Annotated in this window: 57 protein-coding genes and 1 pseudogene (1 of these 58 running past the window's edge); 18 read left to right on the forward strand and 40 right to left on the reverse strand. The window is 65.9% G+C overall.

Annotated features, from left to right (window positions below; genetic code table 11):
• From ACIBTM_RS00005 to ACIBTM_RS00015, 3 genes are all read left to right on the forward strand, one after another.
• Positions 1-471: acyl-CoA dehydrogenase family protein (locus tag ACIBTM_RS00005; protein ID WP_395873950.1), on the forward strand; the 471-nt coding region annotated here is incomplete at its 5' end.
• Entirely contained in the window at positions 468-1,277 is an 810-nt protein-coding gene (locus tag ACIBTM_RS00010; protein ID WP_395873952.1) for a MaoC family dehydratase N-terminal domain-containing protein, read from the forward strand. The genes ACIBTM_RS00005 and ACIBTM_RS00010, both read left to right, overlap by 4 nt.
• Complete coding sequence (locus ACIBTM_RS00015; RefSeq protein ID WP_395873954.1) at positions 1,267-2,049, forward strand: HpcH/HpaI aldolase/citrate lyase family protein; 783 nt, start codon at positions 1,267-1,269, stop codon at positions 2,047-2,049. Before ACIBTM_RS00010 ends, ACIBTM_RS00015 begins: the two co-directional genes overlap by 11 nt.
• Before the next feature lie 419 nt (positions 2,050-2,468).
• Here the strand turns inward: ACIBTM_RS00015 and ACIBTM_RS00020 are convergent, their stop codons facing one another.
• Complete coding sequence (locus ACIBTM_RS00020) at positions 2,469-2,909, reverse strand: Lsr2 family protein (RefSeq protein ID WP_395873956.1); 441 nt, start codon at positions 2,907-2,909, stop codon at positions 2,469-2,471.
• 268 nt (positions 2,910-3,177) lie between these two features.
• Here ACIBTM_RS00020 and ACIBTM_RS00025 point away from each other — a divergent pair, with 268 nt between their 5' ends.
• Positions 3,178-5,052, forward strand: a complete 1,875-nt coding sequence (locus ACIBTM_RS00025) for a hypothetical protein (RefSeq protein WP_395873958.1) — start codon at positions 3,178-3,180, stop codon at positions 5,050-5,052.
• 156 nt (positions 5,053-5,208) lie between these two features.
• On the opposite strand, the gene ACIBTM_RS00030 is transcribed toward ACIBTM_RS00025, so the two are convergent.
• The 8 genes from ACIBTM_RS00030 to ACIBTM_RS00065 all read right to left on the reverse strand — a co-directional run bounded on the left by ACIBTM_RS00030 (position 5,209) and on the right by ACIBTM_RS00065 (position 15,252).
• Positions 5,209-5,934 carry an ABC transporter ATP-binding protein gene (locus ACIBTM_RS00030; protein WP_395873960.1) on the reverse strand — a complete coding sequence of 242 codons (726 nt, stop codon included), beginning with the start codon at positions 5,932-5,934 and terminating at the stop codon, positions 5,209-5,211.
• Positions 5,915-7,810, reverse strand: coding sequence for a dipeptide/oligopeptide/nickel ABC transporter permease/ATP-binding protein (locus ACIBTM_RS00035; RefSeq protein ID WP_395873962.1), 1,896 nt, complete (start codon positions 7,808-7,810; stop codon positions 5,915-5,917). The genes ACIBTM_RS00030 and ACIBTM_RS00035 overlap by 20 nt, the downstream gene beginning before the upstream one ends.
• Entirely contained in the window at positions 7,807-8,748 is a 942-nt protein-coding gene (locus tag ACIBTM_RS00040; RefSeq protein WP_395873964.1) for an ABC transporter permease, read from the reverse strand. The genes ACIBTM_RS00035 and ACIBTM_RS00040 overlap by 4 nt, the downstream gene beginning before the upstream one ends.
• The gene (locus tag ACIBTM_RS00045) at positions 8,736-10,100 is read right to left on the reverse strand and encodes a GH1 family beta-glucosidase (RefSeq protein ID WP_395873966.1); all 1,365 of its coding nucleotides are present in this window, start codon (positions 10,098-10,100) and stop codon (positions 8,736-8,738) included. Before ACIBTM_RS00045 ends, ACIBTM_RS00040 begins: the two co-directional genes overlap by 13 nt.
• Positions 10,101-10,123: 23 nt before the next feature.
• On the reverse strand, positions 10,124-11,665 hold the full coding sequence (locus ACIBTM_RS00050; RefSeq protein ID WP_395873968.1) for an ABC transporter substrate-binding protein: 1,542 nt from the start codon (positions 11,663-11,665) through the stop codon (positions 10,124-10,126).
• 37 nt (positions 11,666-11,702) lie between these two features.
• On the reverse strand, positions 11,703-13,565 hold the full coding sequence (locus ACIBTM_RS00055; protein ID WP_395873970.1) for a CocE/NonD family hydrolase: 1,863 nt from the start codon (positions 13,563-13,565) through the stop codon (positions 11,703-11,705).
• Positions 13,566-13,696: 131 nt separating this feature from the next.
• Positions 13,697-14,269 carry a TetR/AcrR family transcriptional regulator gene (locus ACIBTM_RS00060; RefSeq protein WP_395873972.1) on the reverse strand — a complete coding sequence of 191 codons (573 nt, stop codon included), beginning with the start codon at positions 14,267-14,269 and terminating at the stop codon, positions 13,697-13,699.
• A 134-nt stretch (positions 14,270-14,403) separates the two neighbouring features.
• Positions 14,404-15,252, reverse strand: coding sequence for a response regulator transcription factor (locus ACIBTM_RS00065; RefSeq protein WP_395873974.1), 849 nt, complete (start codon positions 15,250-15,252; stop codon positions 14,404-14,406).
• A gap of 481 nt (positions 15,253-15,733) precedes the next feature.
• Here ACIBTM_RS00065 and ACIBTM_RS00070 point away from each other — a divergent pair, with 481 nt between their 5' ends.
• The 3 genes from ACIBTM_RS00070 (at position 15,734) to ACIBTM_RS00080 (ending at position 18,298) form a co-directional block, all read left to right on the forward strand.
• On the forward strand, positions 15,734-16,774 hold the full coding sequence (locus ACIBTM_RS00070) for an alpha/beta hydrolase (RefSeq protein ID WP_395873976.1): 1,041 nt from the start codon (positions 15,734-15,736) through the stop codon (positions 16,772-16,774).
• An 884-nt stretch (positions 16,775-17,658) separates the two neighbouring features.
• Positions 17,659-17,973 (forward strand): hypothetical protein, encoded by a 315-nt coding sequence (locus ACIBTM_RS00075; protein WP_395873978.1) that lies wholly within the window; start codon positions 17,659-17,661, stop codon positions 17,971-17,973.
• A gap of 178 nt (positions 17,974-18,151) precedes the next feature.
• Positions 18,152-18,298, forward strand: a complete 147-nt coding sequence (locus tag ACIBTM_RS00080; RefSeq protein ID WP_395875754.1) for a hypothetical protein — start codon at positions 18,152-18,154, stop codon at positions 18,296-18,298.
• Positions 18,299-18,497: 199 nt separating this feature from the next.
• On the opposite strand, the gene ACIBTM_RS00085 is transcribed toward ACIBTM_RS00080, so the two are convergent.
• The 9 genes from ACIBTM_RS00085 to ACIBTM_RS00125 all read right to left on the reverse strand — a co-directional run bounded on the left by ACIBTM_RS00085 (position 18,498) and on the right by ACIBTM_RS00125 (position 28,091).
• Positions 18,498-19,775 (reverse strand): glycosyltransferase, encoded by a 1,278-nt coding sequence (locus tag ACIBTM_RS00085; protein ID WP_395873980.1) that lies wholly within the window; start codon positions 19,773-19,775, stop codon positions 18,498-18,500.
• A gap of 9 nt (positions 19,776-19,784) precedes the next feature.
• A complete protein-coding gene (locus ACIBTM_RS00090) occupies positions 19,785-20,975 on the reverse strand; it encodes a hypothetical protein (protein WP_395873982.1) in 1,191 nt (396 codons plus the stop codon).
• Positions 20,972-22,978: a CocE/NonD family hydrolase gene (locus ACIBTM_RS00095; protein ID WP_395873984.1), complete on the reverse strand. Its 2,007-nt coding sequence runs from the start codon at positions 22,976-22,978 to the stop codon at positions 20,972-20,974. The genes ACIBTM_RS00090 and ACIBTM_RS00095 overlap by 4 nt, the downstream gene beginning before the upstream one ends.
• The gene (locus ACIBTM_RS00100) at positions 22,975-23,985 is read right to left on the reverse strand and encodes a 3-oxoacyl-ACP synthase III family protein (protein ID WP_395873986.1); all 1,011 of its coding nucleotides are present in this window, start codon (positions 23,983-23,985) and stop codon (positions 22,975-22,977) included. Before ACIBTM_RS00100 ends, ACIBTM_RS00095 begins: the two co-directional genes overlap by 4 nt.
• A gap of 39 nt (positions 23,986-24,024) precedes the next feature.
• Positions 24,025-24,231, reverse strand: coding sequence for a DUF5988 family protein (locus ACIBTM_RS00105; RefSeq protein ID WP_395873988.1), 207 nt, complete (start codon positions 24,229-24,231; stop codon positions 24,025-24,027).
• A 36-nt stretch (positions 24,232-24,267) separates the two neighbouring features.
• Positions 24,268-25,041 carry an ABC transporter permease gene (locus tag ACIBTM_RS00110; RefSeq protein WP_395873990.1) on the reverse strand — a complete coding sequence of 258 codons (774 nt, stop codon included), beginning with the start codon at positions 25,039-25,041 and terminating at the stop codon, positions 24,268-24,270.
• Positions 25,038-26,003 carry an ATP-binding cassette domain-containing protein gene (locus ACIBTM_RS00115; RefSeq protein ID WP_395873992.1) on the reverse strand — a complete coding sequence of 322 codons (966 nt, stop codon included), beginning with the start codon at positions 26,001-26,003 and terminating at the stop codon, positions 25,038-25,040. The genes ACIBTM_RS00110 and ACIBTM_RS00115 overlap by 4 nt, the downstream gene beginning before the upstream one ends.
• A gap of 187 nt (positions 26,004-26,190) precedes the next feature.
• Entirely contained in the window at positions 26,191-27,108 is a 918-nt protein-coding gene (locus ACIBTM_RS00120) for an AraC family transcriptional regulator (RefSeq protein ID WP_395873994.1), read from the reverse strand.
• Between the two features lie 341 nt (positions 27,109-27,449).
• Positions 27,450-28,091 carry a LuxR C-terminal-related transcriptional regulator gene (locus tag ACIBTM_RS00125; RefSeq protein WP_395873996.1) on the reverse strand — a complete coding sequence of 214 codons (642 nt, stop codon included), beginning with the start codon at positions 28,089-28,091 and terminating at the stop codon, positions 27,450-27,452.
• A gap of 928 nt (positions 28,092-29,019) precedes the next feature.
• On the opposite strand from ACIBTM_RS00125, the gene ACIBTM_RS00130 reads away from it, so the two are divergent.
• From ACIBTM_RS00130 to ACIBTM_RS00140, 3 genes and pseudogenes are all read left to right on the forward strand, one after another.
• The gene (locus tag ACIBTM_RS00130; RefSeq protein ID WP_395873998.1) at positions 29,020-29,466 is read left to right on the forward strand and encodes a transposase; all 447 of its coding nucleotides are present in this window, start codon (positions 29,020-29,022) and stop codon (positions 29,464-29,466) included.
• A 116-nt stretch (positions 29,467-29,582) separates the two neighbouring features.
• Positions 29,583-29,669, forward strand: a complete 87-nt coding sequence (locus ACIBTM_RS00135; protein ID WP_395875755.1) for a transposase — start codon at positions 29,583-29,585, stop codon at positions 29,667-29,669.
• Positions 29,645-30,196, forward strand: a pseudogene (locus tag ACIBTM_RS00140) (IS3 family transposase); the annotation flags it as partial. The gene ACIBTM_RS00135 and the pseudogene ACIBTM_RS00140, both read left to right, overlap by 25 nt.
• A 150-nt stretch (positions 30,197-30,346) precedes the next feature.
• Here the strand turns inward: ACIBTM_RS00140 and ACIBTM_RS00145 are convergent.
• Together ACIBTM_RS00145 and ACIBTM_RS00150 are read right to left on the reverse strand one after the other, a co-directional pair.
• Complete coding sequence (locus tag ACIBTM_RS00145; protein WP_395874000.1) at positions 30,347-30,895, reverse strand: flavoprotein; 549 nt, start codon at positions 30,893-30,895, stop codon at positions 30,347-30,349.
• Positions 30,888-32,114 (reverse strand): helix-turn-helix transcriptional regulator, encoded by a 1,227-nt coding sequence (locus ACIBTM_RS00150; protein ID WP_395874002.1) that lies wholly within the window; start codon positions 32,112-32,114, stop codon positions 30,888-30,890. The genes ACIBTM_RS00145 and ACIBTM_RS00150 overlap by 8 nt, the downstream gene beginning before the upstream one ends.
• Positions 32,115-33,765: 1,651 nt before the next feature.
• On the opposite strand from ACIBTM_RS00150, the gene ACIBTM_RS00155 reads away from it, so the two are divergent.
• The 4 genes from ACIBTM_RS00155 to ACIBTM_RS00170 all read left to right on the forward strand — a co-directional run bounded on the left by ACIBTM_RS00155 (position 33,766) and on the right by ACIBTM_RS00170 (position 36,534).
• Entirely contained in the window at positions 33,766-34,008 is a 243-nt protein-coding gene (locus ACIBTM_RS00155) for a hypothetical protein (protein WP_395874004.1), read from the forward strand.
• Between the two features lie 175 nt (positions 34,009-34,183).
• A complete protein-coding gene (locus ACIBTM_RS00160; RefSeq protein ID WP_395874006.1) occupies positions 34,184-35,047 on the forward strand; it encodes a helix-turn-helix domain-containing protein in 864 nt (287 codons plus the stop codon).
• A gap of 66 nt (positions 35,048-35,113) precedes the next feature.
• Positions 35,114-36,019 carry a helix-turn-helix domain-containing protein gene (locus tag ACIBTM_RS00165; RefSeq protein WP_395874008.1) on the forward strand — a complete coding sequence of 302 codons (906 nt, stop codon included), beginning with the start codon at positions 35,114-35,116 and terminating at the stop codon, positions 36,017-36,019.
• An 89-nt stretch (positions 36,020-36,108) separates the two neighbouring features.
• Positions 36,109-36,534 (forward strand): hypothetical protein, encoded by a 426-nt coding sequence (locus ACIBTM_RS00170; protein ID WP_395874010.1) that lies wholly within the window; start codon positions 36,109-36,111, stop codon positions 36,532-36,534.
• Between the two features lie 45 nt (positions 36,535-36,579).
• Here ACIBTM_RS00170 and ACIBTM_RS00175 read toward each other — a convergent pair whose 3' ends face one another.
• Both ACIBTM_RS00175 and ACIBTM_RS00180 read right to left on the reverse strand, forming a co-directional pair.
• Positions 36,580-36,939, reverse strand: coding sequence for a hypothetical protein (locus tag ACIBTM_RS00175; protein WP_395874012.1), 360 nt, complete (start codon positions 36,937-36,939; stop codon positions 36,580-36,582).
• 12 nt (positions 36,940-36,951) lie between these two features.
• Positions 36,952-38,238, reverse strand: coding sequence for a helix-turn-helix domain-containing protein (locus ACIBTM_RS00180; RefSeq protein WP_395875756.1), 1,287 nt, complete (start codon positions 38,236-38,238; stop codon positions 36,952-36,954).
• A gap of 280 nt (positions 38,239-38,518) precedes the next feature.
• Between ACIBTM_RS00180 and ACIBTM_RS00185 the strand changes: the two genes are divergently transcribed.
• From ACIBTM_RS00185 to ACIBTM_RS00195, 3 genes are all read left to right on the forward strand, one after another.
• A complete protein-coding gene (locus tag ACIBTM_RS00185; protein WP_395874014.1) occupies positions 38,519-38,644 on the forward strand; it encodes a hypothetical protein in 126 nt (41 codons plus the stop codon).
• A gap of 73 nt (positions 38,645-38,717) precedes the next feature.
• Positions 38,718-40,280: an asparagine synthase-related protein gene (locus ACIBTM_RS00190; RefSeq protein ID WP_395875757.1), complete on the forward strand. Its 1,563-nt coding sequence runs from the start codon at positions 38,718-38,720 to the stop codon at positions 40,278-40,280.
• Entirely contained in the window at positions 40,277-41,074 is a 798-nt protein-coding gene (locus tag ACIBTM_RS00195; RefSeq protein ID WP_395874016.1) for a class I SAM-dependent methyltransferase, read from the forward strand. Before ACIBTM_RS00190 ends, ACIBTM_RS00195 begins: the two co-directional genes overlap by 4 nt.
• Here the strand turns inward: ACIBTM_RS00195 and ACIBTM_RS00200 are convergent.
• The 17 genes from ACIBTM_RS00200 to ACIBTM_RS00280 all read right to left on the reverse strand — a co-directional run bounded on the left by ACIBTM_RS00200 (position 41,068) and on the right by ACIBTM_RS00280 (position 54,585).
• A complete protein-coding gene (locus tag ACIBTM_RS00200) occupies positions 41,068-42,003 on the reverse strand; it encodes a phosphotransferase family protein (protein ID WP_395874018.1) in 936 nt (311 codons plus the stop codon). The genes ACIBTM_RS00195 and ACIBTM_RS00200 overlap by 7 nt on opposite strands.
• A gap of 114 nt (positions 42,004-42,117) precedes the next feature.
• A complete protein-coding gene (locus ACIBTM_RS00205; protein ID WP_395874021.1) occupies positions 42,118-42,810 on the reverse strand; it encodes an ATP-binding protein in 693 nt (230 codons plus the stop codon).
• A 446-nt stretch (positions 42,811-43,256) separates the two neighbouring features.
• Positions 43,257-43,535, reverse strand: coding sequence for a hypothetical protein (locus ACIBTM_RS00210; RefSeq protein ID WP_395874023.1), 279 nt, complete (start codon positions 43,533-43,535; stop codon positions 43,257-43,259).
• Positions 43,536-43,582: 47 nt separating this feature from the next.
• Complete coding sequence (locus tag ACIBTM_RS00215; protein ID WP_395874025.1) at positions 43,583-46,279, reverse strand: LysM peptidoglycan-binding domain-containing protein; 2,697 nt, start codon at positions 46,277-46,279, stop codon at positions 43,583-43,585.
• 10 nt (positions 46,280-46,289) lie between these two features.
• The gene (locus ACIBTM_RS00220) at positions 46,290-46,694 is read right to left on the reverse strand and encodes a pilus assembly protein TadG-related protein (RefSeq protein ID WP_395874027.1); all 405 of its coding nucleotides are present in this window, start codon (positions 46,692-46,694) and stop codon (positions 46,290-46,292) included.
• Positions 46,691-47,080 (reverse strand): hypothetical protein, encoded by a 390-nt coding sequence (locus ACIBTM_RS00225; RefSeq protein ID WP_395874029.1) that lies wholly within the window; start codon positions 47,078-47,080, stop codon positions 46,691-46,693. The genes ACIBTM_RS00220 and ACIBTM_RS00225 overlap by 4 nt, the downstream gene beginning before the upstream one ends.
• A gap of 20 nt (positions 47,081-47,100) precedes the next feature.
• Positions 47,101-47,496, reverse strand: coding sequence for a hypothetical protein (locus ACIBTM_RS00230; RefSeq protein ID WP_395874031.1), 396 nt, complete (start codon positions 47,494-47,496; stop codon positions 47,101-47,103).
• Complete coding sequence (locus ACIBTM_RS00235) at positions 47,493-47,711, reverse strand: hypothetical protein (RefSeq protein WP_395874033.1); 219 nt, start codon at positions 47,709-47,711, stop codon at positions 47,493-47,495. Before ACIBTM_RS00235 ends, ACIBTM_RS00230 begins: the two co-directional genes overlap by 4 nt.
• A 16-nt stretch (positions 47,712-47,727) precedes the next feature.
• Positions 47,728-48,594 (reverse strand): type II secretion system protein, encoded by an 867-nt coding sequence (locus ACIBTM_RS00240; RefSeq protein ID WP_395874035.1) that lies wholly within the window; start codon positions 48,592-48,594, stop codon positions 47,728-47,730.
• Positions 48,591-49,445, reverse strand: coding sequence for a type II secretion system F family protein (locus ACIBTM_RS00245; RefSeq protein ID WP_395874037.1), 855 nt, complete (start codon positions 49,443-49,445; stop codon positions 48,591-48,593). Before ACIBTM_RS00245 ends, ACIBTM_RS00240 begins: the two co-directional genes overlap by 4 nt.
• Positions 49,438-50,778 (reverse strand): CpaF family protein, encoded by a 1,341-nt coding sequence (locus ACIBTM_RS00250; protein ID WP_395874039.1) that lies wholly within the window; start codon positions 50,776-50,778, stop codon positions 49,438-49,440. Before ACIBTM_RS00250 ends, ACIBTM_RS00245 begins: the two co-directional genes overlap by 8 nt.
• Entirely contained in the window at positions 50,768-51,664 is an 897-nt protein-coding gene (locus tag ACIBTM_RS00255) for a hypothetical protein (protein ID WP_395874041.1), read from the reverse strand. The genes ACIBTM_RS00250 and ACIBTM_RS00255 overlap by 11 nt, the downstream gene beginning before the upstream one ends.
• Positions 51,665-51,671: 7 nt before the next feature.
• A complete protein-coding gene (locus ACIBTM_RS00260) occupies positions 51,672-52,313 on the reverse strand; it encodes a flagellar biosynthesis protein FlgA (RefSeq protein ID WP_395874043.1) in 642 nt (213 codons plus the stop codon).
• Positions 52,310-52,972, reverse strand: coding sequence for a hypothetical protein (locus ACIBTM_RS00265; protein ID WP_395874045.1), 663 nt, complete (start codon positions 52,970-52,972; stop codon positions 52,310-52,312). The genes ACIBTM_RS00260 and ACIBTM_RS00265 overlap by 4 nt, the downstream gene beginning before the upstream one ends.
• 224 nt (positions 52,973-53,196) lie before the next feature.
• Entirely contained in the window at positions 53,197-53,760 is a 564-nt protein-coding gene (locus tag ACIBTM_RS00270) for a hypothetical protein (RefSeq protein ID WP_395874047.1), read from the reverse strand.
• 1 nt (position 53,761) lies between these two features.
• Complete coding sequence (locus ACIBTM_RS00275) at positions 53,762-54,421, reverse strand: hypothetical protein (RefSeq protein ID WP_395874049.1); 660 nt, start codon at positions 54,419-54,421, stop codon at positions 53,762-53,764.
• On the reverse strand, positions 54,418-54,585 hold the full coding sequence (locus tag ACIBTM_RS00280; RefSeq protein ID WP_395874051.1) for a hypothetical protein: 168 nt from the start codon (positions 54,583-54,585) through the stop codon (positions 54,418-54,420). Before ACIBTM_RS00280 ends, ACIBTM_RS00275 begins: the two co-directional genes overlap by 4 nt.
• Before the next feature lie 289 nt (positions 54,586-54,874).
• Here ACIBTM_RS00280 and ACIBTM_RS00285 point away from each other — a divergent pair, with 289 nt between their 5' ends.
• Positions 54,875-55,258: a winged helix-turn-helix transcriptional regulator gene (locus ACIBTM_RS00285; RefSeq protein WP_395874053.1), complete on the forward strand. Its 384-nt coding sequence runs from the start codon at positions 54,875-54,877 to the stop codon at positions 55,256-55,258.
• Here the strand turns inward: ACIBTM_RS00285 and ACIBTM_RS00290 are convergent.
• Positions 55,255-56,213, reverse strand: the 3' end of a protein-coding gene (locus ACIBTM_RS00290) for an MFS transporter (RefSeq protein ID WP_395874055.1). The gene runs 1,723 nt beyond the window's last position; only the last 959 of its 2,682 coding nucleotides appear in the window; its start codon lies off the right edge, out of view; its stop codon occupies positions 55,255-55,257. The genes ACIBTM_RS00285 and ACIBTM_RS00290 overlap by 4 nt on opposite strands.

Genomic DNA, 56,213 nt, shown 5'->3' on the forward strand with positions numbered 1-56,213 from the left:
AAGGGCTTCGCGTACATGATGGACGGTGTCGAGGTCGGCCGGGTCAACGTCGCCGCCCGCGCCTGCGGCATCGCGATCCGCGCGTTCGAACTCGCGGTGGAGTACGCCCAGCAGCGCAAGACCTTCGGCAAGGCGATCGCCGAGCACCAGGCGATCGCGTTCAAGCTCGCCGAAATGGCCACCAAGGTCGAGGCCGCGCACCTGATGATGGTGAACGCCGCCCGCCTCAAGGACTCCGGCGAACGCAACGACGTCGAAGCCGGCATGGCGAAGCTGATCGCCAGCGAGTACTGCGCCGAGGTCACCCAGGACTCGTTCCGCATCCATGGCGGCTACGGCTACTCCAAGGAGTACGAGATCGAGCGCCTCATGCGCGAGGCGCCGTTCCTGCTCATCGGCGAAGGCACCAGCGAGATCCAGAAGACCATCATCAGCCGCGGCCTGCTTCGCGAGAAGGACACGCACGCGTGACGCGAACCGAATTACTGCAACCGGAACCGGCGCAGGCACTGGCCGCGCTGCTGGACGTCCCGGTCCCCGATCTCGAACAGGGCCTACCTCTGTTGTGGCACTGGATCTACTTGCTCGACCGGCCCGCGCAGGCGGATCTGGGGCAGGACGGGCACCCGGTCCGCAACACCGTTGTCGCGCCGCCCGGACCGGGGCGCCGCCGGATGTGGGCAGGCGGCCGGGTACACACACTCGGACCGTTGCGGTGCGGCGAACCGGCCACCAGGCACAGCGAAGTCCTGTCCTTGACCGAGAAGCAAGGCCGCACAGGGACACTGACGATCGCTGTCGTGGGTCATGAGATCCGGCAAGGCGGGCGACTGGTCGTCGAGGAGGAACAGGACATCGTCTACCGCGATGCCGATTCCACCGTCCCGGCCGGCGGCGACAACGGACCGGAGCGACCACCAGCGGACGGCGAGTGGTCCGTCTCCATTTCACCCACGCTGCTGTTCCGCTTCTCCGCCTTGACCTACAACGCACACCGCATCCACTACGACCGCGGCTACGCCTCCGATGTGGAGGGCTATCCGGGCCTGGTCGTCCACGGCCCGCTACAGGCGCTGGCGATGGCCGAGACCGCCCGGGCGCGGGGTTGGAACGGCAACCAGTACTTCGACTACCGGCTGATCGCGCCCTTGTTCGACCACCAGGGCCTCGTGGCCTCCGCGACCGCGGAGGGCGATGCGCTCACCACGGCCGTACGGGACCTCCACGGTCGCCAGACCGCCACCGGAACGTTGCGGAGTGCCGAAAATGGCCATTGACATCGCGAATGCCCGGACATTGTTGTTCGCACCAGGGCACCGTCCCGACCGCTTCGCCAAAGCCGCGGCCAGCGGCGCGGACGCCGTGGTGCTGGATCTCGAAGACGCCGTCGGGACCGAATCGAAAGAGCAAGCCCGCGCGCATGTGCGCACTTGGCTGAGCCAAGGACATCGAGCACTCGTTCGCATCAACGCCCCCGCAACACCCTGGCACGCAGACGATCTCGGACTGATCCGCGAATTCGATTGCCCGGTGATGCTGCCTAAAGCCGAAGACCCGTCCCACGTCGACGGCCTGTCCGCAGTCGTCCCGCTCCTGGAAACCGCACTCGGAATCGCACAAGCGGTCGCCGTGTGCTCCGCGCCTGGAGTCATCCGCCCAGCCTTCGGCAGCGTCGATCTCGCCGCGCAACTGGGCGTCGACCACCGCTCGCATGAGGCGCTGCGATACGCCCGCTCGTCGATCGTCCTCGCCGCGGCGGCCGCGGGATGCGCCGCACCCATCGACGGCGTGACCACCGCGCTGCACGACGAAGCCACCCTCCGGGCGGACCTCGACGAGGCGGTCACCATCGGGTACACCGGGAAGCTCTGCGTCCACCCGAACCAGATCGGCGTCGCCAACCGCCGCCTGGGCCCCACCGACGCGGAGATCGAGTGGGCAAGGTCGGTGCTGACCGGCTCGACCAACGATTCCGTGACCGTCCACGATGGTGAAATGATCGACCGGCCGGTACTGCTGCGAGCGCGAGCGATCCTCGCCCGCGCGTGAATATCCACGAAGTGACCAGCCTGTCGACGTCAGGGCTCTCGCGGAACTGCGCGCCGTGATCCGCCCGGCACTGCACCGATCGCGCAGCGGATCGGCATCGCATTGCTGGACGAGCCGCTACGACCAGCGCTGGGAATCCGACGCGCGCCGTGGAAACTGCGCGCCACTGTCCATCGGATTCCGGCTGCGTACGCGGATCGTGCGGTGGATGTCGCCACGCGTCACGAGCATCTTCACCCCGGTGGTCCGACGAGGTCACATCCGGACGGGTACACAGTCGACGACCTCGGCCCCCGCACCGACGCCTCGCTCCGACACGTCCAGGGAGCGACCGACAGGTGGGCGGTCCTCGGTGGAAGTAGCCGGCGGGGCCAGGTCCTCGATGCGGGCCGGCCGAAGTCAGCGACTACTGCGAGCTGTCAGCCGTCGGCCTTCTTCTTCCGCGGAGCCCGTTTACGCACCGGCTTCACGACAGCTTCTTCCACAGGCTCTGGCTCGGCATCGCCCGCCTTATCGTCGAACGCTTCGTAGATCTCCTTCGGGATCCGCCCGCGATCGGCGATGGCGTAGCCACTCGCAGCCGCCCAGGCACGCACCTGCTGGTTGCGCTCACGGTCGGCCGGCGTAGTGGCGCGTCCATTTCCCTCCGCCGTCGACTGGCCGGCGGCCACCCGAAGCTTGCGCCCGCCGGTGCGCGTGCCGGCCTCGATGTAGCGCGCGAGCTCGCCACGCAGTGCCTCGGCGTTCTCGTCCGAAAGGTCGATCTCGTACTGCACGCCGTCGAGCCCGAAGGGCACCGTCTGCGCCGCTTCACCACCGTCGAGATCATCGACGATCTCGACCCTAACCTTCTGAGCCATCCATACAGCCTTTCGCCAAGTCGAGCAGTGCCCGTGCGCGTGTGCGACAGCCGCGAGCCTAACTGTCCTTCACCACATTGGCGGTATGACACTCGGCGTCGGCACGACTCGACTTTCTCCCGCCTGACCCAGATTTCTCAGCACCCGCATGCAGCAAGCGAGATGACGTTCCGGTCACGCGGCGCAGCCGCCCGTAACGACCCGCCGCTACCGGGCGAACTGTCCAGCAATTACGGACACGGTTGCTGACCTGCGGCAAGGAGGAACAATGGCCAGTGATGCCGAGCGTGACGAACTCGTGCCGATCCCGTGGGAACAGCTCGCGCCATACCTGTCCGTGGTCGTCATCGAGGCCACGGCGGACGATCCGGCTTTGACATTCGGCGCGGTGATACGTGAGCTGAAGAAGACCTCCGCCGTGCGGGGCAGGAAGCGTACTGTGCTCGTGGCCTCGGACGAAGCCGTGGCAGCCGACGAGCGGCGGTTCGCCGGTATCGGCACCTTGGCGGATGTGGGGGTCGACCAGCTTGCCGGGCTGATCAACGAGGTGAGCGCGGCACCGAGCTGGATCAGCGAGCACTCGGACTTCCTGAACAAGACCTACGATCTCAGCTTGGTCGTGCGCCGCGGCAACCTGCTCGCGGTCAAGCCGGATGAGCGCTCGGTGAACCGGTTCCAGACCTGGGTCGACAAGTCGCCCAAACTCGCTCGCAGAATCTCGCCGCTCGTTCTCGAGTGCACCTTTCTGATGGGTCGGGCTCGAGGACTCTGGCTGCAGAGCGCGACAGGGCGAAGCGCCCACCGCCCCGACGCGAAGACCAGCGTGGGCATCGACCTCAAGGAGACGCTCAACGTCTTCGCCGACAGCGGCTACTCGCTCGGCTCGGCGCGGTGTGAGCTTCCGTCCGATCTCGAGCTCGACCTCCTGAAGGGCACGATCGGTGCCACGGTCAGGTCTTCGCAGCTCTGGCTGAAGCCCATGCAGGACATGCAGGAGTTCCTCGGCACCGTGTGCGAGGTCTTCGATCTCCTCGAGAAGGTCACCGCGGACGAAGCCGGCATCATCGAAGCGTTCCCCGAGCTCGCCCGGGATGTGACGGATCTTTCCGAAGTCCACGGAGCGTACGACGTGGCCGCGATAGACATCGATCACCTTCCGCTCGCCGACGTCGCCGGCGACGAAACCCATGATGCGGCAGAAATCCTGCAGAACGCCGCGATTCATGTCGTACCCGGTTCCAGGACGGCCGGCTTCAAGCTCCGGATCGGTCTCGATGGCGTGGAAGGTGGAGTCGTCTCGGTCACGCCACACGCCAAACCCCACGGCTTCTACCTCGACATGGGGCCTGTAGGCGAGTCTTCCAACTATCCGATCGCCAAGCCCGTCCTCAATGCTTTGAGGGAGACGGATCTTCTCACCGTCTTCTACGAGTCAGGCCACGTGTACTCCCGAGGCCGGATCTCCAAGAAGAATTCCGCGATATTCCCTTTCAAGAACTGGAAATTCGAGCCCTTCACCGGATATGACGTCGAAACCGAAAAACCTCACGGCCACCTCTCCACCAGGAGGATCCACGAAAGCATCGGCGACGCAGATGAGAACTCACTGTTCAAGTGGGTGATCACCAACTTTCCCGATGGTTGGATGATCTGCGATGACGGCTCAGGAGAGTCGGCCGATTTCCTCCAGATCACCCCGGACGGAACACTGAGGTTCTTCCACGTCAAGGGCGCGGACAGCAAGTCGACCGGGCGCAGGGTTTCCGCCGCGGCTTACGAGATCGTCGCCAGCCAAGCATCGAAGAACCTCGTGTTCATGGACAAAGATCGGTTGGCTGCCCACCTGAAAACAACCGATGCGAGCTTCAAGGCGAGTTGGGTAGACGGCAAGCGAGCGGAAGGCAGGGCCGAGTTCATCGATATGCTCCTCGCCCGAAGCGAAGACGATGGCCGCGAGGTCATCATCGTGCAGCCTCACCTCATGGAGGCGAAATTCAAGAAACTGCGCGAGATGAAACCCGGCGCGAAGCCGACTCAAGACCTTTTACGCTTGCAACGGCTTGAAACACTGCTTAACTCGGCGCGTTCATCCGTAGTGAACTCGAACGCCGAACTGTGGGTCATCGGGAGCAATGACATTTAGAATGTGCCTCGGCATAGGGACTACCGAAGCCGCTGATTCCGAGGATGGGGTTCGCGCCCGGGCGGTATCTGCCACCATCGTCCGGTGTCGCCGTACCGGCCATGTCCCGCCCCGGGTTCGTGAAGACTTGGAACACGGGGTAGTGGCACTGGCCCCTTACGAGACCACAGACCTGTCGACCGCTCCCTGGTCCACAATCCGCCCGTCGAGTAGCACCGCAGTGCGGGAGCAAGCGAACCGGACGACGTCGATGTCGTGCGAGATGAACAGGTAGCTCAACCCCAGCGCAGCCTGCAGGTCCAGCAGCAAGTTGAGGATCTGGGCCTGCACCGAGAGGTCCAGCGCGCTGGTCGGCTCGTCGCAAACGATCAGTTCCGGTTCGCCCACCAGCGCCCGCGCGATGGCGACCCGCTGCAATTGGCCGCCGGACAGCTCCCCCGGGCGGCGGCCGACGGTGGACCGTGGCATGCCGACCTGCGCCAGTACCTCAGTCACCCTGGCATCGGCGTCCTTTCTGGACATACCGCGGACAAGGCGCAGCGGCTCGGTGAGCGTTCCTCCGACGGAACGGGACGGGTTGAGCGAGCCGTGCGGGTCCTGGAACACCATCTGAAGCTGACCGCTGAGCTCCCGGCGGCGGCGGGCGCCCGCGTGGGTGATGTCCTCGCCGTGGAAGAGGATCCGGCCCGAGGCGACCCGGACCAGCCCTACGATCGCCCGGCCGATGGTCGACTTCCCCGAACCGGAGCCGCCGACGAGGCCCACTGTCTCCCCTTGCCGCACAGTGAGATTCACCCCGTTCACCGCGGTCACGGGATGCCCGCGCCGCCGTCCCCGGTAGTGGACGTGAAGGTGCTGAAGTTCAAGCAGACGCACGGTCACGATGATCTCCTCCAGGGAGTTCGGCGTGGTGGATACAGCGGGTGTGATGGCCGGCGATGGGCTGCAACACCGGAATCGGCCCCTCGGTGCATTCGGCCGTGGCGCGCCTGCACCGGGGAGCGAAATGGCAGCCGCGTGGCCAAGCCGATGGTTCGGGAACCGAACCCGGGATCGCCGCCAGTCTGCCTCCCGGCGTCGCACGGCCCGGCAGCGCGCCGAGAAGCCCGTCGGTGTAGGGATGCAGCGGTAGTCCGACGAGTTCGCCGACATGGCTCGATTCGACGATTTGCCCGGCGTACATGACGTACGCCCGGTGGCACAGCGTGGTGACCACCTTCCAGTCGTGGGCAACGAGCAGGATCGACATCCCGCGCTCGGCCTGAAGCCGCCGGAGGAGACCGAGGATCTCCGTCTGATTGCCGACATCGAGCGCGGTAGTCGGTTCGTCGGCGATGAGCAGATCCGGTTCCCCCGCGAGGGCAATGGCGATGCCGACACGTTGCGCCATCCCGCCGGACAGTTCGTGCGGATAGCGCCGTGCGACCTGCTCAGGCTCGGGCAGGTTCACGTCCCGCAGCAGATCCAGCACCTGGGCGCGGACCGCCTGCCGTGTCCCTCCGTGACGGCGCCGCACCAGTTCGCCGACTTGCTGGGCCACCGTGAACACCGGATCGAGGCTGTTCGCGGGATCCTGGGAGATCAACGCGATCCGCGTTCCGCGCAGCCGTCGCAGGTCGGGCCCGCTCAACCGGGTCAGATCCATCCCGTCGAAGACGATGACTCCGGTGGTGACAAAGCCGCCATGGGGAAGCAGGCCGAGTACGGCGCGGGCGGTGATCGACTTGCCGCAGCCCGATTCGCCGACCAGCCCGACGGTCTCCCCTGCGCCGATCTCCAGATGGACGTTCTCGACGAGGTTGTACTCGCCGTGGAAGCCGAGCAGGGACACCGTCACGTCCCGCAACTCCAGGAGGGCCGGTGACGGCGTAAGTGCCGCCAGACCCGCAGGTGACATGGTGCGCTTGGCCCGCCGGGGTGGTGTTGGCGGCGGAGCGGTCCGGCCGGCGGTCGCGTCACGGACGACATCCCCGATCAGGCCGAACGCGAGGATCGCCAGCCCGAGCACGACACCGGGCGGGATCAGCAGCCACGCCTGCCGGTCGACGACCGCCGCCGCTTCGGCGATCATGTCCCCCCAGGTCGGTTGCGGCGGCTGCGCGCCGAAGCCGAGGTAGCTCAACCCCGCGTCAATGAGCAGCGCCCCACCGGCCAGCAGGGAGATCTGCACGATGATCGTGCCCGCAACCCGCGGGAGGACATGCCGGACGACGATCTGCGCGGGGCGGAGCCCGCACACCCGTGCCGCCGCGATGTACTGCTCCTCCCGGACGGCCAGCGTCGCACCACGTACGACCCTGGCGAGCCCGGGGGAGACGAGAACGCCGAGGGCGATCATCACGATCGTCTGGTGCTCGCCGACCACCGCGAGCACGACGAGCAGGATCATGATCACCGGGATCGCCAGCATCACGTCGACGGTCACGGTGAACACCCGGTCGAACAGGCCGCCGAGGAAACCGGCGGCGATTCCACTGATGACCCCGACCGCGAGCACGGTGAGCACCACGATCGCCGCGTGTACGAGACTGACCTGACCGCCGTACATGATCCTCGTCAGCACGTCCCTGCCCAGCGCGTCCGTACCCAGCGGATGCGCCGCGGTCGGCCCCGACAGCACGTGGTCCAGATCCGTCGCCGTCGGGCTGTACGGGGCGAGCACGGGCGCCAGCGCTGAACCGAGTACGAGCAGCGTCAGGTATCCGATGGGCAGGAACGTGAGTGGCTTGCGCGTCATACGCTTCGTGGCCTCGGTCACCGCACACGCACCTTGGGGTTGAGCCGGCCGTAAGCGAGATCCACGAGTAGGTTGACCGCGACGACGATCAAAGTGAACACGACCACGACGCCTTGGATCATCCGGATGTCGTGGTTCGCGGTCGCTTGGACGGCGAGCCCGCCGAGACCGGGCATCGCGAACACCGATTCGACGAACACGGTCCCGCTGAGCAGCCCGATGAAGGTAAGGCCGACCAACGTCACCACCGGGATGGCCGCGTTGCGCAAAGCGTGCCGGAACACGATCGACGATTCGGACACCCCGTTGGCCCGCAACGCTGTCACGTAACCGCGGGAGAGGGTTTCCAGCATCGCGTCACGGGTCTGTTTGGCGAACACCGCCGTCCCCGGCAGGGCGAGGGTGGCGACCGGAAGCACCAGACTGCGCGCCCAGCCGCCGGGCGACGCGCCGAGCGCCACGTATCCGGTCGCGGGCAGGATCCGGATGGTGACCGCGAACAGCGTCACCATGGTGAGCGCGAACCAGAAGCTGGGCAACGCGTAGCCGACCAGGGAGAGCACGTCGACGGACCGACCGATGCGCCCACCGCGGACCGCGCTCACGACGCCGAGCAGCACGCCGGCGAGGGTCGTGATCACCGTCGCGCAGGCGATGAGCGAAAGCGTGACCGGCAGCCGGTTGGCGATCTCCTGCTCGACGTCCAGTCCGCTGATCGGCGACGAACCGAGATCGCCGCCGAGCGCCTGCTGGAGCCAATACCAGTACTGCGTCAGGATCGGCTGGTCGAGTCCGAGCTGGTGGCGCAACTGTTCGTGCGCTTCCGGGCTGTAGTGCTCGCCGAGGATCGTCTGGGCGAGGTCCCCCGGCGCGGCCGACTGCAACAGGAACGCGGCCAGCGAGACGACGAAGACGAGCACCACCGAGATCACCAGCCGGCGAGCGATCAGCCGGAGCACGGCACACCACCGCGAAGACCCCGCTGTTCGGCGATGAACCGGCGGTACCAGTGGTAGGACGTCTTGGGGGTGCGGGCTAGCGTGGCGAAGTCCACGTGCACCAAGCCGAAGCGCGGCCGGTAGCCGTGCTCCCATTCGAGATTGTCCAGCAGCGACCAGACGTGGTAGCCACGGATGTCCATCCCGGCGTCGATCGCGCGCAGGATCTGTCTGAGACAGGCCCGAAGGTAGGCGATTCGCCGGAGATCCTTGACCGAGCCGGTGACGTCGGGTTCGTCGAGCCCCGGCATGCCGTTCTCGGTGATGTGGATCGGCGGGAGCGCCGGATAGCTTTCGCGCAGCCAGGAGAAGAGCCTGCCGAACGCGCTGGGCGCGACCGGCCAGCCGAGCATGTTCCTGCCCACCCCGGGAAAGTCGGTGCGGGTGTAGCCGAACACACCGGCGCCGCCATCCGCGATCCGGGAGGGGGCATACCAATTGATGCCGAGGAAGTCGATCGGCGCGACGATGAGCGCGTGGTCCGCCGGGTCGCAGTCCACCACCGGTGCGCCATCGACCTCGGGATAGTGCATAAGCAGCAACGGATCGAGGAACAACCGGTCCTCGTAGGCCTCCGCACGGGCGGCCGCCGCCCGATCCTCCACCGTGTCGCTCGCCGGGGTCATCCCCGAGAGGTTGAGGCTGATCCCGATCTCGCCGCCTCTGTCGGCCGCACGCAGCCTGGGGACGGCGAGCCCATGTGCCAGCAGAAGATGATGCGCCATCCGCAGGGCGCGCCGCCGCCGCTCCCCGGCGCTCAGGGACGACGAAGCCCTCAGGGCGAGTTCCGAGTGGATGACCGAAAGCGGTTCGTTCAGCGTGACCCAGCGGGTCACGCGATCCCCGAGCCGCTCGGCGACACCTTCGGCGTACTCGGCGAAGAAGCCGGCCATGTCCCGGTTCGCCCACCCACCCGTGTCTTCGAGAGCCTGGGGATGATCCCAGTGGTACAACGTCAGCATCGGTTCGATCCCGCGGTTCAGCAGGCCGTCCACGAGACGGTCGTAGAAGTCGAGCCCGGCGGAGTTCCAGCGGCCGCGGCCGTCCGGCCGCACTCTCGGCCAGGAAACCGAGAATCGGTAGCTGGTCAGGCCGAGTTCCCGCATGAGTTCGAGGTCCGTATCCAGCCGGTGGTAGTGGTCGCAGGCCACGTCGCCGGTGGCGCCGCCCGAGATTCCGCCGTCACGATGGCCTCGGGTGTCCCAAGTGGACGGTCCCTTGCCGTCCTCGTCCCACGCGCCTTCGATCTGAAACGCCGAGGTCGCGGCACCCCAGCTGAAACCCGCCGGGAACCGGGTGTCCACTCCGGTCATCGCTCCCTCCCTCCTGCGGATGCTCATTTCGCCGGTTGCCAGGCGGTGATACTCGGGAACGGTTTGCCCGGTATCGCGTTCACCTCGACCGTGTCACGGTGGAACAGGAACTGCGGGCTCAGGCAGATCGGAAGGAACCACGCCAGTTCGACGACCCGGCGGACGATCCGGCGGTCGAGTTCAGCCCTGGTCGCCTCGTCCGCGGCCGCCGCCTGACGGTCGAGTTGTTCCAGTTCGGGATCGGAGCTGCGGAACGGGTTCATGCCGATCGCGTCGCGCAGCCACAGCCCGCGGCCCATGTAATAGACCGGTTGCACGCCCCAGCCCATGCTCGACGCCGGGAACTCGGTGAGCGCGGTTTTCGCCGCGGACGGCTCGCGTGTCGTGAGCTGGATGGTCACCCCGATTTTTTCGAGATCGGAACCGATGGCTTGGGCGATGTTCGCGAAGAAGTCGGGGGCCGAGGGAAGCACGACCGGAAGCGAGAAGCCTTGGGCGAAGCCTGCTTCGGCGAGCAGCTGACGAGCTCGTCCAGGATCGTGGGTGTAGAAATTTTTGTCGGTGAAGCCGTCCTCGCCGGGGGCGGCCGGTTGTTCGGTGGGGACGCCGTATTCCCCGAGTAGGGCCGTGGTGATCTTGACCCGGTCGACGGCGAAGTTGAGCGCCTGCCGCACCCGGATGTCACCGAGCGGGGCGCTGAGCGTCCCGGCCCGGTCGTTGAGCTGAAGCCCCATCATGATGTTCGGGCTCGCGGCGAGGCGCAATCCGGCGGCTTTCGCCCCGCCCGCGATGGTGTAACTGCCGAGCACGACATCGACCTGCCCGGTCTTCAGCGCGGCGAGCGCGGTGCTCTCGTTCGGCAGAACCTTGATGGTGATCTTCTCGTAGCGCCGAGCCGACGCGTTCCAGTAGCCAGGGTTGGGGCCGAAGGTGTAGTGGTCGTTGGCGACGGTCTCTCCGGGAAGGAGGGTGTACGGCCCGGCACCGAAGGTACGGTTGGCGAGATCCGCGCCGCCGGTGACCGCCGCCGGGCTGATCACATCGCCGGCGAGGAGATCCTGGGTGAACAGCGACGGCAGCAGGGGATGTGGCTCGGACAGGGTCATCCGAAGGACCAGTGGCCCGTCGGGTTCGAGGGTCTCGATCGGGGCGAGGAAGGCTGCGGCCTGGCCTGCCGCCGCACGGAAGTGCTCAATACTCGCTTTGAGCCCTTCCGACGTCAGCGGAGAACCGTCGCTGAAGGTCACGCCTTCCCGGAGCGTTATCTCGAAGGCCTTGTTCCCGGTGCCGAGATAGCGCCATGCCTTGGCGAGTGCGGGCTGGTAGGAGCCGTCCGATGCCCGGTAGATGAGGGGTTCGTAGGCCGGTTGCAGATAGAGCTGGGATTCGCCGCCCGCCTTGGCCGGATCGAGGCTGACGGGTGGCCAGTACTGGCCGACGCGCAGGACGGTGGCCACAGGAGCGGAACCGGGGGAACCGGCGCAAGCACCGGTGGCCAGACCCGCGGCCAGCGCCAGCCCGCCCAGGGTGAAGTCGCGCCGGGAAAGCTTCGCGAACGCGGACATGGGAGTACCCTCTTCGTTGGGGAACAAGGATTTCTGATCAGGCGTGCCAGTGCCGGTCGAGCAGGCGCGCGCCGTTGCACTCCACCATCCCGGTGGCATCGAGGGTGGTCGGCGTGACGTTCACTTCCGCCTCGACGATGATCCGTTCACCGCTCGCGAGGCTGACGGTTCCTTCGATGCGCCCGGTGACGGTCGAATCCTCCGGGGCGAGCCGGTGAGCGGTGGCCGCAATCTCCTGATCCACCACCATCGACAGTTTCCGGCCGGGTACGTCGTCCGGCCGTATCTCGTTGCGGCCACCCAGCCGCAGGGTCACCTTGTCGTTCAGCAGGTCCTGGGTGACCTCCCAGAAGGCCCGCCGTCCGTTCTCGCCGTCTTCCTCATCGGACGGTCCGGCCTGTTCCGGCGCCGAGTATCCGATCTCCTCGCCAGGTTCCGTGGCCACCGGCAGGTAGAGGGTTTCCGCTTCCGGCAGGTCAGCTTCGGGCGGGAACATCGGCCAGACGCGCGGGAAGTCGCCCGGTGCCACAACGATGCGGATCCGGTGCCCGGCCGCGACCTCGTAGGTGGTCGGGGTCAACGGGATCCGCGCCCGTTCGGTGGCCTCGGACGCGACCTCGAGTCCCGCGCAGATCAGGAAGGAGCGGCCTGCGGCGTCGACGTCCGCCAGTTTGACCGAGACGCGTGGCCACGGTCGGACGAGCTCGACTTCGGGACGGCCGCCGATCAGAACCGGTTCCTCCAGAGGAGCGGAGGTGTAGCAGAGACTGTGAGAGTCGTCGTCGTGCTGGTCGAACGGGAGCCCGTACTGCCCGGCGGGTGTCGACCAGAGCCCGGATTGCAGGCCCACCGCCGGATCGAGGGCGACGGGTTCAGTGCGGAGCCAGGAGCTCAGGTCTTCGGTTCGAGGCGTGGCCCCGGGCGGCCAAGACCCGAAGCCGAGCCAGCGTGGCCGATTCCCCTGGACGTAGGCGCTGACAGGTGGCGTGTCGTCCACCGGCATGGATTCGGGTTTCAGCCACTGGTCCCACCAAGACCGAGCCATACCAAGGAAATCGATTGGGGTGAATGGGCATTCTTGTGGCATTACGTGCATCCAGGGGCCAGCGATGAGTTTTTTGTTTCCCTGCATGCGTTCGTAGGCGCGGATCATGCCGTCAACGAAGAGGTCCCGCCAGCCGGCGACGCACAACGCGGGCACCTCGATCGCCGACGCGTCGACCTCGCGGTCGGACCAGACGACGGCTCCCGGACCGTGCCGGTAGAGGTCGAGCAGGTACGGCGGTGCCGCGAGACGGCGTCTCCAGCGTGCCTGTTCCTTCGGATCGGCGAAATCGTCGACCGGCGGGAGGAGCTGATTGAACAGCGTCCCGAGAGCCCAGGCACCGAGGGGTGAGAACGCGCCGCGCGAACCGCCGGGGTGGACGAAGTCCCGGCTAGGGTCCGACAGTCCTTCGATGGCGATGATCGCCCGCAGTTCCGGCGGCCGCCGCGCGGCCGTGCGCATCGTGGTCAGCGCGCCGTACGAACCACCCCACATGCCCACCGATCCCGAGCACCACGGTTGCGCGGTGGCCCAGCGGATGGCGTCGAGCGCGTCGTCGGCTTCCGCCGGATCGAACGGCGGACGCTGGACGCCGTCGGAGGAGCCGGTGCCCAGCAGGTCGATGAGCAGCGACGCGTAGCCATGGGCGGCGAACCAGCGTTCGGTGGGCGAGCCGGTCAGCGCCGTGATGTCGCGCCGGTAGGGCAACGCGGTGATCAGCACCGGCACGTCGCCGACGTCCTTCGGGAGGAACAGATCGCCGGACAGGGTCACCCCGGGGTCCCGCGTGGGGATCCGAACGTCCCGTTCGACCACGACCTCGTACAGACGGTCGATCTCCGTGCGTGCGGGCATCGCCACCTCCGCTGCTCCACCCACAGTGGACCGGTGGGTACTAGATCGAATACATCCGTACTGTGATTCGTACGTTAGACACAGGTGCGGCAAGACCGCAAGCCCCGATGCGAGCGCGCGGTGGAGCGGTTTCAGGCCTGGTCGGGCTTGCCGAGAGCGGCGAGCACGAGGCCTCCGAGTTCCGTGTAAGCGTCGGCCATGGCCAGTCCGGACCGGTCGAGAAGTTCACCGTGCTGGATGCCGTCGATGAGCAGACTCACCGCCGCGCCGACGAAATCGGCGTTGAGGGCCCGAAAAGCTCCGGAGGCGACACCGTCCTGAATGGACTCACGAACCCGGTGCGCAGTCGCGAGCGAGTACTTCGCGTACACCTCTGAGGTGGCCGCGGAACCGACCAGATCGGCATAGCACTCCGGCGACATCCGCCGCATTTCCACGCCGAGTCCCGCGAGGTACTCGGCGATCCGCCGTGGCGGATCCGTTATCGGACCCGCCTTCTCTTCGACCCGCGCCGTCGCCTCCTGAAAGAAGTGCCGTACCGCGACCACGACCAGCTGCTCCTTGCTGCCGGCGATCGAGTACAAGGTCGACTTCGAACACTGGAGCCTGCTCGCCAGGTCGTCAACGGTCAGCCCGGCGAAGCCCTCGGCCAGGATGATGTTCTCCAGTCGCTGAAGTAGTTCCTCGCGCCGGGCTTCCGACATCCGCCTGCTCCGCCCGCCCGTGCGGGGACCTGGCGGAGTCATCCATGGTGGCTTCGCGCTCATGGTTGCGTAGCCTTGCACATGCCAGCCGGGCTGGCCTGAATGGCGGTACCACCGTACCCTGATCGGTACCCTCAGGGAAGAAGCCCGAAGCGCCGTGCGGTGACCACAGCCTCCATCCGGGATCTGGCGACGAGCTTGCGCATCGCGCTGCGAAGATAGCTTTTCACCGTTTCCATGGTAATTCCGAGATCCTCGGCCACCTGGGCGTTGGTCCAGCCGAGCGCGACACAGGCGAGCACGTCCAGTTCGCGGGTGGACAAGGCCGGGGTCGAATCCCGCCGGGGCCGGCCTCCGCCGACGGTGGCCAGCTTGTCGCAGACCATCCTGACCTGCTGGCGCACCACCGCGTCGTCGAGCCGCTGGCTGATGACCCGCAGTTCCGTGTACGCCTCCCGGACCAGTTCCCACTGCGGACGGTCGGAGGCGGACGCGTCGTTACGAGCGAGCCAGGACAGACGGCGGGTCACCTCGTCCCGTACGGCGAGACTCTGCTCCAGATCCCGTGCCGCTTCGACCACCGACTGCACCACAAGGTCACCCAAGGGCACGGAACTTCGCAACGCGCCGTAGAGCACGCCCCGTACCGTCCTGCCGACGACGACCGGTACCGCGACCATCGCGCGGAGTTCTTCGGCGACGATGATGTGGTCGTAGTGATGGCTTATCCCCGGCGAGCGCACGTAGTCGTTGACGACCACGGGACGTCGCACCGCGACCGCCTTTCCGCCCAGCCCGCGCCCGTATTCGAGGGTGACTCCGCGCAGAGCGCCGGTGCTCGTGCCCGCGATCTGACTGAGTTTGACCCGCCTGTCGGTGGTGATCTCGCCACCGAAGGCCAGAGGGAGACCGGTGACCTGGCGCATTCGGATCAGCGCGCGATAGATCTCTGGCCGGTCGTCGACAACCTCGTGCCGGCTCACGCCGCCTCCTCGATGTCGTTCGAAAGCACCGCTCCCCTCAGCCGGGGGTAGCTGGAGCCAGCGATGTGATGGAACATTTTTCAACCATACGATCGAAAAGCGTATCGCGTGGCTCGCAATGTCGGGAGCGGCTATGACCAGCACAGCGCAGTGCCCACTGGTGAATGTCCGATCCCGGGCCATTGTGGACAGTCGACCCGGTGTCAGGATCGCCGAGCACCGGATCGCGAGGTAGCGCCCCCCTCCCCGCCGCGCTGAGTCATCGGCCGCCGAGCCACACCCGGCTACCGCGCCGGGCGATCTTCGACGCCCGTTCCGGGCGAAAACCCACGGCCCTCTCCGGTCATTCCGGAGGGAGCGGGTGACCCCTGCGCGGGTCACCCGCGACCCGAAGTCCCCGAGCCCGCCACAGCGACGCGGCGGATGCGCGTTTCTCGGGCTTCGGGCAGTACGTCACCTTCCAGGCCCCAAGGAGGCAACGATGCCGAAACCAGAAAACGACCGGCAGCCCGCCGTGAACGGTGCGTCGACCGAGACCACGAGGCGAAGGTTCGTACTGGGAGCGGCGGCCGGTATGGCGTCGATCGCCCTGTGCGGAGCCACGGGACGGGCCTCGGCCGCACCGTCCGGCACCGGCGCCGTGGTAGTGGGTGAGCGGCAGGTCGGCGACGGGGTGCTCGACCTTGCCGTTCTCTCCCCTGCGCTCGGGACCACCGCGATGGTGCGACTGCTGCTTCCAGAAGGCTGGACGTCCTCGCCTTCGCGTACCTGGCCGGTGCTTTATCTGCTGCACGGTGCCGGCGACGACTACACGTCGTGGACCCGGTCCACCGATGTCACCCGGCTGACCTGCGGGAAGGGCATGCTCGTCGTGATGCCCTCGGGCGGCCGCAACGGCTTCTACTCGGACTGGCTCAACTACGGAGCAGGCGGGACGCCGAAATGGGAAACCTTCCACCTGACCGAGTTGAGGCAGCTTCTCGAACGTGGCTACGGGGCGGGTTCCGAACGCGCCATCGCCGGACTGTCGATGGGCGGACTCGGCGCGATGGCGTACGCGGCACGGCATCCCGGCATGTTCGTCGCCGCGGCGTCGTACAGCGGGGTGGTGCACACGACCTATCAAGGGGCGAGAGGAAGCAGTCTCATCCAGGGCGTCCTGATCAAGGAAGGCCTCGACCCGTTCGCGTTGTGGGGTGACCCGCAGCTCAACGCCGACGTCTGGGCCGCGCACAATCCCTACGCGCTCGCGCCGCAGTTGACCGGGATCCCACTCTACGTGGCGTGCGGCAACGGGCAACCCGGCCCGCTGGATCCGCCGGGGACACCGCCGGATCCGCTGATCGAACCGCTGTGCGGTGAGATGAGCACGGCGTTCGTACAGCGGCTGCGTGAGGTCGGCGCGACGGTGACGGCGGATCTGTACGGACCGGGAACGCATTCGTGGCCGTGGTGGCAGCGTGACCTGCACCGGTCGTTGCCCCTGCTCGCCAACGCGATCGGATCCGGCGCGGACGGATAATCGGTGGCGGGCAACATGGCCGTTGAGCCGGGCCTGTCCCCCAATGCCACATTGGCGCCAGTGCCGGGTCTGTGCGCAGCCGTGCCGACGGTGCAAGCAGGCTTTCCGGGAGCTGATCACCCAAAGCCGGCCACCGTCGGGGTGTGAATTCACCGGTATCCGCGGTGAGCAGGGTGAGGGCCTTGCCGGGTGCGTCCGAGTCGAGTCAATGGGCAACTCTGGTCTACGCCGCACAGGAACAGGGTGGGCCACCGTCCGGCGAGGTACGGAAGTACCTGTGTCTCGACTTGAGCTCGGAGGCCGAGATGAGGCTGTCAATTGATTGTGTCGCGGTGCTGAGACCGGCGTCTTGGTGGCGTGTGCGGCCTTGCCGCGTCGACGCGGTGGCCGGGTTTCACCGCCGCCGCGTCGGTGCGGGGAGCGCGTTCTGTCTTCGCGTTCCCGGTAGTGCTCGGGCGATCGGCATCAGTGCCGTGATGTGTCACCGGCGCGCGGCGGCGCCGATGGATACGGCCTCGAAGACCAGGGCGCTGGCGGTGGCCGATTCGCTTGTCTCACAGTTGCTTCCTGGCTGCAGGAGGAGATGTGGTCGCAGTGTCTGCATCGTGCCGAGTGCACCAGGTGACCGGGATTCTGAGCGCGTTCTTGGGTGTTCCGCTAGTCGATGCGCTGTCACGGTTGCGTGCTTACACGTTCAGTCATGTGCGGCCGATCGTCGAGTGACACGGAAGTCGTCACGGAGCGTCTTCGGCTGCCGAGGGATTCCGACGACGGTTGAACCGATACGTTGTTTCCCTCCGGACGGTCGCCCGGCTTGTGAGGAAAGAGATGACAAACCGAGAACAGCGCATTGCCGCCACCTTGTCGAACTCGCCGATACCTTGGTGAAGGATTTCGATCTGGTCGAGTTACTGAACCTGCTGGCTGTTCGTTGCACGGAACTGTTGAGTGTCTCGGCCGCGGCTTTGCTGCTGGCGCCTCCTGAGACGGGGCTTCGTCCGATGACGACGTCTGGCTCGGATTCCGGGTTGTCCGATCTACTGGCGGTGGCTCAGTACAACGGCCCGGCTCGGGAAAGTCACCGTGAGGTGACTTCTGTCGGCCCGGTCGACATCGGTAGCGCGTGTTGCCGATGGCCTGACTTCTGCGGTGCGGCGGAGAACGCCGGGTACCTCCAGGTGTGTTCGGTGCCGATGTGACTGCGTGACGATATCCTCTCGACGCCTTGCTCTTGCTCCATGCCGAGCTGGCACAGGCGCACCCTGACGCCGCTACGATCGGGATCTTGCACGGACGAGCCCTCCGTCAGCAGTCCGGTCTCGCGACTCAGCTGCACACCGCGTTGCGAAACCGGATCCTGATAGAACAGGCAAAGGCATCCTCGCCGCACGGCGGGGTACCAGCGTTGACGGTGCTCTCGAGCTGACACGTGACCACGCCCGGCACCACCGCCGCCGGATCGGCGAGGTCGCCCGCCACGTCGTCGACACCAGCGGCGCCCTACCCACTTTCGACGACGTCTAGAAGCGTCACCAGCTGACGCGGTCGGCTTCCGCTGGCCAGTCCGGAACCAGGCCGCCACTCGCGACCTCCGCACGCCCGCAGGCCTTTCGGATCGCCGGCGATGCCCGGTTCGATACTGACCAGCGGTAGTCGACTTCGCCGGGCCCCTGATGCGATCTTGGCGCACGGGTTTGCCTGCGCCGCACCCTGAATGCCGGCGTCACGAGGACACCAGCGTCTCAAGGACCTTCACCGCTCCTCGCACGCCGTCCTCCCCCCGGATCAGCGCACCGAGCTCCTCAGCGCGCGCGGCCATCCGGTCGTCCAGTGCCTGATGGATCGCGTCCGCCAGGCCGGAAACGGTGAGTTCCCGCAAGGGTTGCGGGTCCGGCGCGACTCCCAGCGCACGCAGCCGCCGCCCGAAGAACGGCTGATCGAACATGAACGGGCAGACCACCTGAGGCCGTCCCGCCGCCAGAGCCGCCCCGGTCGTGCCCGCTCCGCCGTGATGCACGACCACCGCCATCCGGGGGAACAGCCAGTCGTGCGGCGCCTGCTCCAGGCAGTAGGTGTCGTCACCCCGACCCGTCGGCCAGATCCCGCCACGCCCCACCGCGACGACGGCTCGGATCCCGGATTCCCGCACGACGTCCGCGACGATCCTACCGATCCTGCCGGGATCGCTGCCGACCATGCTCCCGAAGCCGAGATACACCGGAGCCTCGCCTGCCTCCAGGAAGGCGCTCAACTCGGTGGGCGGGACCCAGTCCCCGGCCGCGGGCAAGAAGAAGAATCCAGGTGTCCGCACCGAATCCGGGTAAGGGGTCCCGGACGGCACCAGATGACGGCTGAACGCCTGGAGCGCCGTTGCCGGTGCCCCGTCCGGACGCCGGAACGGATCGTTCGCGAACCGGCGTCGCGGTAGACCGAGGCTCGCGCGCCAACGCCTGGTCCCGCCGGTGAACGCCTGCACGAACAGCTTCGTCGTGACGTACGAAGCCCGGTTGAGGCACGCGGGCAGCCCATAGGGGAAGAGCGGGTCCGGGAAGGCCGCCGTCGGCACCCAAAAGGGTTGCAGGCACACCGGGACGGCGGGCACTCCGAGCACCTCGGCGATCGTGTGCCCGGGAACGTTGACCTGGTGCACGACGACGTCGGCGTCTCCGGCGGCGGCCATCTCCACGGCCAGTTCGCCGAGGTCGTCGAATACCTTTCGCATCGCGAAGCGGTTACGGCGCAGGAATTCCCAGCCGAGCCGTTTTCCCCGCAACCCACGAAAGTTGCGCTCGACGGCCTCCCAGGCGTCACGGTCGCCGACCAGCTTGTTGGTCCCGTCGTCGAGGAGGACGATCCGCTCGCAGTACGGAGCAGCGAGCCCGGCCGACGACGCCGGGCCTGCGAGCACCACCTCATGCCCGGCGTCAGTCAGAGCGGAAGCGAGCGCCGCGAAGGGCTGGACATCGCCCCTGCTCCCGTGGGTGATCAGCAATGCCTTCATCGGCCGTCCCTACGCCGACGCGCCGACGATGAGCAGCTGCTCCCGGAGCTCCCCGGTGATCGCCTCGACGTCTTCTTGACCGAAGAACCGGTTGGTGAACACGTAAAGCACGGTCAGTCTCCCGCGGTAGGTCGACACGTAGTAGCCGGGGAAGTAGGTATCTCCGACGGTGTTGAGGATGTGGAAGTCGGTGTAGGTGGCTCCGTCCGGCTCGGGGAAGGGGTCGATCACGCCGAGGTTGCTGATCAGCGCGAAAGAGAGGTTGCGCTCGAGTGAGTCCTCCAACGGCGCGGTGGCGCGCGCTCCTTCAGGCGAAGCCAGGACCGCGTCCATCTGTGCCTTGACCGCCTGCCCGATCAGCACCGGGCTCATCCTGGTGGACACCGGCACCTCGGCCACATAGGACATCATGAAGTTCGTCGTCTCCACCAAGCCGACCGGCGGTTCCACCCGCTGCCGGAAGTCGACCGGCGAAACGCTGTACATCGGCGCGGTCTCCCGCCCGCCGGCATGCACACGCTGCGCCAGCAGGATCGCACCACAGACCAGTCCGTGCACCGTGGTCTCGTATCGGCGCGCCGCCCGCTTCACCCACTCCGTCTCCTCCTCTCCCAAAGTGAGGCGGCCGCTGATCAGGCCGGCCGGATCCCTCGGCACGTCCGGTAACGCCGCGGTGCGGAACAGCCTGCGGTCGTAGGGAATCAGTCCCAGTCTCCGATGGAACAGCTCCGCGGGGGGCGACGGCAGCGAGTCTCCCGGTTCAGGTGTCGTCTCCTCCCCCTCGGCGAGGGCGCGGTAGAACCACAGGAGCCGCCGGAACGTACCCAGCCAGGCGTTGGCATCGGTGATGGAGTGATCGGTTCGGAGTGAGAGAAAGCCATGCGCGTCACCTCGAACGAGGACGAGGTCCGCGACGCCGTTCGTGGCGTCCCAAGGCAGTTCGGCGATCTTCTCCAGCACATCGGGAACGTCGTCGAGCACGATCAGTTCCGGCCGGTACCCCGGCGCGACCGCCAGCACGGGATCGTGAGTATTCCGACGGATCCGGGACCGCAGCACCGGATTTTCCAGGCACAGCAGGTGGAACGCCTCATCCAGCACCTCGGGATCCACGTCCCCCTGGTATTCCGCGGCCATGATGACGACCCGGTCGAGATGCGCCAGTTCCAGGTAGTTCAGCAGGCGTTCGGGCAAGGTCATTTCAGCTTCCATTCCCTGGTGAAGAACTGTGTGCCGTTGACGAGGACCTCCGCGGAGACGGCCGCTTCCGCGGCCCCCATGGCGATCTCGGCGCGGACCGCGATGTAGTCGCCGTCCGCCGTCACCGCGTTTTTCTCGCCGGACGCCGTCATCCTGGCGGCGGCCGGGTCGTTCCCGGGGACGTCCAACTCCACGAGCGTCGACATCGCCAGACGTCCGCTTTCGGGAAGGCGGACCTGGTCTTTCTTCGCCACGGTCAGCCGGGTGGCCGAACCGAGCCGGTCACGGGTGAACTCCCAACGGTCCCCCGGCGAAGCCTCTCGCCGAGAGAACCGCCGCTCCAGAGGCGGAACCAGGATTTCGCCGAGCGACTCCGGGTCGCACACCGGCAGGCTCAGCGTGGTGGCCGCGATCCCGTCGTAGTCCTCCGCCGCGAGACCGACATAGTCACCGGATCCCTGGATGGCCCTCACAGCGATCCGCCCGGCGTCGGGCTCCGGCCACAGCCTCGGGATGTCCGACTCCGCCAGTACCAGCCGCACCCGGTGTCCTGACGGCACTTCGTAGCAGGTCGGGTCCAGCATCACCGGCACGGCTTCAGCCTCGACGATGCCCGACAGATCGACGGTGCCCATCGTGACGAGCAGCGAACGGTCCTGTTCGTCGACGTCGGTCACCTTCACCACGCAACGCCGGGCGGTCGTCCCCCGGCCGAGTACCAGCCGGACCAGCGGACGGCCCGCGATCAGGACCGGCTCCGGCAGCGGGGCGCTGGTGAACGCGAGTGAGCGGGCGTCGTCCTCGTGCTGGTTGAGCGGATAGCCGAATCGGTCGATGGGGTGTTTGGTCAGCCCGCTCAACGCGCCGACCGTAGGATCGCTCCGGCCCGAAACCGTGACGACGGCGGACCGTCTTCCCGCCGCCGAAGACCGGTAGAGATACCCGGATCGGGAGGCGACGAAGACGTGATCCGCCTTCTTCTCCGGTGGCCACCGTTCCGCTTGAGCCCACCGCGAACCGTTGCCCTGGACATAGACCGCCGCCGGGTGCTCGACCGCTTCCCCTCGTGCCTCGCCTTCCCCGCGTGCTTCGCCGTGCAGCCACCGGTCCCACCACGCGCAGGCGAGGGCAGCCGACGGGAACGGGGCGACGCCCGCCACATCCGGGAAGGTATGCAACCACGGTCCGACCACCAGCTTCTTGGGCGCCTTGATCTGCTGGTACGCGGTGATCATCCCTTCGCAGAACAGGTCGCGCCATCCCGCGACGCAGAGCGACGGAACGTTGATCCGGCGCGCGTCCACCCGGCGTTGCGCCCAGACCTCGCTGCCTGGCGGATGATTCCACGAGTCGACGAACCACGGTTCGAAATGCTCCAGCCGCTCCTTCCACAAACCCTCGTACTCCGCTTTGTCCCCGGCTCGCAACGGAGGCAGCAGGGCGCAGAAGATCTGGTAGAGGCTCAGATGCCCGAACATCCCGATCCCGCCCCGGAACCCCGCGGGATGCACCAGTTCCCGTTCGACATCCGTCCAGCCCATCACCGGGAAGATCGCCTTCAGCTGCGGCGGGCGGCGGGCCGCGACGGCCAGTGTCGTCATCCCACCGTGGGAAAGGCCCCACATGCCCACGCGTCCAGCGCACCAGGACTGGGCCGCCGCCCATTCCACGGCGGAGACCCCGTCGTCGACCTCGCCCGTGCTCAGGATCGGCCGCGGTGTTCCTTCGGACGTTCCAATGCCGAAGCAGTCGACGTAGAGGACCGCGTAACCGCGTTCGGCGAAATAGCGCAGGTACCGCCTGGCCGCGATGCCGCCGAGCCCGTCCTTGCGCCCGGTGTGGAGAGTCACCAGCGCGGGAACCGCGCGCTGCGTCTTCGGCAGGTACAGGTCCGCGCCGAGGGTCAGCCCCGGCACACTGGAAGGGACACGCACATCGCCGTGGAACTCGACGGCGTACCGGGGCGGGCGGGAACGGGGCACCCTGCGGGGGCGGCGGTTCACGACGTCTCCCCCGGTTTCCGCGGCCGTGTCCAGCGCAGCGCCGCCCCACCCCAGCTCATCCCACCGCCGAAGGCGGCCAGCACTACCACGTCGTCGTCGAAGACCAAGCCCGAACGGACCGCGTCGTCGAGGGTGATGGGCACGGACGCGGCACCCGTGTTGCCGTAGCGCCCGACGGTCAAATGCATCTGCTCTGGCCGGAGTTCCAGCGCCTCGGCGAGGTCCTTGAGCATCAGCCCGTTGGCCTGGTGCGGGATGAGCAGGTCGATGTCGGACACGGCCAGTTCCGCTGACTTGGCCACCTCGGCGATCACGTCCGGCAAGACCCGGGAAGCGAGGTCCCGGACCTGTCTCCCCCGCATCGCGAAGAAATGTTCGCCCCCGGCGAGGGTCTCCTCGCTGGGCGGACGCCTGCTGCCACCGCCGGGGACGGTGACGTAATCCGCCGTCGTACCGTCGGAACCGAGCGTGGACGCCAGCAGGCCGCGGCCGTTGCCCCGTTTGCCGAGTACGACGGCACCCGCGCCGTCACCGAAGAGCACGCAAGTACGTTTGTCGGTGTAGTCCAGTATCCGCGAGTAGGTATCCGCTCCGATCACCAAGGCGTTGCGGGGCACCGGATCCATGTCGAGCAGCGCATGCGCGGTGATGAGCGCGAAGACGAAACCACTGCATACCGAATCGACGTCGAACGCCGCGGCGCGGACAGCGCCCAGATTCGCCTGGACCGCGCAGGCGGTGGCCGGGATCGGCTGGTCGGGGGTCGACGTCGCCACGATCACGAGATCGAGGTCGACCGCGGTGAGGCCTGCCATCTCTAGCGCGCGCTCCGCCGCGCGTGTCGCGAGATCGGAAGTCGCCTCCTCGGGCGAGGCCACCCGGCGTTCCTCGATCGCCGTCTTGTCGAAGATCCACTGTTCGCCGAGTCCGAGCCGGGTGCCGAGCTCGGCGCTGGTGAGCACTCTTTCGGGAAGATACGAACCGGTTCCGAGTATTGCGGTGTTCATCGGGGATGGCCTTCCTGCGGGGTTCTGGGGTACGCGGGGTCATTCGGCGACCTTCGTGCGGTCACACCAGACGAAGACGTCGGCCGTTTCCGGCGCGCCGTCACGGGTGAAATGCTCATAACCGGCGCGGAACGGGATCTTCAAGTGATCACGGGAAAGCTCGGCGACGGTGACGAACACGGTTTCGGGCATTCCGTCGGGTGCGCCCTTCAACGTCACTTTCACGTCCGGTTCGATCGAGCCCATGGGTTCGACCTTCCTCCTTTCCACACGGACGGCGCGTCATCCGACACGCCGGTGATAGCCCCGCAACGCCAACGGGAAGAACACGGCCAGCACGGCAGCCGACCAGAGGAGAGCACCGGTGACGGGAGCCGCGACCGGGCCGCCGTCGAGCAGCCCGCGTTCCGCATCCGCGAGCAAGCTCACCGGGTTGAGCTCCGACCAAACGCGCAACCAGCCCGGAAGGGTCGCGGAGGGGACGAAAACACTGCTGGCGAACACCATCGGCATGAATACGGCGATCGCGGTGCCCTGTACGGTGTCCGGCTGCCGCAGCACCATGCCCAGGAACACGGTGACCCAGCAGAAGCACAACCCGGCCAGCACGAGCAAGCCGGCACCGGCGAGCACTTCGAGCGGGCCCGTGCGGATCCGGAAGCCCAGTGCGGTACCGACCACGAGGACGACGACGATCGCCACCAGATAGCGGATCGTGCCGGCCAGCACCGCCCCGGCCAGCGGCGCGGACCGGGCGATCGGCATGCTGCGGAGCCGATCGAACACGCCGGTGCCGACGTCGGTGTTCAGGCTGACCCCGGCCGACAACGTGGCCATGAGCACGCTCGGCGCGAGCAGCCCCGGAACCAGCCGCTGTAGATAAGTGTCCGGGCTGCCGGCGATCGCCCCGCCGAACAGGTAGGCGAACATTACGAGGAACAACAGGGGCTGCACGGTGACATCGACCAGATAGGCGGGATTGCGGCGGATCTTGCGGAGTCCTCGGCCCGCGAGGATCAGGCTGTGCCGGGCCGCGTCCGCCGGGCGGATGCTCATACCTTGCTCCCCTCCGGTAGCTGGCGTTCCGCCCGACTACCGGTGAGAGCGAGGAACACCTCATCGAGACTCGGCAGCCGCAGGGCCAGTTCGTCGACGGTGAGGCCCGCCTGGTCCAGCCTGCGGACCAAGGTCGACAACAGGACGGGATCGTTGAGCGATGCGGACAACATCCCCGTGGCCGGATCGGCGGACGGGGCGGTGCCCGCCACCTTTTCCATCGTCCGCGCCACCGCGCCCCGGTCCGACGGCACGGACGGCCGGACCTGCACCGTCTGTCCGCCGACACGGCGTTTCAGCTCGTCCGCTGTCCCTTCGGCCACCACTTGCCCTTGGTCGAGCACGGTGATCCGGTCCGCGAGCCGGTCGGCCTCCTCGAGGTACTGCGTCGTGAGCACCGCCGTGACACCGTCCGCCACGAGGCCACGGACGACCTTCCACAGTTCCCAGCGCACGTACGGGTCCAGGCCAGTTGTCGGCTCGTCGAGGCAGAGCACCCGCGGTTCCCCGATCAGGCTCGCCGCCAGATCCAGGCGGCGGCGCTGTCCGCCGGAATAGGTTCCCGCCGCACGGGAGGCGATCTCACCGATACCGAAGCGTTCCAGCAGTTCCGTGGCACGCCGGCGGGCCACGGAACTGGAAAGCCCGGACAACCGTCCGATGAGCAGGAGGTTTTCCGTGCCGGTCAGGTCACCGTCGACGGACGCGTACTGCCCGGTGAGGCCGATCAGCCCGCGCACCGGGACGGGGTCCGCCACGACGTCGAATCCCGCGACAGTCGCCGACCCGGCGTCCGGGCGGAGCAGAGTGGCCAGAATCCGGACCATCGTTGTCTTGCCGGCGCCGTTCGGCCCCAGCACGCCGATGACCGTGCCCGTCCGCACGGCCAGATCCACTCCGTCCAGTGCCACCGTCCTGCCGAACTTCTTGACCAGGCCGCGCACTTCGATCATCGAAGACAATTCATCCTCGTTTCGGACCACTGGAGTCGTCTTTCTCTTTCGAATATCACTCGCTCAGTGTTCGCGCCGAGCACGGAGGACGGCAATCCGATAGACGAAGCAGCGCAGCCGAATCGTGGTCGCGATCAAGCGCACGAGAAAAGGGGCACCGAATCCGACGATCGGCACCCCGAACAGCTCTTACGATTCAGCCTCCGCCCGAGCGGCGAAGGGTCTCCGAAGGACGCTCCCCGAACCGCCGCTGATACCGCGCGGCAAAATGACCGCCGTGCAGGAAACCCCATTCCGCGGCGATCTCGGTCACCGTTACCGCGTCGGATTGCGCCGCCACGAGCTGGTCTCGCACACGTCTCAGCCGTACTTCGCGGAGATACTCCATCGGCCCCATGTTGAAATGCTTGCGGAAACCCAGCTGCAACGACCGCGCGGTGACGTCGGCCTCACGTGCCAGGCTCGCCGTGGTGTGCAACCGCTTCGGATGACCTTCGATCCATTCGAGGGCGATGCTCACCGCACGGGTCGGCGCGGCCGACACCTCACCCTTGAGCATCCTCGTGTAGTTGTGCTCGTGCCCCACCAAGAGTGCACTCATCAGCGTGTTCTCGAACCGGTCGGCGACGGCGGACTGCTCGATGAGCGAACCCGGCCGATCCAGCTCGGAAACGAGCAGATCCAGGGCATGACACCAGCTCCGCCCGTAACCCGAACGGATGTCCATCGCGGGCGCGAACCGCAACGGTCGCCGCAAGGGCGCACCCAACAACTCAGCCAGACATGCCTCCATCGGCGCACGTTCGAGCCGCACGATGAGCTGGACACAGTCCGACGGCCAGCGCATATGAACCTGGTCCGTCGGGGAAACCACGCACGCCATATCCGTCGTAAGCGCGACCCTGTCCGGCCCGCAACGGATCTCGGCGAGCCCCGAAAGCGGGACCAGCACCGCGAAGAACGTCTCGGTCGGTTCGCAGTCGATGCGCACGTCCGCACCATAGGAAAGCAGGCTGACCGACGTCGCGCGCATCCGAGCTGAATGCATTCTCGCGTCGAGCCGGACACCGCCGCCGATCAGGTCGATGTCGTGTGGCGTGAATACCCGACCCATCACCTCGCGAACATGATCCCGATCACAAGAATGGAAAACCTGGTAACGCGCGAGCGGCAACCGTGCCACGGGGCCATCTCCCCTGAGCAAAACGGGCCTCCATTCGAATCGAGCTGATTTGACGGCGAGTGCCTCATCGCACTTCGATGATCATTCTCCGCGAATCACCCTGAAACGAACTCCGCCGTAAGCATGAAGCCTGCTGCGTGCCGCACGGCTCAGCGTGGACAATTCAGCGGTTTCGCCACCATGACCGCCCGCGAAAGGGAACCGTCCTTGTCCCGCACCCCATCGTAGAAGAGTCGCCGAAGCCTTCGCATCGGTCGAAGGGACGAATATCGTCACACGATGCCGGCGTCACGGGCGAAGGCGGCCAACTGCGTCCTGCTCCGCAGGTCCAGTTTCGTGAGCATGCGAGAAACGTGGGTCTTGATCGTGGACTGGCTCAGACCGAGCTCGTCCGCGATCTCGAGGTTCGAGCAGCCGCCCGCGAGTAGCCGGACGACACTCAGTTCGCGCTCTGTCAGCGACACTACGGCTTGGGCACCGTTCTCCGGCGGATCGACCTGCCGCACACTCTTCAGCAGATCACCGGCCGCCACCGGCGAAAGCCAGCCTTCCCCCGACGCGACTGCCCGGACTACCGGATTCCATTCACCTCCGCAAGGCTCACCGACCACGTACCCGCGCACACCCGCCCGCGCGGCGGCCATGACGTCGCCGTCGGCATAGGTCTCGGCGAGGATGATCACCGCGGGCACTCGATCACCCGCGACCCGGAGGATGTCGCTCGCGACCGAGATGGCGTCGTATCCCGGCACGGCACGCCAGAGAAGCACGATGTCCGGCTCGAACCGGTCCAACGCGAGCACGATGTCCCCCCAGGACAACGGCGCTTCGTGATCGATCTCGACCCCGGGGCCGAGATCGGAGAGCGCGGGCCTCTCATCGGCAGGCGCCAGAACGACCAGCAGCCGGATCACCTTTGCCGGCTCCCTTCTCCGTGAGTAGCGCCGGTCAACCGTTTCACCTCCGTGGCCTGTCCCGAGATTCGGGGTTGATCATGGAATGTAGTGCCAGGGCGACGATCAGTGCTATCAAGAAAGCGTGCTTCTTGATCCCAATGGCGCGCAAAGTCGAGGAGAAGGTCGACGGTGTCGTGTTCGCGAGGCCGGCGACACGGCCGTTGAGCCTGACATGCCCCCAATGCCACATTGAGGTTTTCTCAGTAGTGGTGTCTGGGGGTGGGGTCTGTTGGGACGGAGAGCCTTGCTAGGGCTGGATTTGCGAAGATCAAGTCTGGCTGCGAAGGCTCTCCAGGCTCCGTAGCGTAGCGGGCGCAGCAGTTCCCCCGCGCCTGTGGCGCGGGCGTAGCGTTTGACGGTATTCCGCGAGCAACCCAGCCGCGCGGCGCGAACAGCATCTACATGGGATCAAACCCCTCGTGAGCTGCTGATTTCCGCGACGACCGTTATCGAACGCCGCCGTCGCATGGCCCGGTGACGGCCATGAGCAACCCGAGTCAGACAGCTTCACCCATCATCCCCCGCGACCTCGCTCTAGGGCGTGTCCTGCGGATCTTTTCCATGATCGTGTGCAGATGGTGGTGAGCTGACGGACAAGGCATGGGCGGTGATCGCGCCGCTGCTGCCTGCGGAGTCGGGGCAGCTGGTGGGCGGTGGCGTAGTCACCGGCAGGCGATCGACGCGATTCTGTGGCATGAACGCACCGGTGCGCCGTGACTTGAACTGCCGGAGCGGTATGGGCCGTGGAAGACCGCTCATGAGCGATTGCGGAAGTGAACCGCGGACGGGACCTGGGACCGGATCCTGGAGCATGTGATCGTCAAAGACGACTCTTTGGGGAGGTTGGAGGACAACGTCGAGTTCGTGGTCAGTGTCGATTCCACGAGTGTCCAGGCGCATAAGCACGCGGTCGGCGCCCGGAAAGAGGGGCTGCGCGGGCTGGATCGAGGAGCTCGCCGTCGACGGCGAGTGCCTCGGCCGTTCCCGAGGCGGACTGACGACCAAGCTCCACTTGGCTGTCGACGCGGCGGGGCTGCCGTTGGCGGTGATCCTCGCCCCAGGCCAGGCCGGAGACAACCCACAACTGCTGCCACTGCTGGACGAGATCCGGGACCTGGAGGTGGACGGGCAGAGAGTGCGGGTGGGGCGGGTGCTGGCCGACAAGGCCTACACCCACCCCAGCACCCGCAAGGCGTTACGAGAACGACGGATCAAGGCCACCATTCCCGAACGCGCCGACCAGATCGCCCGACGCACAGCCAAAGGCAGCGCGGGTGGCAGGCCACCGGCCTTCGACCGCGAACTCTACAAACTCCGCAACGTCGTCGAGTGAGGTGCCCCGCGCTTTCCGGACAGTCGGCCCACTAAGGTGGGAGAGACTGGATCGGAGAATAGATTGTCTCAGCGTCGGCGGAAGTTTCGCCTGAGTTCAAGGACGAGGCCGTGAAGATGGTTCTGGACGGGTCCAGGCCAATTGCCCAGGTCGCCCGGGATTTGGACATTGTCGAGCAGACTCTCCGAAATTGGGTGATCTAGTCCGCCGCGACTTCACCGCCGACATCCCGGGCGCGAAAATGCTTGGAGATTTCACCTATATTCACACATGGGAAGGATGGCTTTATCTCGCAACAGTCATCGACTGTCATACCATGAAAATCATCGGCTGGTCGATGGCCGATCACATGAAAGCCTCACTCGTCTGCAACGCCATGATGATGGCCACCGGGAACATCGCCATACCTGCCGACGCCATCTTCCACTGCGACCGCGGCGTCCAACATACTTCCAGTGAATACCGCGAGATTCTCCGCGAACTCGGCATTCAATCCTCAGTCGGGCGAACCGGCGTCTGCTGGGACAACACCCTCGCCGAATCAGTAAACGCAAGCATCAAGAACGAACTCGTGCACCGCACCATATTTCCCACCCGAGAACAGGCCCGTCAAGCTATTGTCAAATGTATCGAAGGCTTCTACAATCAGCGACGTCTTCACTCGAGACTCGACTACAAGACACCCCACGAAGTCCACACCGAGTACCTGAAGCACGACGTCGCAGCATGAGAAACCACTAAGCGACTGTCCGGAAGACGCAGGGCAGCTCAGTGCCATGAACCCGCCCGCATGGCTGCACGACCACCGAATATCCTGGAATAGCCACCGCCCAAAGACGTCATCAGCTCGACGAGGCTCGTCATGCCAGGTCGAACGGGTTCACGCGCCAGTGTCAGGCTTGCCGAAACCTCCACGAGGGTCCATCGCGGGAAGAGCATCGGTAAGGTGCTTCCATACGAATGGGTCCTTCTTTTCAGTTGGCTGAACGAGCTCGTTGGGAAGAATATTCACCCCCCAGCTTCTCAGTCGGGACAAGCTTTCCGCGAACGCCGGATGTGCCGCCAACGTACTCTTCGCGTACGGCATCGCATACGTCGGCACCATGAAGCCAAAGGTCTCATTCAGCAGACCAAGTGCAGAGTTATCGGAAATACCTGCCGCCCACTTGTTGACGGTATTGAATGTCACCGGGCAAGCAAGGATCAAGTCCGGATCCGGCAGGATGCCCGGCTCGCCGCCGGGTTGGCCAGTTCTTACTGGGAATCCGGTCTGTGCAACGAGAGCGTCCACATCTACCCATGATGCCGCCGTTGGAGTGACAAAGACGCAGACGCGCCAACCCGCACGGTGAAGATGGGTGATAAGAGTACCGAGATCGCGAACGGGAGGCGCGGCACTACCGATCAGATAAACCACTCGGTCAGGCATCTACACCCGCCCTCAGGGCAAGCGCACGAAGTCCCGGAGTGGCGTTGTGGCGTTCTCGACCAAGCAACACTTGGATGACCTCGCGTGCGCCGGCATTACGTGAAACAGCCTGCTTGGCAACCCGTTCCGCTTCAAGCAGGTGAAGTACCGCGAGACCGTCGTCCGCCACGCTCATCGCCGCTCGCCCCAGATCCAGATGCACCTGCGATCGGCGCCCGACTAGCACATCGGGAAGCCGGTCCGTGTCCAGAAACGAACCAAGTTCGTAGGACCGCCGTGCATCGCCAAGTTGCACAGTGACGGACAACTCGTGGATCGCGACATTGGTCGGCCCAAATCCCGTCCACAGGAAATTCCCCTCGCAGCCCAAGACATCAGCGAACTCGCTCGCCTGCCGCAGCCGTTCACGCGCGTTCTGACTGGCACCACTCCGGGCAGCCATGACAGCCGCCAGCAACGAAAGCGCGCCTTGAACGGACATTTTCACTCGCACATCGTCGCAGCCCTTCGCTAACCGCAGGTCTTCGATGGCTTCCTCGACAACTTCTTCAGCATCACCAAGGTGGCCATTCAGCAACAGTGCACACGCAACTTGGTAACGCGCGATTCCGGTAAGCTCTGCACGCCCAGCGTCCAGCGCTGCCAGGCTCGCACGATCCGCGGCAAGCCACGCCAAACTGCCGCTACCGAGTTTAGTCGCCAGCTTTGCAGCAGCTACGTAGCCATAAGCTTTCCGCGCAGCCGCAGATGCGTTGGAAGACTGGCCATTGAGTCGGTCTATCACTTGAGGAAGCATCTTCGCAGCCGCCTCATAGTCGGCATGTTGATATAGGCTGTGCGCGCGATTGACAGCCTGCATGAGCTGCCTCCGATCGGGCGGCTCGCCGGCGAGCACAGGCCGACCGATGATCGATCGTCGCAGGTCATCCAGTAGCGAGAGCTGGCTCCGACGCGAACTCGCACCCAGTACGGTCGACGCTGATCTGGTAGTCCGACGGTTTGACTGAATTTTGACTGTATGAAGCAGTTGGTCGAGCTCGACGAGGGACAAGCGGAGAAGCTTGGCCACCTTAGGCCGCGTGGTCGGAAGCGGTGCACTCGCTCCGGTCTCCCATCGGCCGACCGTGCTGACGTCGACACGCAGCGCGAACGCGAACGTTTCCTGCGTGTACCCAGCAGCCGAACGGGTACGAGCCAAAGCGGAAGACTTGGTCGCCATCAGTTTCCTTGTCGCCACACATCGTTACATCGACACATTACCGCAGGTCAGCTCCCTGCATGCACGGTTCTTGCGGAGTCATTGCGTGGTTTGCGCTCTGGTCTTGGCCACGTTGCCATACCAATGTCGTGGCATCACGTCCCGAAGGAGCTGATGTCTGTGACTACCGACTGCCACGATCCGGTTGAGCGCACATCCCGAGGCCGTACGTTGCCGGTACGCGTCGACCCGCGCCCCGAGCGGTTTACGCCTGCGCGAGCCAGCGTCGCCATCCGATTCTCCACATCCATTCCCTTGCCGATCGTCACAAGCCCCAGCTTGGTGTTGATGTCGCGTGTCCGTCAGGGCCTATCCGGGTTGCGCGGGGCTTCCTAGCGCACCTTCGTCGGCAGTCACGCCAACGGTGTCCACCCGTATCAGACCGCTGCCCTGGGCGCTTTGTCGTGTGTGCGCCGTGATGTACGGACCCCGCTTACACCACCCGATTCGCAACCCGCTTTCTCTCGGACCTTCACAGGACGCCATCATGCTCGACAAGCTTCGGCCTTCCACTACGCCAGACACGTGCTCGGTGACCTGTGCCATCACGAAGATCGAGCACCAGGTGGCCGAGGATGAGCGAGCTGCGGGCCGATCGGACGTCGGGATGACCGCGCTCTGCGGTGCAGTGATCCTTCCCCAGGTCGATGACCGGCCCTCGGGCCGCGCCTGCCGAGAGTGCGCTCGGGCGCTCAAACACCCGCGGGCCTATGAGGCCACGGCCGCGATTCCTCTCGATGTTCGAGACCTGTACGAGCGCGAGAAAAGGACACCACCGCGGCGTGGACGGGCTGGGCATCGACGGCGCTGCGCCCTTGTCCGCCTTGTTCGGCGGCACTGTGGCGCCAACGCTCCCCTGGGCGACATCCCTGTGCCGAGGACCGGGAATCCAGTGGCTACCGATCCGAGCGAGGTGGAATGAACCCGGATCCGTTGCTTCAGTGCGGGCACCCGCGGAGTGCCCAAGTGAGCCTCGTGCGTGATCGCGCCACAGCCAGCGGGTTCCACCCGCTGTATCCCGGCGCGGCGGATTCAGTCGCCGCCGCATGGTACGTGCGGGTCGGCAAGGACTACACGGACGTCCTGTTCCTAATGCCTCACCAGCAGGCCTTCGCTCACCGCTATACCGGAGACCAGGTGAACACAGAACCTCGAGATCGTGCCCGACTGGCCGTGGGCGGCTGTGCGGATTCGGTCGTCGACGCGGTCCTGGAGTGGCCTCGTGGGTAGGGCGATCGGGCGGCCCCATGACCGGCACCACGCCCTGGATCTCGATGAACCGGTCCGGTGAGCGGCATGGCCGGCCAGATATTGCGCGGACCTCTCGACGGGGTCTGGCCGGAACTGGTCGAGTACTGGTTCTTCCGTCGCATAGTCCTGCACCGTGTCCCACCTCGCTATCTGCGTCGGCTGCGTTACGGCCGGATCAGCGTAAGCGTGAGCCACTGCGGGAAGCTCTGCGGCCCGCCGTTCCCCACGGACGAGCGGACAGTCACCTGGTGCGGCACCTGCTACCCGCCGTCGTCACAGCCTCAGAATCCACGGCTCCCACGGTCATCCGAGAAACGATAAGGCTTCGTCCCATCGATCACCTCTGAAAGGCACAGAATCCATGTCCCACCAGCCCACCAACAACACGGTCCTGCTCGAGACGGTCAGTGGCCGCGACTACGCCGAGGTGTTCGCGGCCGCGGCCGCCTGGTTCTCCGACTCCGCCCAGGCCGACGTGGTCGTGTGGGGCCTCAACCTAGGCGACCAAGGCCCCCTGCACGTCGAGTCCGACGACCTGTTCTGCCTGGAACTCTTCTACCAGCGATTCGACCGGCCTCGCCTCGTGCGCGAGGTCCTCGAATGAGCCATAGCCGTGATTCGGCATCAGATGTTCTTCACTGACCATTATGGACGGTGAAACCGGCCATGAACACCCGAGTGGAAGGTATACGTCGCGATACCTGCGGCGGCTTCCGAAGATGCCCAGCCCGACACCGAGATTCAGCGGCGGCCCGAGAAATACCATAGGAACTGCGAGAATGAGCAAGAAAAACACCAATTCTCTATCCACCGCGAAGATGAGAGAGCTGGGTAGCGAACTCCAGCGAATCCGCAAGCGGGCTGGGTACGGCGGAGGGCAGATGGGGGAACTACTGGGCTGCAACGCGTCCACCATTTCCCGCTTGGAGAACGGCCTCAGCAAAGTCGAGGATGGAAAAGTCGCACTCTATCTAGCGCGTGCGAACGCCACGCCCGGCGAGCTCGACGAGCTGGTGTCTTTGGATCGACGCGCAGATGACGGCTATCAGGTCAGACCTCACCCCGCGGGCTTCCCCGACGAGCTCCCTATCGTCGCCATGCTCGACCGCGAAAGTACATCCATCACGAGCTACGAGCCCGTGGAGGTACCACGTCACCTCCAGATCGACCCCTACATTCGCGACGCCCTCAGCCAGCACGGGCACGACAAGCAGACACTCGGCGCAGCGGTGATGACTCGGCTCTCACGCTACCCATCCTCTCTTCACCGGCCAGGGTCGTTCACCTTCTATATCTCCGAAGCAGTGTTCCGCAACAACTTCGTGAACCGCACAGTCATGCAACAGCAGTTGGCACATCTGATGACTGCGTCCTCGCTGCCACACTTCCACATCCATCTCGTCCCATCGGACGCGAACCTGACGGACATTCGCACAGGGTTCACTTTCTTCCGACACGACGAGTACCGCCCCGTTCTGCACCACCAACTCCCGACCATGAGCCTATTCCTTGAAAACGAGACCGAAGTCACCTTCTACGAGGGTTTCGAGAAACGCATCACCGGCTTCGCCCTCAGTCGCGACGAGACCCGGCATTGGATTAAGACACGACTCGCACAGCAGGATCACAATCTTCCCGATTGACCCATGCCGATCAGACAAGATCCACATCGATCGATATCACACAAAGTGACAAGGGAACAATTCCTCATGAGAAAAGACATTTCCACCATCAAGCGACGAGAGCTGGGCTCCGAACTTCGCCGAATCCGTAAACGCGCAGGCTATCTCGCCACCAACATGGCCTCCATACTAAGCTGGGGCGAGCCTGCGATTTCACACCTGGAGAACGGAACCCGAAAACTCCAAGACGGAAGAATTGCACTCTACCTCGCACGAGCGAAAGCAACCACCGAGGAGTTCGATCGCCTGGTGGCGCTCGATCGCCACCCCGACAACGGCTACCAGGTCAGGCCACACCCAGCGGGGATTCCTGACATACTTCCCGCCATTACTCTCCTTGACGCCGAAAGTACGTCCTACTCCACCTATGACGCAGTCGATATCCCTCGCCATCTGCAAATCGAGCCATATATTCACACCACCCTCGGCAAGCATGGCTGTTCGCGTGGCACCGCTCTCGACGCCGCAGCGCAAGCGCGCCTTACCGGAAACCCTTCGTCCACGCAAAAACCCGGACCATTCATCTTTTATATTCCCGAATCAGCACTCCTCGCCAGTCTCGAGAACCCGGTCACCGCATGCGAACAGCTGGTGCACCTGATCTTGCTGTCTTCGCTTCCGCGGTGTCACATTCACCTTGTTCCCGCTGGTGCGCCAGTAGCCGATCTCGGTACGGGGTTCACCTTGTACCAGCACGAGGATCATCCCTCTGTGGTCCACCATCAGCTACCGACCGCGAGCCTCTTCTTCGAGCGAGAACACGACATCGCCTACTACGAGCGACAGCTGGACCAGCTCGCGGAACTGTCACTCGGCCGGCGAGAGACACGAGAATGGCTCTCTCGAACGCAGGCAGATGCCGAGCGACGTTTGGTCGAGGCCCAACCGATCGGGCCGAGCCGTTGCGTCGCTGGGACGGCGGCCGGGACATGAGGCTCCCCTACGCCATCGACGATGAGCGCGCTGCTGTCGTCGCTGTCGGCCAGGAAATCAACCATCCGGACACAGCACGCTGGCGAGCTATGACCACTGAGGACGAGCGGCTTCGGCAGACTTACCGCGCGCTCGGCTTGCTTATCAAGAAGGTCGAGGTTTCCTTCCTCAGACGCAAGGCCGATCTGCGCGCCTTCGAGGGCACTCGCAAGGAGTATCGGCAAGCGGCAGCCGACTACGAGAATTGGAAGTCACGAACGGTTCACTTCGCGAACTGCGCGCGTGAACGCCGAGCCGAACTGGAGGGCCGAGTCCGCCTCCTCGAGCAGAGCCACGCGTTCGAAGAGATCCGGACGGCGCTGCGAACGCTCGCGCAGGCTGTATCCGACCACCGCGACACGATCCGTACCAGCGGCCGTCAAGAGACGACTGCGGACAGGATGTTGTGGCTCCGGCTCGATCTCTTGCCGAACGGCACCTTGGCAGACCACACCTCCGCTTCAACTCCCCCTTGATCTCAATCAGCAGCGGTACGACCTCAGCACACGTTTGATCAGAGTCTAGGCGTCCTGCTCGATGCGTTCGAAGATGTCGATGTCGGTCGCCTTCTGCCACTCGGGCAAGGCGTTCCAGTCCGCGACGTAGGACGGTTTCGGGTCGGGGAAGTGTTTGAAGATCTGACCGATCCAGCACAGGGCTACGAAGCGCCCCTTCTGCTCCGGGGTGAGCTTGGCGGTAGCACCGTTCGTGATGGTGATGAAGGCGAAGACCTGGTCGTAGACGGCTGTGGCGGCGTCGCGTTCCCAGTCCGGTGTCTCGTCCCAGGGCGTGATGTAGCCGGGTTTCGGTTCGCCGGGGTAGTGCTTGGTGACTCCGGCGATCCAGGCTTCGCGGAACACACGGCCACGGTCGTTGGGCATGGGTTTCCTCCACTAGGCGGCGTTGCCGCTGACGAGGTCGGTGATCTCGGCGTCGAGTCGCTGGATGTTCTTGTCGGCGAGCATGGGGACAAGGTGTGGCTGGAGGTCGCGCAGTTTACGAGCGACCACTCCGGAGCCGGTTTTCCGAGCGGTGGCCAGGACGGCGTCGGCGTAGGTGACGACCTGCTCGGGATCGGTGCGGTGGACGCCGATCATGGCCAGGTCGGTCAGGACACCGGCTTTGCGCCGGGCGGTGAGAGCTCCGTTGAGAGCATCGGTCAGGGCCGCTTCGGCCAGATCGAGCCGACCGAGCGTCACGAAGCAGGTGCCGCGTTCCTCGGCCAGGCGCGAGCCGTCGAAGCGGAGCCAGCCGCCGTTGTGCACCTGTCCTGTCAGGTGCTGGACTTCTGCCGCGGTGTCGAGCGCGCGCTGGCAGGCGTCGAGATCGCCAAGGCCTGCGAAGGTTTCCGCCTGGACGGCGGCGACCCAGTGCCGGGTCGAGAGGTCGTTGTCACCCCGGGACGCAAGGGTGGCGGCGAGGTCGAGTAGAGGGCTGGCCTCGGAGAACTTGTGTTCGTAGACGGCGATGAACGCGTGCCGGGTCAGCGCGCAGGCCCACAGGTCCGGCGCTCCGGCCTCCTTGCTCGCGGCTGCGGCCAGGCTGTAGCAGTGGGCCGCGTCGGTGTAGCGATCACCATCGAAATAGATCTCGCCGGCCAGTTGGAACAGATCGGCGGCGAGCTGGCACAGTCGTCGCCGAATCGCCGGTGTCTGCGACTGACGCAGGGCGTCGGTGAGCAGGTCGAGCTGAGTTCGCACGAGCGGCAGCACCTGCCGCTTGTTCGACGCCATGCCGTACACCCGCCATAGCTGTCCTGCGAACGCGGCGAATTCCTCCGCACCCTCCGCATCGAGAGTGCCGCTGCTCGCCGCCGCGGCAGCCCGGTCGGCATCTAGGGCCGCCGGCAGCGCCAGCAGCGCCCCTGTCGCGCTGAACAAGCGCAGCAGGTCGCGACGGTTCATGTCGTCGGCCTCCGCAAGATCGGGTGGGACTACGGCTGCGGTCGCGGGGCGCGGTTCTGGAGCCGGCGCCTGCTCTAGCAACGTACCGAGTTCGTGCAAGGTCACGCCGAGCGCCTTCGCGATCCGAGGCCTGTGGACTGGACTCGGGGTCACCTCACCTCGTTCCCAGCGGCTCACGGTGGAGGCTTCGACCTCCACCTCGGCCGCGAAGGTTTCCTGTGTGTGGCCCATCGCTCGTCGCCGTGCGACGAGAGCGAGCCGCCGGTCGCCCATCATCACCACCGCCCCACTGGTCACCGATCACGATAGCCACCAGTTCACCGAGGCTGATCACCCTTCGCCGAGCTGCACCCGTTCGGACTACCACCCCGACAGAGACGTTTACGCAGGTCAGAGCCCCTGTGCCTGATTAATGCCTTGCCGATGCCGGGTTCTTGCTCTGGCTGCTGCGACCCGGCGGAACGTTGACTGAGTTCGTTGTAGCCCGAGCCGCCCCGTCCGGACCATGGAGCGCCGCGGGAGCTCTGAGCAAGCGAACCGACAAGGGAGAAACGCGATGGACGTTGACGTGATGTTCACCGGAGAACTGGTGCTCGGTGTGCCCTCGGTGGAGGGGCTCTACGCCCCGAAGATGCCCGGCGACGCCGACGGCTGCGACAAGGGCGACCACTGCGCCAGCTAGCCGATCACCACACCTCACTGCGGCTCGGGCGGGCAGGTACTGCCCGAGCCGCACCGTGAAAGGGGCAGTGCTCATGCTCTCGTTTCGTCTGGCGCTGAACGCCGGCGCCGCCCCGGCGTGGCGCTGGGACACCGATCGGTGGCGCCGCGGCGACAGCTGGATACAACCGGTCGTTCACCCGGCACTGCGTCACGACATCGACGACCGCCCTGGGGCGACCACGATCCTGGTCCGTGACGCTGCAAACCTCCTGACTCCGCCGGAGACGACGAACCACACCTGCGGCAATGACGGCGTGGCGGGTGCCGAGCGGGGTGACGCCCTGCTGCTCCGCATACAACCAGGACGGATCACCCTCACCGCGGGCATCGGCGGAACCGCGCCGCTCTACCTGGCCGTCGACGGAGACATCCTGCATGGCACCTGGGACCTTCCCGCGCTGCGCCATCTCACACGGCGGTCAAGCCTTCTCGATCGCGCCGTGACACGTGCGCTGACCAGGCGGCACCGCTACAGCAGCGACACCCTGTTCACCGACGTGACGGTCCTGACTGAACGCGCGACCGCGACGTTCACCGCAGCAGGCCTGAACATCGCATACCCACCCCCAGCCAAACACGTCACACGAGCCCGCGCCCTGCGCCCCGGCGTTGACGCCACAGCTGCACTCGCCCATCTGCTCACCGATGCACTACGCCCCTGGCAGGACCGCAGCGCGGCGTGGGGCCTCGAACTGTCCGGCGGCCTGGACTCCGGCACTGTCGCGGTCGCCGCCCGTACGACCACCTCGACTCCACTGCGATCCTTCGGCCTCATCGTCAACGGCGCCCTCGGCGCAGAGCAGCACCGCCGCCGCGTGGCGATCGCCCGACAGGTCGGCGCGGTCGACGACATCCTGCAGGCACACGACCACGCACCATTCTGCGAGAACGGCATCCGCGCCAGCGGCACCGCGCACGATCCACGCGGCGAGTTCTACCGCGAGGCGTTCGAAGCCCTCGCCGACAAAGCCGCGCGCAGCGGCGTGGAGATCATGCTGACCGGCAACGGCGGCGACGAGATCATGGCGCCCTGCGTTGACGAGCTACCTCCACCACCGCCACAACCCCTGACCGAAGTCTCATGGCTCGGGCCACGCGCCTGTGAAGCCGTCGCGACTATCGACGACAACCTCGCGCCCTCCGCCGTACTGCCGACACCGACCCTGATGAGCTTCGCCATCCACCACCCCGCCTACCTCAAGTCAGGAATCTGGCCCGTCGCCCCGTTCACCCACCCGCCCCTGATCAGGTTCGCCGAACAACTCCCCCTCGACCTCCGCCGGCACAAAAAGCTCTACCGCGACTTCCTCACCCATGCCGGCCTGCCAGCCCTGGTCACCCACCCGCGGCGAACCGAGCACTTCCGGGACCTGATGCAACACGGCCTACGGCACAACGGACTCCCGTTGGCCGAGCGCCTGCTGGCCGACGGAATGCTCCTCGCAGACCACGGCTTCATCGACCCCGACGCGCTCCGCCGCACCGTGCAGCACGCCCACCAAAGCGCTACCGTGCCGTCCGTGCTGTGCGACACCCTCGTCCTCGAAGTCGGCCTCCGATCACTGCAGGCCCCAACCACCGCCCCGGCCGCATGAACCTGGCCGCCCACAACATCGCCTACCGGCGCCCCGACCTCTACGACGCACTCACCCGCGACAGCACCGCCGCAGCAGCCTGCCAGCACCTCATCGACCAGCACGGCAATTCGGCGAGCAACAGTGTCCTCGACCTCGGCTGCGGCACCGCCCGCGACCTCGCCCAACTCGCGACCACCCACCGCTGCGTCGGCGTCGACCTCCAACCAGCACTCATAGAACATGCACGACAGCGATATCCCGACCTCGACCTCCATGTCGGAGACCTGCGCACGGTGCGGGTCCACGGCACCTTCGACACCATCACGTGCCTCGGAAACACCCTCGCCTACCTGCACCACAACGACGACATCCAGGCAGCGTTCACCACCTTCGCCACCCACGCACGCCCCGGCACCCTGCTGATCATCGTCACCCAAATCGCACCCACCACAACAACCACGCCGAGCCGCAGCCGGATCGACGCGGCAGGAGTACACGCCGACGTCACCACCGAACACCACTGGGACCCCCGTACACAGATCGCGACCGTCCACCGCACCTGGCAGCTCGACAACGGCACCACCGAACACGACCTGCTCGAACGCCGCGTCCTGTTCCCCCGCGAACTCGAGCTCTACGCCACCCTCGCCGGATTCACGCCCCTCACACTGTTCACCAACCCGCGTCACCCGACTGGGCCACTGACCGGCTCTACCGCGCACTTCGTCGCCAAGCACGAGTCGGTTCAGCACGTGACGCCGAGTGCTGCGCGAGACCGTGGGATGAGCCCGACAGCCACCGCTGGCTACTGATCGTCGGCGTCGAGCCGGCTCAGCGCGGTGCTGAGAAATGCGTCCCGCCGTTGTCCGAGAAGGTCAGCGTCGAGGTCTGATCTGCCCTGGTCGTGGAGCGCCGGAACGCAGAACGTCATGTCGGCCAGGGTGCCTAGCGCCGCCACGACGTCCCAGTAGGCGACCTGCTCGGCTCGTCGGCTGGCAGCGTGCTGCCAGCCCTCCAGGACCGGTTCGGCGGCGGGTAGCCCGAACATCAGGGCCGCGTCGAAGCGTGCCCCGCCGAGGTCGATTCCCGGCGATCCGGCGCCGGCGCAGTCCCAATCGACCAAGCCGGTGCAGCGGTCACCGGACCAGAGGGTGTTGCCGAACCACAGGTCGCCATGCACGAGGACTGTCGGGCCGCCGGGCGCGGGCAACTGTTCGAGGCGTTCTTCCGCAGCCGCCAGCAGCGCGGTGGTGCCCTTTTCTCGTCGTTGGGCCGCGAAGTCGACGTCCGCGATCGAGCGGGTCCGCAGCGGCAGTGCAGCCCGGGGCGCCAACGGAACCGCCTGCAAAGCGGCGGCTGCGGCCCCGAAGCCCTGGAGCCGCTCGGCGGAGGCGACCGAGGGGATCCGGCTGTGCCCGGGCAGGACGGTGGTCAGCACCGCTAGGGCGCCTGCTGCGGAACCGTCGAGATCTGTGGCGATCAGCCTGGCCGCGGGCAGCTGGTGATTGCCGGCAACGTGCAGGGCAGCGACCTCGGTGGCGAGCCGCTCGCAATGGTCGGGATCAGTGGGGTCTCCGAGTCGCAGCACGGCCGCCTCGACTCGACCACCCGGTTGGAATGTCAACAACCAAGGATTGGCTCCCTGGCGTAGGCCGGTGGCTGTGGCCACATGGGCGCCGCCTCCCACCGCGTCGCTCACCCAGCGCTGGACCTTCTCGGGCAGTTCGTGCACCGTGATCACACCCCCGGGTCGCACCTGATCTCGAGCGACCACGATGACACGAGCGCCGCCGACGATCTCGTATGCCGGGCCGTGGGCTCGGCATACGGCCCGTCGAAGTTCAGGCAGGCGTTGTCAGCTGGCCCGGTTGGTGGGTCGGCGTTTGGTGGTGCGCAGCCGGAAGGACTCGGTGCCGGTCTCGATGATGGACGCGTCGAACGTCAGGCGGTCGACGATCGCGGCGCAGAGCCGCGGGTCGGTGAAGGTGCGGGCCCATTCGCTGAACGCGGAGTTGCTCGCGATGGCGATGCTGGAGCGTTCCTCGCGCTCGATGAACACCTGGAACAGCAGTTCCGCGCCGCGCCAGTCCAGCTCGAGATACCCCAGTTCATCGAGGCAAAGGAGATCGACGCGGCCGTAGCGGGCGATGGTCTTGGACAGGTGCTTGTCGTCGGCGGCCTCGACGAGCTCGTTGACCAGCGCGGCGGCGGTGACGTAGCGGACCTTGAACCCGGCCTCGGCCGTTCCGTAGGCGATCGTGGCGTTGTGTTCGTCGACCAGCCGCTCCCAGATCCGGTGTGCGGTATGCCGCTTCTTGCGCGGTGCATCCAGATCCGCCCGCACCATCTCGTCCATCGCCGCGTGCAATGGACCTGTCACCGGCGAGGACCGGGCCGGTGTCTTCCGCGGTGGCGGGACCGCCCAACCCAAGGCCTGACGCACCGTCCGCCGGTGCACCCCGTGCCGGTCAGCCAGCGCCCGAACAGACAGGTCTTCCACCCGGGCATCCCGCCGGATCAGCGCGAACAACTCCACCCTGGACACCATCCCGGCTCCCACGCGGACGGCCCCTCATCGGCACTGTCCACCCAGGACCCTCAACTCGACTCACCGACTCGCACGCAACGAGCAGCAATTCGCCCGATCGGCGGGGCCCGTTGACGGTGCCGAACCGGGGCCAAATCACAATGCCACGGCCAACCACCATTTCGTCCATCAAAGATGCCGGGCACCTGGCTTCTTGTTTCAAAGTGTTCCTATAGCCGACCAGCCAGCAGGAGCTGGGTTCATCTCTGGTCAATGCGATACGGCAGCAGGCCCTTCGAGGGCTCATATGCTGATGTGGCACGCGAGCCGCAGTCTTCTCTCCTCCCTCTCAGAGCAACGTCGCCAGGGAGGTAGTGGCCGCGCTCCCAGGCCGATCGCGCCAAAGGGCGTCTTCTGTGGTCGAGGGGACTTTTCGGCGTTGAACGCCGAAGAGTCCCTACGCAGTCCTAGCACCAGCCGACGTTCCACCGGTCGATCTGGTACGACATGCCACCGCCCCAGAGTGTTGCCCAGATCTGAAAACCGCCGAAGTCATGTATGTCGTACAGGCCCTGCCCTTTGTTGGAGTACCGGAGAATTACACCGTGGTACCACAGTGGCGTGTTGTCCTGGATAATGCATTGATAGAGCTCCTCGCGCGGTGATGCCGAAGCTTCGACACCACCGATTCCCACGGCGACGGCACATGCGAGGCCGGTGAAAAGAATTCTTGTCGCGATAGACATGGGTTCTCCTAAAGGTCTGTTGCCTTCGAGTGAAGGCGAGACCATGCCTATCGCGACGTATTAGGGTGAGTGCAACGTAAATCCTTGGTGAGTCTGTCTTCACCAGGGCCGAGCAGGGTGTCCACGAGCTCGGCGGTTTCCTCGTCGAGGTCGACATCGAGCGCGGCGGCGATATCGGCCAACTTGTCGGCGGTGGCTCTCACCGCAGCGCGGTTTCCCGCTCGGTGTTCTATGTCGAGGAGGTCACGATAGAGGAGTTCGCTGACGGGTTCGGCGAGGAGCCCTCGGAGGATCGCGCGGCGCGCCGCTGGTAGATCGCCTGTCTGTTGACAGGCTTCGGCCAGTATGTGGGCGGCATCGACGATGGAGTCGATCATTTCTCGCTGGTGCCACGAGTTCCAGGCGTATCGGCCTGGCCCGATGTTGCTGAAAGGCATGCCAGTGACGAGTTCCAGTGCTGCTTCGAGCCGAGCCCGCCGATCTGAGTCGTCACGGTTCGGATCGAGGGCGGCGAGTTGCCGGAATCGCTGCCAGTCACTGTTCATCGACTTCGAGAGGCGATAGCCGCCGCCGTCGGCCTCGAGGTTCGGGAGGTAAAGGTCGCCGTTCTCGTCGTGGCCGAGCCAGGTCCGCAGGCGGGAGATGTAGCCTTGCCGAGTCGCTGGGGACCAGGGGCGGGTGCCCGTTCCGAGCTGCCGGGAGATTTCGTCGGCGGACGCGCCGGGGTGGAGGAGCAGGAAGGCGGCAAGTTCAGTGAGCCGGTTGATCTTCTTGCCTTCGACCTTTGTCGGGTCGACGTTGTGCAAGCCGACCGGTCCGAGCAGTCTCAGCTCGGGTCCCTCTACCGGCGATGGCTCGAACGGGATATCCGGGTAGTCGCTTGCGGGCACCTGTTCGGCCTCGGCAGTGAGCGTCGCGACGAGTCCTTCCGCCTGGTCGGCGGTCAGGCGCTGGAGCTCGACTTCGATGCCGAGGTCGTCGATGAACGTGGACTTCGCTGAAACATCGAGCCTCCAGCCATCCGAGGCCGACGTACCCGCAGCGACCACCGCGGCAAGGCACTCATGCTGCTCCACGTCGAAAGGTTCAGCGGACAGGACAACACTCATTGGTGTCGTGCCTGCCTCGGAGAACCCGTCCGCCGAACTGAAGTGCCGGAAGCGATCAGCGTGGTGCGCCGCGGTTGAGCGACCAAAGCCGACCAACGTCACCGGGACGGACTTGGACCAAGCTGACGTCGCCAGCTCCCAGGCCATCGCCAACAGGACCGGCTCGACTTCTTCCGTATCCCCGTCGAGCGTGATCGTGCCGATCTCCGCGAGGTTGACCATGACAAGGTCACGGCGAGGGTCGTGGCCGACTGTCACAAAAGCCGGATATGGTGCCGGCACGCTGCCCAGTTCATTGACTTCCGGCGAATCGGCGAAGAATTCAGTGTGTTCCTGCGGGAATAGGACCACGCTGCGGCTGCCCACCACCGCGGACCGGACAGCAGGCAGCGAGGCGCCCTCCACCTGGACGCGATAGGCGAGACTGCGTAGCGCGACGTCGAGAGCCTCGGCCGTGGCAGGTTCCTCGGCTTTCCTGAGCGCGGTCTCCAAGTCCGTGGACGGTGGACGACGGATTCGCTGTCCAGGACGACGACGTCGCTGAGCGAGCATCCTGTGTCGGGCGAGGGTCGCCAGAATGCCGGCAGCCAGCAGCCCTCCGAGCCCGACAGCGACGAGTGGTACGACGCTGTCGTCGCTATCAGGAGCGACCTCGACAGGCGCCGGCGCAGGGGTTGGTGCGGGCGATCGCTCCGGAAAAGGCGCCTTCGGTTCCGGGGACCGTGCAGCTGGCGGCGCCAGCTCCGGCCCACAGCCGGGTGGAGCGACCTGCGCAGCAGCCGAGCCTCCAGACGCTGCTCCCCCACCGTGCCCAGGCGTTGCCGCTCCGGGAAGTTGAAGGACATCGCCGGGATGGATCAGATCCGGATCGTTCAGGATCCGGCCTCCAGGCAACGACCGCCCTCGATTGAGTTCGAATATCTCGACGTACCGAGCAGCCGACCCGAGGTGCTTCTCAGCGATCTGAGTCAGCGTGTCACCTGCGCCGACGACGACTTCGACACACTGTGGTCCGGCAGGCAGCGCAAGACGCCAACCGGGCTTGATCAGGTCAACACTCCGGAGAGCCTCACCGTCAGCCTGACGCCGGCCCTGGTTCAGTTGGAAAATCTCCTGGTAGCGGCGCTCGTCGCCTAGCTGCTCGGCCGCGATGCTCATCAGCGAGTCACCGGGAACGACTGCGTACCCACCGGCCACCGGCGAATCGGCCTCACCCACAGCCTGTTGACTTCGCTGTCCGGAGATCTCTGGGGCGACGACGGAAGCCTGCGCGGGAAGCTGCGAAGCCTCCGCAGCAGTCGTACCGACCACCAGCCCGAAGAGGACACCGGCCACGAGCTTTTGGGCCCAACGAAATCCGGGTAGCCGCGGCACGGCAACCCCACGCACAAGTGAGACACATTCGACCACGACAGCGACGACGAGTTGCAGCCACGCGATCACGCCGACGACCGCCACCAACAGCAGGAACACTTGACCGGTGTCCCGCTCGGTCATCCAGCCGATGACTTCGGGGAGAGCCGGCACGTGGTCCGGCAGGAACGCCGACTTGAACGTCCACAGGAGAAGCGGCGGCCCGACGATGAGCAGAACAAGACCCGAAACACCGAGGAGGATTCGCGCGAGCCTTCTCATAGCGGCACTCCTATCCGTCGGAAACCAGATCGGCGGCGCCATGGCCGCGCACGGAGAACTCCGATACTCCGACGATGCCGAGGAAGATGGTGGTTCTGGTGATCGTGGTGTCGACGACGATTCGGTTGCCCTGTACAGCAACGGTTCCGTCAGTGCCCGTCGCCGCGAGGTAGTGCTCCGCTTCAGCGACGGCTTGCTGCGGGTTGACGTCTGCGACCTGGCCGGCGGCAAGAGCCTGCACACGGAGCGCCTGCCCCGCTGCGCGCGCGGCTTCTTCAGCGACCGACGTCGCCTCCGAATGGGCTCGGGCCTTGCGACTGCCGTCGACCGCCCACCCGATGGCGATGATCAGGGCGATACTCAGCCCTATCAGCCACACCGAGACGGAGCCGCGTTCGCCGCGCAACCGGATCATCGACGGGCTCCGTAGCGATCGATCGGTGATCGGAACTCGGAAGCGGCGAGTCGCGAGCCCGGGATCATGAGATCGCCGAACGTGATCTCACAGCTGACGGTGGCGATCACATAGCCAGGCTCGCCCAGCGGCTTGGCGAAGTCCCGAGCATCGACAGCGATGTTGAGCTGGGTGCAGTTCAAGTCCTGCTGAGCGATGACCGCTCGCGCCCGCGCCTCGGCTGCCGACGCCGCGGCATGGCCATCACGGGCAATGGAAGCCGCGCGTGCGGCAGAGCGGGCTGCCTCGTCCACTGCGGAATCCGCGGTGATGACCCGCATTCCGACCAGCGCGAGACCGAAAAGCACGATCAACGCCGATACGCCGATCACGACTTCGACGTTCACATCGCCACGATCCCCGCGCTTCATGGCGTCAGCTGCTCGATCGGCCCGGACGCGCGCTGGCTCACCGAGAACCGCGCGAACGGTACGAGTGAGGCGGCTTCGGCCGTGACTATGACGGTGACGTTCCGGCCGTCGCTGGTGGCTTCAGCGTTCACATTGGACAGCCAGCTGCCGGTCACCCGGCTGACGTAGTTCTGTACCTGCTGCTCAGCGGCCACCACGTCGACGGGCGGCAGCCGCGCGGCGTTGACACCATCCCGCGCTGCTTCCAAGGCCACGTTCCGCCCCAGAAAGAGCACAACGACCTGCAAGACGACCCAGGTGACCAGGAGAAGTGCGCCCAGGACGAGGATTGCCGACACGTTCTCGTCGCCGCGCTCGCCGGCCAACTGGGCGGCGCGGCGCCGGAGGTTCATTGCCCTCCGATCAGCGGCAGCTTGCCGTTCACGAAGGCCGTGACCGCCCCGGCGATCGCAGTGGCCAGCACGAGACCGAGTACGGCGTAGATGGCCTTGGTGATGTTCTCGTCACCGCGCTCGCCCTCGCGCACGAACTGCGATCCGCGCTTCAGCAAGACACAGCCGATCGCGAGTACGGCGATCTGAAGGCGGGCCACCACTGTTTTGAGCATGGACTTCTCCTCTGTTTCAGGTGCCGAGCATCGTGAAGATGCCGGGGAAGGCGAGAAAGACGATGAACGCCAGGCCCATCACGGCGATCGGCATGTCCATCCGATCCGAACGGATCGACGAGCCGGTCTTCTGATCCGCCAGGCCTTGCTGGGCGATCGATGCCGCTTTCGAGCGCAAGGTGTCCGCGATGCTCGCGCCGCCCTCGCTCGCGCTGGTGATGATGTGGCCGAGATCCCTGAGTTCACGAACGCCCAGCTCATCGGCGAGGCGCTCAAGGCCTTCCCACGGCATCCGGCCGCGCAGAGAAGCTTCGTTCATCGCCAGCCGGATCCGGTGGAACGCCCAACCCTCGCCCAACGAGGCCGGGTAGCGCATCGCTTCGACCGGGCCGCGGTCGCCAATGCGCCCGAGAGCGACGAGGTGCGCGTATGCGATCAGGGCGCCTCGGAAAGCAGCCCGTGCTTTCTGCGCCTTCGCGCGCAGTAGGAGTCGCGGAAGCGCCCAGCCGAAGGTTGCCGCGCCCAGCGACATCGCTCCCGTCAGGAAGACCGGTGTCCCAGCGCCGAGGACGGCGAACGTGACGCTCGTCAGCGGAATCGCCAAGGCTCCGGCGGACGCGTAGCCGATGCGGTTCAGCATGAAGGATTCGCGTGTCCTGCCGACAAGGTCGAGATCTGTGGTCGGCGTGCTAGCGCCGCAGCGGTCGGCGAGCCGGATCACCGCTCTCAAGGCTGGATTCAGCGACGAGCTGTCCTTAACGACAGGCGGACCGTTCAGGATATCGCTGAGGCGGAGACGTCCGGGCACGTACGCCGCGACGATCAGCGTCGTTCCACCGGCGATTCCCAGCGCCAGCAGGATGAGTTGACCGAGCGTGCTCATGTCCGCCGCCGAGCCCGCGAGGAGAGGAACCGGGCGGCAGGTGATTCGACACCTAATTGGCGAAGCCATACCGCGGAGGCTCCGACCAACCCGAGCACCACAGCCAGGACAACCTGCCCGACCGGAGTGGCATAAGCCGAGGTGTACATCGAGCTACCGAAGAGAGCGATTCCCAAGAACATCGCCGCCCAGATGCCGAGCAGGACCCGCGCGGTAGACCTCCTCCGAGCCCGTTCGGATTCCGCGGTCCGGCGAGCGACGATGTCCTCGGCGACCTGACGAGCGAGCGTACGCAGCAGACCAGCGATCCCTGAGCCTTGGCGGTGTGCGACACAGAGACCAGCTACCGCGGCATCCCCGATCTGGTCGTCGATGTCGTCGGCGAACTCGAGCAGGGCTTCCTGCACGTCCCAGGTCCGCAGGCGATGCGCCAGCGTGGTCAGCTCACGTGCGAGACCGGCAGGCGCTTCACGGGTCGAACTCTGTATGGCGCTGACGAGCCCCGTGTTGCCCGCCGCCATGACGTCGCTGAGACGTCGCAGCCAGGTTTCCAGGGCTTCCAGTCGCTCGATGCGCTGCTTGGCGATCGCTCCCGCTGAGAAAAGCCATGGCAGAAAGACGACGAAGACCGTGACGGCCACCCCAGCGATCGGCCAGCCGGAGACAAGCCAGACCAGAGCGCCGGCTGACAGTGCGAGTGGTCCTCGCCACCGCAGGCCACGATGCCGACGAAGTGCCTTCGGCTGGAAGACAAGCCTTCGCCGGCGGCCGACACCGAACGCTCCGGTGACGACGAGCGCCAGGCCGCCGACGAGACCGACGCCGAGCAGAACAAGGACGAGTTCAGGCATGGACCCACTCCCCATCGCTGCCACAGGTCAGCCAGTTCCGGTCGAACCCGGTGCGCTCGTAGTCCTCGATGTCGGTCGGCAGATTCCCGGTAGGCACCGAACGACGACCCGCAGCACGTTGGAAGAGGTAAGTCCGGGCAGGTCGCCCATACTCACCGGTCTCAACGGAGACGATCTCGGCGACGTAGCGATCGAGGCTGCTTCCGTCGGCGACGAGCTCGACGTGCACGATGAGATCGATCGCGTGTGCCACGGTTTCGTGCGCCAGCTCGGGGGTCCACGCCGAGTTCCCCTCAAGGCATAGGCGAGCCATCCGATTGATGGCGTCCCCCGCGTTGCGGGCGTGCAGCGTGGAGAGCGAGCCCGACCCTCCCGTCGACAGCGCGTCGAGCATCGGGATGATCTCGCGGCCGCGGACCTCGCCCACGATCGTGCGCGTGGTGTGCATGCGCAGCGACTGCCAGACCAAGTGCGACAGGTCGGCGACGGTGCTGCCGAACCGCTCCGAATTGCCGACCCGTTCCTCGAAGGCGACCACGGCGGGAAAGCGATCACGATGCCGGTGCAGACCGAGCTCGAACTCGGTCTCCAGCGTCGCGAACCGCTCGTCCGGAGGTATCTCCCAACAGAGGGCCCGCAGGAGCGTCGTCTTCCCCGCCCGTTGCCTGCCGCACACGACGATGTTCTTCTCGGCTCGCACCGCCGCGCGGAGAAGTGCGAGTTGCGCCGTCGAGATCATCCCCCGCTCACGGAGGTCCGCCAGCCCGGTCTTGGACAGCCGGTGCCGTCGGATGGAGACGTGCGGGCGGTCGCTGACTTCGATGGTGGCAGCCAGGCGCTCCCCGCCTGGTAGTTCCATGTTCAGCAGCGGTGACGTGCTGTTGATGGAGCGCTCGGTCCGGCCGTGGCGGGCGGCCAGACGCTGTAGCCAGCGAAGCAAGGCTTCATCGGTCGGCGCGATCCGGGGTGCGCGCATGACCGTGCCGTCCGCGTAGGACAGCCAGACGGGCTCGTTGCCGATGATGTCGATGTTCTCGACGCCTTCGTCCGCCAGCAGCGGCTCCAGGCGTCCCAGGCCGAACATCTCCGCCATCACGGCCTGCTTTACGAACCACTCCTTACCAGGATCAAGGAACTGCCTGCCTCGGCCAGCCCACTCCTTGATCGCAGCCGAGAGGACATCGTCGATCAGCTTTCCTGCCAGAGCACGCTCGAAGCCTTCTGATTCCGGCTCGCTACGGCGCGCCATTTCTTCTTCGACCAGCTTGGCTAGAGCCTGTTGAACACGGTCGACGAGCTCGTCCGCTCCTGCGAAGTCCTGCTCAACCAACATGGCGGTCCCCCTCGCCGGCAGATGCGGCAGGCCGCGGAATCGATGGCGATGGCGGCCTCCGCACGAGCTCACGTCGTGGCCTCTCTTGCCTGGCGGGGGCCTGCTCAGTGATCGCCCGCCCTCGAAGTCTTCGCGACCGGCTGAAGGCTCGCTTGCCGATTTCGAACCCGAGCTTCCGGGACGTTTCAAGCAACGACGAGGTCTCGAAGCGTTTGCCTGGCCTAAACGTGTCCGTGAACTGCGTGGCGGAGGATGGATCCCACGGCATCTCACCGACAACCGGCAGACCGAGTTTCGCGAACTGCCTCTCGACCTCCTTGAGTGGAAACCCTGCGGGAGTAGCCGCAACAACGACCGCCAAGCCGTCATCCGCCGTACCGAGCAGGCCGATCTCCTCGCGAATCAAGTCCACAGAGGACGACACGGCGCGGAGCGAATGTCGGTCGTTCCGTACGACCAGCACCGTCAGGTCCGCATTTCCCAGAACAGCGTGCGGCATGCCGCGGGAACGAAGTCGACCGCAGTCCGCCAGGACGTCTACCGACTCCCAGGTCCGGAACGCCAGCGCCAGTCGCTGCCATTGCAGGCTTTCCGCTATCCGAGTCGTTTGCGGCCCGGGAAGAAGAAAGTGTCGTCCGGTGCCGTCCGGTAGCGTGATCGCCTGCCGCCACAACGCTTGCGGCAACGGCATCGTCCGCGCTGCCAGCATCGCCTCGAACATCCCTCGGTGGCCGAGTGAACCGTCCGGGTCGAACACCGCGAGCGCCTGGCCGCCGGACGGATCGCACTCCGCGGCGACAGCGTGGCGCGGCCAAGCCCACGTCAAGGCCAGCGTCGTGGCCGACGCGCCCGGACTTCCGCGTAGAGAAGTGAAAGTGATCAGCATGGTTCACTCAACTCCCCGGCAGCAAAACGATCGCGACCGTGCCCACGGATCCCTTGGTCGCGAGCTTCGGGCCCTGCTGCTCGGCCACGACGACGTCGACAACGCGGAGTCCGGTCTGATCTCGCTCCCCCACGCGGATGACCGTCCCTTGCACCGGTTCCCAGGTTTCAACCACTGTGCCGACCTGGCCCGAAGGAACGAGGAGAACCGGCTTCAACGGCTCCAACGGAGTCGCAGGGAGCTGAGCCGGTTTGACGGCGATCCCCAGCAGCTGCTCCCCTGGCCTCGGCGGGAGCTCTCCTCCGACCGCCTGCACGGTCAGTACGCTCCCCGGCCAGAGATTCGTGGCCGCCTTCCGCCCGATGAGCTGCGACCGGTCCTTCCACAACACTGGTGTGAGTCCAGGATCAGGTCGGACCTGGACCTCCCGCACGGAACTGTCGAGAATGATCTGCCCGTATCGGACAGGAGCGGCGACACCGACCGCGGCGATCGTCGTGTCGACGTTCCGGTAGATGAACACGGTCCCCGTCGCGCACAACGCAGCCAGTACGAGACCCACGAGGATCAGCAGCTTCGAGGGGCGCCGCCGAAGCGGCCGAACCTCCGGCGCGAGCGGTGGCCTTTCGAGCTGTGCCGGGTCGTTCATGGCCGTCCTCCCCCGGAGTTCAGCGTTCGGATTTCGCGGACAGGCAACCTGGCGCTCGCCGTAAGGTCCATCGCCTCGGAATCGGACATCCCGCCGCCGGACCAGCTGATCTCCCAGTGGCCGGTCGCCGCGATCGAGAAGGCGCCAGACTGGGCCTTCGTCAGGTAAACGTGCCCGCAGTCAGGTGACGCGAGGCCGGCTCTGTCTTCGGTGAACGGCGTGCCCGGTCCAGTACAAGCTTTCGTTGCTCCGTCTCCCATCGACCAGGAGATGCGGGCGAGCTTGGCAGTAGCTGTCACGCTGACAGTCCCGGCGGTCGCCGTCCGAGTGACCGGGCCGGTGGTGGCCTCGCGGCGCGCGCTCCACATCCACACCGGAAAACCGATCGTGGCCCCGTGCGGCGAATCGGCGGGCGGCGCCAGCCTGATGTCGGGCGCGGAGAGTCCCATCTGGTCAATCGCCTGTCGAGCGAGTTCGGCAGGCGAAACCTGCGGTACGACGGAGGCCTCAGCCCCATTAGGCACGTAAACCACCCGAGCGTCGCCGGGATACCCACCGCCGGGGCCGCCGACGCCGCAAATCATCACGACCAATCGCCCCTTCGATGCGTCCTTTCCCGCCCACATCGGGTCGCCGCCCGCCAGCTGGGGGATCTCCATCGGAAGGCACTGCGGAGCAGGTCCGGCGCGCCTTCCCTGGCTCGCTGGTCCTGTTCTCGGCTGGTCTCCCTCGCGACCCGGACGACCGGGATCCGTCGCACCTACCCAGCAGGTCCCCCGCACCCCCGATGATTGGCAGCCACCTGGACCTGGCGTTGGGCCGGCCCACGCCGTCGCCGGGCTGACCAGCGCGGTCACCAGGAGAGCCAAGCCGATCGTCTTCGTCAGCATGGCTTCACCAAGGCGGCTTCGACGACCTGGACCAGCCACCGATCGTTCAGGCTGGCATATCGGACGACCTCAGCACGGAACTCGTATCGCCGTGGCTGGTCCGGGTTGTCGAGAACACGCCCCTGCTCACCCGGTTTGTCGCTGACCAGGTGAAGTCCGGTCCGATCCAGGCAGTCGATGATCTTGATCCGCGGGTCGCGCCCGTCGAGCGACACCGCGGTCACCGCAGGGGAACGTCGGTAGTCACCTTCCATATGCGACGGCACGGAGGCCAGGTTCTGGATTTCCGCGACGTGCCGCGTCAGCTCCGGGTCGACAAGGTACTCGCCCAGCGCTGAGCGCCAGTCCTTCGATTGCGGCGCCTTCTCAGCAGCGGTGCTGACGCGCCAGTAGCCTTCGTAAGCCTCGAGCGCTTTGTGTTTCGCCACGTCCTCAGCTGTCGGGACTCGGCTTGATGCCGAGGGTGCCGAGGGCACGGTTGAAGGCGTGTTTCCGCTCTCGCTGCACGCGGCCGTAGTGGCCGCGACAAGCAAGGCGATCACGAGCTTGGACTTCATTTCATGCTCCCTTGAGGCTGACGATCACGGACCCGCTTGCCGCGGCCAGAGCCGGACCGATGTATTCGGGATCGACGATCACGTCGACCACGACCGTCCCATCAGAGTCAGGTGATCCGACTCCGGCGACTCGGGCGTCGAACGCGTTTCCCGTCGGCGGGAACGAGTCGCAGGGCAGTGCTTGCGGCAGGACCGACACACAGACCCGCGCATGCGGCCAAAGAGGCTGGCTCGGTCGGTGGCCGACTTCGACCCGTAGGCCGACCACTTGAAACCCGGCTCCCGGCACGCCCTCCGGTATAAGGCTGGCCGCGGCGAGGAGCGTCCCCTTCTGCAGGCCGACGGCAGGTGCGCGACCGATGACAGCGGCTCGGTCGGACGCTCGGACGAAGCGGACGTCGTGGTCAGGGACCAGGTCGACAGCAGCCAAATCTGCTTCGGTGAACGGCTGCGTCGCGCCGACGTCTCTGGCCAACACGAGCGCCGCCACAGTCCTATCCCTCAGGACTGCGATGAGATGGACAATGACCAGAGCGAATATCAGAGCGACGACCATCGTGGCGAGACTGAGCCAACGCGAGGAGCTCTTCGACGGCGGCCCCGGATCGGACACGCGTCGCCGAGCCTTCCTCAAGCGCTCGGTGAAATCGGTGACGGTCATCCTCCGACCTCGGCATCCAGATCGGCGGGATCCACCTGCTCGATGACGCGCCGCCAGATCCGGCACTCGTCGCACCAGACGTACCGGCTCAACAGTTCTTCGTCGCCTTCGCCCGCGGGGAGCTTCGCTCGATCACCGCAGTCGAGAACGTATTCGGCTGGCATCCGGCCTCCCTCCGTGAACCTGTCTGAAGGCGAAGGCCGGCTGGCGCTGTCCGAGGCGCTTGCGGGTTCCTCGGACGGGGGAGGTTGTCCAGCCGGCCTTCGTTTCTTTTTCCTGCGTCGCCAGGCAGTCCGTTCCTGGCAAATCAGGAATACCGCTTTCCTGCCCGGTGAGGGCAAGGTCAACACCGGGTGAGCCTTGGCTCACCAGGGCTTTTGTCACTCGTCCGGGTGTAGGAATGAGTAGAATTGCTCGCGCGCAAGCCGTAGCGAATCGTGTTAGCTGGTCGGTATGGAGGGGTGGGAGATTCCGTATCGGCACAGCGTCCAGACCGCCTTGGATCTCTTGAGGGGCAGGTGGACCGTCGCCGTCTTGGCCGGGCTTGCTCGCGGCGAGACACCGTTCAAGGAATTGCTGGCCTCGATCAACGACGTCGAGAAGCGCACCGACCGAGACCGCTTGCTCTCGAACCGAGTGCTGAGCGACACCCTGCAGCGTGCTCGCGAGGACGGGCTCGTCGAACGGCACGCCGAATCGGGCAATTTCGCAACAGTCTCTTACGTGCTCACCCCGACGGGACGCTCGCTGCTCCGCGCCGTCCGGCCACTGGCCGAGTGGGCTCAGGTTTACCAAGCGGACCGCCAAGCTGACGAGGTCGACCGCGCAGGCGCTTAATACGCCTTGGCGGATGCAGTCCGGCGAGGGTCCGGAATCAACGAGCGAACCCTGTCTCGGCCGGCGTCCTTTGCCGCGAACAGGACGTTGTCCGCCGCGACGAGCACGTCACTGAGGGCTTCGCCTGCTTCCGGATAGGAAGCTACCCCAATTGAGACGCTAAGGTGCAAATCGCCCATTTCGCCATCGAACGTCATTCCGCGGACCGCCTCGCAGACACGGTCCGCGATGCCGACCGAGGCTGCCGTATCAGCGCTCGGCAGCAGAACGACGAACTCTTCTCCGCCAAATCGCGCGGCGATGTCGTACGACCGAACGTTTTCGACGATTGCCTGTGCGATCTCGCGCAGGACCCTATCCCCGGCCACATGTCCGTAGGTTTCGTTTACCGACTTGAACTTGTCAACATCGATCATCAGCACGCCGATCGGCGCATGGTGACGCCGAGCTTTGGTCACCTCGTTCTCCGCGAGGGTCTTCCACGTCTCGGCGTTGAGCAAGCCGGTCTTCCTGTCCGTCGTCGCCGCGGCTTCGAGCTGCCGAACGAGAACGCTGCGCGTCAGCACGTAGAGCGGCAGCATGACGAAGACCAGCGCGAGTGGATGCCAGACCATCAACAACGTGACCAGGACGCCGACGCACAACGTCGCGAACTCGAGGCTGTTCTCGCTCCAGCTGCCGACCAGCGCCCCGACCGAACGCTTGCCGGGCGATAACGCGATCACCCCAGCGACCAAAGCCGAGTTCACCAGCCAATAGCAGGCGACCACAACGATCAGACCCAACAGTGCGGCGTCGTCGATGTTCTCGAGCGCCCCGACCGCGGGGAGCCGGCGAGCCACCGCGATGGCCCAGCAACAGGAGACGACGACCGAACTCGCGCTGAACATGACCCGGTAGAGGCACATCCCAGAGACCCGCCGCCAGCTGCGCCACCACATGTGTCCATAGAGAA

Source organism: Amycolatopsis sp. NPDC049868, assembly GCF_044461365.1.
Taxonomy (GTDB): domain Bacteria; phylum Actinomycetota; class Actinomycetes; order Mycobacteriales; family Pseudonocardiaceae; genus Amycolatopsis.

Coding starts and splice junctions, on each gene's coding strand:
- ACIBTM_RS00015 (WP_395873954.1), top strand. CDS start 1,267: ATGGCCATTGACATCGCGAATGCCCGGACATTGTTGTTCGCACCAGGG.
- ACIBTM_RS00020 (WP_395873956.1), bottom strand. CDS start 2,909: ATGGCTCAGAAGGTTAGGGTCGAGATCGTCGATGATCTCGACGGTGGT.
- ACIBTM_RS00025 (WP_395873958.1), top strand. CDS start 3,178: ATGGCCAGTGATGCCGAGCGTGACGAACTCGTGCCGATCCCGTGGGAA.
- ACIBTM_RS00045 (WP_395873966.1), bottom strand. CDS start 10,100: ATGACCGGAGTGGACACCCGGTTCCCGGCGGGTTTCAGCTGGGGTGCC.
- ACIBTM_RS00050 (WP_395873968.1), bottom strand. CDS start 11,665: ATGTCCGCGTTCGCGAAGCTTTCCCGGCGCGACTTCACCCTGGGCGGG.
- ACIBTM_RS00055 (WP_395873970.1), bottom strand. CDS start 13,565: ATGCCCGCACGCACGGAGATCGACCGTCTGTACGAGGTCGTGGTCGAA.
- ACIBTM_RS00060 (WP_395873972.1), bottom strand. CDS start 14,269: ATGTCGGAAGCCCGGCGCGAGGAACTACTTCAGCGACTGGAGAACATC.
- ACIBTM_RS00070 (WP_395873976.1), top strand. CDS start 15,734: ATGCCGAAACCAGAAAACGACCGGCAGCCCGCCGTGAACGGTGCGTCG.
- ACIBTM_RS00085 (WP_395873980.1), bottom strand. CDS start 19,775: ATGAAGGCATTGCTGATCACCCACGGGAGCAGGGGCGATGTCCAGCCC.
- ACIBTM_RS00090 (WP_395873982.1), bottom strand. CDS start 20,975: ATGACCTTGCCCGAACGCCTGCTGAACTACCTGGAACTGGCGCATCTC.
- ACIBTM_RS00100 (WP_395873986.1), bottom strand. CDS start 23,985: ATGAACACCGCAATACTCGGAACCGGTTCGTATCTTCCCGAAAGAGTG.
- ACIBTM_RS00105 (WP_395873988.1), bottom strand. CDS start 24,231: ATGGGCTCGATCGAACCGGACGTGAAAGTGACGTTGAAGGGCGCACCC.
- ACIBTM_RS00110 (WP_395873990.1), bottom strand. CDS start 25,041: ATGAGCATCCGCCCGGCGGACGCGGCCCGGCACAGCCTGATCCTCGCG.
- ACIBTM_RS00120 (WP_395873994.1), bottom strand. CDS start 27,108: ATGGGTCGGGTATTCACGCCACACGACATCGACCTGATCGGCGGCGGT.
- ACIBTM_RS00135 (WP_395875755.1), top strand. CDS start 29,583: ATGGTTCTGGACGGGTCCAGGCCAATTGCCCAGGTCGCCCGGGATTTG.
- ACIBTM_RS00145 (WP_395874000.1), bottom strand. CDS start 30,895: ATGCCTGACCGAGTGGTTTATCTGATCGGTAGTGCCGCGCCTCCCGTT.
- ACIBTM_RS00150 (WP_395874002.1), bottom strand. CDS start 32,114: ATGGCGACCAAGTCTTCCGCTTTGGCTCGTACCCGTTCGGCTGCTGGG.
- ACIBTM_RS00155 (WP_395874004.1), top strand. CDS start 33,766: ATGTCCCACCAGCCCACCAACAACACGGTCCTGCTCGAGACGGTCAGT.
- ACIBTM_RS00160 (WP_395874006.1), top strand. CDS start 34,184: ATGAGCAAGAAAAACACCAATTCTCTATCCACCGCGAAGATGAGAGAG.
- ACIBTM_RS00165 (WP_395874008.1), top strand. CDS start 35,114: ATGAGAAAAGACATTTCCACCATCAAGCGACGAGAGCTGGGCTCCGAA.
- ACIBTM_RS00170 (WP_395874010.1), top strand. CDS start 36,109: ATGACCACTGAGGACGAGCGGCTTCGGCAGACTTACCGCGCGCTCGGC.
- ACIBTM_RS00175 (WP_395874012.1), bottom strand. CDS start 36,939: ATGCCCAACGACCGTGGCCGTGTGTTCCGCGAAGCCTGGATCGCCGGA.
- ACIBTM_RS00180 (WP_395875756.1), bottom strand. CDS start 38,238: ATGATGGGCGACCGGCGGCTCGCTCTCGTCGCACGGCGACGAGCGATG.
- ACIBTM_RS00185 (WP_395874014.1), top strand. CDS start 38,519: ATGGACGTTGACGTGATGTTCACCGGAGAACTGGTGCTCGGTGTGCCC.
- ACIBTM_RS00190 (WP_395875757.1), top strand. CDS start 38,718: ATGCTCTCGTTTCGTCTGGCGCTGAACGCCGGCGCCGCCCCGGCGTGG.
- ACIBTM_RS00195 (WP_395874016.1), top strand. CDS start 40,277: ATGAACCTGGCCGCCCACAACATCGCCTACCGGCGCCCCGACCTCTAC.
- ACIBTM_RS00205 (WP_395874021.1), bottom strand. CDS start 42,810: ATGGTGTCCAGGGTGGAGTTGTTCGCGCTGATCCGGCGGGATGCCCGG.
- ACIBTM_RS00210 (WP_395874023.1), bottom strand. CDS start 43,535: ATGTCTATCGCGACAAGAATTCTTTTCACCGGCCTCGCATGTGCCGTC.
- ACIBTM_RS00215 (WP_395874025.1), bottom strand. CDS start 46,279: ATGAGAAGGCTCGCGCGAATCCTCCTCGGTGTTTCGGGTCTTGTTCTG.
- ACIBTM_RS00220 (WP_395874027.1), bottom strand. CDS start 46,694: ATGATCCGGTTGCGCGGCGAACGCGGCTCCGTCTCGGTGTGGCTGATA.
- ACIBTM_RS00230 (WP_395874031.1), bottom strand. CDS start 47,496: ATGAACCTCCGGCGCCGCGCCGCCCAGTTGGCCGGCGAGCGCGGCGAC.
- ACIBTM_RS00235 (WP_395874033.1), bottom strand. CDS start 47,711: ATGCTCAAAACAGTGGTGGCCCGCCTTCAGATCGCCGTACTCGCGATC.
- ACIBTM_RS00240 (WP_395874035.1), bottom strand. CDS start 48,594: ATGAGCACGCTCGGTCAACTCATCCTGCTGGCGCTGGGAATCGCCGGT.
- ACIBTM_RS00245 (WP_395874037.1), bottom strand. CDS start 49,445: ATGCCTGAACTCGTCCTTGTTCTGCTCGGCGTCGGTCTCGTCGGCGGC.
- ACIBTM_RS00250 (WP_395874039.1), bottom strand. CDS start 50,778: ATGTTGGTTGAGCAGGACTTCGCAGGAGCGGACGAGCTCGTCGACCGT.
- ACIBTM_RS00255 (WP_395874041.1), bottom strand. CDS start 51,664: ATGCTGATCACTTTCACTTCTCTACGCGGAAGTCCGGGCGCGTCGGCC.
- ACIBTM_RS00260 (WP_395874043.1), bottom strand. CDS start 52,313: ATGAACGACCCGGCACAGCTCGAAAGGCCACCGCTCGCGCCGGAGGTT.
- ACIBTM_RS00265 (WP_395874045.1), bottom strand. CDS start 52,972: ATGGAGATCCCCCAGCTGGCGGGCGGCGACCCGATGTGGGCGGGAAAG.
- ACIBTM_RS00270 (WP_395874047.1), bottom strand. CDS start 53,760: ATGAAGTCCAAGCTCGTGATCGCCTTGCTTGTCGCGGCCACTACGGCC.
- ACIBTM_RS00275 (WP_395874049.1), bottom strand. CDS start 54,421: ATGACCGTCACCGATTTCACCGAGCGCTTGAGGAAGGCTCGGCGACGC.
- ACIBTM_RS00280 (WP_395874051.1), bottom strand. CDS start 54,585: ATGCCAGCCGAATACGTTCTCGACTGCGGTGATCGAGCGAAGCTCCCC.
- ACIBTM_RS00285 (WP_395874053.1), top strand. CDS start 54,875: ATGGAGGGGTGGGAGATTCCGTATCGGCACAGCGTCCAGACCGCCTTG.